Raw genomic sequence first — 55275 nt, 5'->3', positions numbered from 1 at the left:
GTCTGGTGTCATCCGACTATCGGCATCTTTGACGACCATATACTCATAATCGCTGCCATGGGTGTTAAGCCAATCCGCGATGTTGCCGGGCTTTCTATTGATGTTTTCGGTCCGCCGGCGATAGACGATGCGCCCCTGCGCAATCAGGTTGGCCAGCGCCGCTTCCTCTGCCGCGATTTGCGATGTGCCTGATGTATCAGACAGCACGAAGACTGTCGCCTCACGCCCAAGGCCAACCGCCCCCAAACCACGCGCAAAGCTGTTCAGATACGCAGCCAGTGGACCCGGAGCTTCGCCACATAGGGCAATCAAGACGGCCGTCTTGCCTTTCGGCACCCAATGCTGGGGCGGCACGCTCTGCGGCACAGCAGGGGCAAACAACCCCAGTACAGCGGTCGCCGCTCCGCCGGAAATCCACAAGCCATTCACCATGATCAGCACAGCCACGACGACGGTCAGCGCGCTCCATTCGACAACCGCGCTTAAGCAAAGGCCGCCACGATCAGGACCGACAGCGCAACGGTTAGACTGACAAACGGCGCAAATCCCGCCCCGACGGTCGCGGAGCCCCGCACAGTCTGACCGCGCCACAAGCGCCCAAAACGCTGTTGTGCATGTAGAATGATCTGAGAGTTCGGATTAAACACGCTGACTTGCTTTCCCTGCACGTTATGACTTTGGCCCAATGGGTGGCCACATCCGGCTAAAAATCCCGTCGCGCCGCACCAACCCATGATACGCCGCCGCACCAATGTGCATCGCGACCAAGATAGTAATTGCATAAGCGCCGTAAAAATGCACCGCCTTCGCAACCTCTGCCAAAACCTCGGATCGCGGCACCAGCGCCGGAACACCCATCGCATCAAGCGCTTCGATCGGAACCCCCGGCCCTGACCCTGACATAGCCCGCAAGTGGCATAATCAAGAGTAGGGCATAGAGACCGATATGCGTGGCATGGGCGGCAAATTCCTGCGCCTTGGGCAGGGCAACCGGGGCCAGCACAGGCGGGTATCGCCAACGGTAAAACAGACGCACAAAGATCAGGATCAGCAACAGCGCACCGATATTTTTGTGCGAGATAAAGAGGAAGTTCTGAAAGCTGCGGCTTAGCTCGTCGCGCACCATCAAGAACCCAACCGCGATCATCCCAAGAACAAGGAGCGCCATGATCCAGTGAATTAGCCGGGCGGGGACGCGATATCTTCGAACGTTATCTGTCATGGGTCGTACTCTCTTTTTTGCTGTCTTGGGAATATTACGCCTGACTTGCGCGTATTATTCACAAGAATTATTTTTTAGAGTGCGACGGATGAAACAGCCCACACCGGACAAGCCCATAACGGATGCCCCCACAAAGCTAGGCAGCTTTGTCGCATCGCCCTTGCATATGTTCTGTGGGGCAGCGCTGATTGGCGCTGTGGCATTGGTCTTTCTTTATGATGTGTTGTTCGCGATCACGTCTGGAAATAGTGTCTTAGTGGCCGTTGGGACTGGTCTTTACCTCGCGGTTGCAGCAGTGGCGGCATTTCGCCTAAGCCAAGATTTTCCGCATCCCACCTTAGGTTTGTGCAATCTGGTAACGCTCTCGCGACTGGTGATCGTAGGGATTCTTTGTGTCGTGATGCTGGCCGGAATAGCTCCGAACTGGGCGACCTTCGGGATTGCGGCGCTGGCTCTCTGCCTCGATGGCTTAGATGGGTGGCTGGCCCGTAAGCAGGACCGCGCTTCCGATTTTGGGGCGCGTTTTGATGTCGAAGTTGATGCCATCTTCGCCTTTGTGCTTGCAGTTTATGCCGCCATCAACGGGGCCGCTGGCCACTATGTGATCCTGCTGGGCCTGCCACACTACCTGTTTTGGATTGCACGGCTGCAACTGCCTTGGCTGAACCAGCCACTAAATCCAAGGTTCAGTTTCAGCCGCAAGGCCGTCTGCGTCTTCCAGATCGGCGCGCTAATCGCTGTGCAGATTCCGTTCCTTGCGGACGGGCGCCTGGAACTGATGATCGCAGCTGTCATATTCGCGCTGATCTGGTCCTTTGCGCGCGATATCCTTTGGCTCTGGCAAAGGCGGAGGCCGGGCATTTGACGCTCCGCGGTAGTCTGGCGGCCATTGTGGCAGCCCTCATCATCGATCTGGTGCTGATCCAGCCCAATCACCCCGCAGCCGTCGCATGGGACGCGCTATTGCTGTTCCCGCTTGAGTTGCCCGCAATCCTGTTCGCGCTCTTGGCCTTCGGTGCATCGCGCGCAGGTGTTGTTTTGCGGTTTGGACTGGTTGTGGCACTCACGACAATTGCTGTCCTCAAAACCGCCGATTTTGTCATGTTCACCTCACTCAATCGCGGCTTTAACCCAGTAGGCGACTTACCTCTTGTCGGCTCTTTCTATGATCTGATTGTAGGCAATCTGGGGCACGCCGCAGCCATCGTTGCCATTATCAGTGGGGTACTGACGATCGCAGGTCTTGCTGCCATCTTATGGTGGGCAATGCGCATCTGGGCGCGGATTTCACAGCCTTATCCTTTGCCTGCGCTGGCCACTGCCGCCGCCATCGCAAGTACCGGCATCGTCATTGCCGACGTCGGTGCCAAGATGGGCCGTTGGAGCGCGCCATTTCCCTATCCCGGTACCGCCTTCACCGCCCGCGTCGGTGTAGAGCGTATCCAGACCGCCCAGCAAACCATTGCGGACTTGCGCGTTTTTCGGGCCGCCGCGCGGAACGACCCGTTTGCAAAACAAACGGGCCTGTTTGATCTGGTGGATCGCGATGTCATCGTTGTGTTTGTCGAAAGCTATGGGCGCACGAGCCTCGACACACCGCTCTATGCAAATCTACACCGCGAAACACTGGCTCGCGCACAGGCAGACCTATCCGCATCGGGGCTGTCCATGTCATCCACCCTGCTCGCCTCGCCCACCCAGGGCGGGCAAAGCTGGCTGGCGCATGCATCCTTTGCCAATGGGCTGTGGGTGCCAAACCAAACCAGCTATCGCGCGGCGCTCTCTAGTGGCAGGCAAACCCTGTTTCATCTGGCGGGGCAGTCCGGGTTTCATACAGCCGCCGTGATGCCGCAAATTACCCTTGATTGGCCCGAAGCACAGTTCATGGGGTTCGAGACAATCCTTGCCGAGGCTGATCTGGGCTATGCCGGGCAGCCCTTCAACTGGATCACAATGCCCGACCAATTCACATTCGCTGCAATGGATCGTCTGCTGCGTGACCGGCAAACTGATGACAGGCCTTTTTTTATCCAGATGGCGCTGGGTTCATCGCACGCCCCATGGGTTCCGGTGCCAGAGGTGATCAACTGGGATGATTTGGGCGACGGCACGGTTTTTGACCCCATCGTGGCGTCCAGCGACCCGCCCCGCGTGGTCTGGCAGGACAACGACCGCGTGCGCGACCAGTACAGATTGGCGGTAGACTATGCCTTACAGACGGTCTTTGCTTATGCCGCTTTGCACGCCAAAGAACCGCCTTTGATGATCATCGTGGGCGACCATCAGGCCGCCGGGTTTATTGCATTGGATGAGCGGCCGCATGTGCCGATGCATATCATTGGTCCCAATTCCTTGGTTGATCTGCTCTCAGACGCCGATTTCACCCCCGGCCTAATCCCGGCTGACACCACGCCGGTGCGTGGCATGGACCTGATGCGCGCGCATATCGTGCAAGCCCTGTCCTCGCAGCTGATCGCCGAGGTTGCTCAATGACGCGGGCGGGCATTTGGCGCATCGGTCAGCTGGTGTTCACGGCACTTCTGATTACTTTATTGTGGTCTGCCGCCGATGGACCCGAAATCATGCGCATCCTTTCGCAGGCACAGCCCCTTTGGCTGTTGACGGCTATCGGTATTCTGATCTGTCAGACATTCTTATCGGCGTTGCGCTGGAAACTGACCGCCGCACATTTGGGCCAAGTCTTGCAGCTACCCTACGCGATTAAGGAGTATTTTATGTCACAAGTCGTCAACCAAGCTCTGCCTGGCGCTGTCGTGGGTGACGCCGCCCGAGCGGTGCGCGCCCGGGCGCAGGGGGGCCTTGCCGTCGCCACACAAGCTGTAGTGTTCGAGCGTTTGGCGGGACAAATTGCGATGTTCATCACGATGACTAGCGCTTTTGTTGTAACCAACCTGTCAGTGGGCGGGTTGGATTGGCCCCTGTCAATCGCCGCCCCCATTGGCACAATCATCATGGTTGGCTGCGCCGTTGCTGCACTGATCGTCCTCGGCCAATGGGTCCCCGCGATCTTGGGAACAACACTCGCTGGCTGGATGCGTCCGTTCTATGCTGCGCTGCTGTCAAGACGAGCCCTTCCGGGGCAAGTCGGGCTGGGTGCCGCAATCACCTTTTGCAACCTTGCCGCCTTTGGGTTTTGCGCATGGGCGGTCGGGGTGCATTTGTCCGTCGCTGCTCTGGTCGCCATCGTACCAGTCATCCTATTTTCTATGCTGATCCCTTTCACCGTCAGCGGCTGGGGTATCCGAGAAGGCTCAGCGGCAATTCTTCTGCCTCTTGCTGGCACCACACCTAGCGAAGGTGTCGCGGCCAGCGTGATGTTCGGGGTCGCCATGCTGCTTGCCGTACTGCCGGGCCTTATCGCCATGGTGCTGAAATGATCGCGCGCGCCGCTTTTGCCGTACCCGGTGATCTGACCACGCTGACTGGAGGGTATATCTATGACCGCAGGCTACTGCATGAGTTGCGAGCGATGGGCATCGACGTGACCCATATTGCTTTGCCCGGCAGCTTTCCGGGACCGTCAGCGCAGGATATGGATACAACCTTCGCGCAACTGGCCACTATTGTCGACGACTGCCCCGTGATTATTGATGGCCTCGCCTTTGGCGCGATGGATCCAGCCCGTGTCGTACAGGTGCATACGCCCATCGTTGCCCTGATCCATCACCCGCTTGCGCTTGAAAACGGACTGGACCCTGACCGTGCACGGGAGCTTTACCACAGCGAACGCGCCAACCTTGCACATGCCGTTCAAGTGATTGTGCCCAGTCCGCATACCGCGGCTCTGCTGGTGTCGGACTACGGGGTGCTTAAGCGCACCGCATTCACATCGCACGCCCCGGCACCGACCGACCTTCTGAGGTCGCGCGACCGGTCGACCCCCGCTGATCTTGTCGGTTGGTATCCAATTGCCGCGCAAAGGGCATGATGTTCTGCTCAAGGCTTTGGCCAGGATCACCGATCTGGATTGGCAGGCCAAGATCGTCGGCGCACCACTCGACGCAAACCACGCGCAAGAGCTTACGGACCTGCGCCTGTCGCTCGGCCTTGGCGACCGTGTGACACTCACTGGTCAGATTGATGATGCAAAATTGGGGGCGCTTTTCGGGTCTGCGACCCTCTTCGCGCTGGCGACCCGGTTTGAAGGTTATGGGATCGTTTTTGACGAAGCGCTCGTGCACGGGTTGCCGATCATTTCCTGCAATGTCGGGGCTGTGCCGGATACCGTGCCATCAGGTGCCGGAGTTTTGGTGCCACCTGACGCGCCAGAGGCTTTTGCCGATGCGTTGCGACGGCTGTTGAGCGATCCAGAAAACCGCAAAACCCTCGCCATTGCGGCACAGACTGCCGGGCATGCGTTGCCCAGTTGGCGTGACACCGCAGCGGCTGCCGCTGCCGCCCTGACAGCTACAAAGGCCCCTGCTTCATGACAGCCATAACCAAAGCACATCTACATGCGATCCATAAATCGCTGAATGTCTACTACCGCGATGCGGACCGCACCGCACGCATGGACCGGCTGAATGCGCGATTTGTGACCAAAGGCGACCTCGCCTTTGACATCGGTGCCCATGTGGGTGACCGCACTGGCAGCTTTCTACGTCTGGGGGCGACCGTTGTCGCCGCAGAGCCGCAACCGCATATCTTCCGTGCCTTGCGACTGCTTTATGGCAAATGCGACCGGGCCAACCTGCACCAGACAGCGGTAGGAGCAGAACCCGGCAAGCTGCATCTGCATGTGAACACGGACAATCCCACGATCACCACCGCCTCGTCGGATTTGATCGCAGCGGCGCGTCGGTCCACGCAATGGGAAGGGCAGGTTTGGGATAGTCGGATCACCGTCAATACCATCACTCTGGATGCGCTGATTGCGCAATATGGCGTCCCGGATTTTGTGAAGATTGATGTAGAGGGGCATGAGCTGGAGGTGCTTAAGGGCCTGACGCACCGGCCCCCTGCACTGTCGTTTGAGTTCACGACGATTCAAAAGGACGTCGCACTGGATTGCCTGACCCAAATGCGCCACCTTGGTGACTATGAGTTCAACGTCAGCCTGGGCGAGGATCATGCTTTCGTCAATCCAGACTGGGCCGACGCGCCAACATTACAGTCACAGATCGCAAGGCTACCGATGCGGGCGAACTCCGGCGATGTATTCGCGCGGCTCCGGTGATTACGGCAGAGGGCAAAACTTGAAGCCGACCTAAGCCGCGCTCACCAAAGCCGCACTGCCCTGATCCACTTGCTTTGTCCGGTAGATCAGCGTGAAGGCTGCTTAGCGTAAAGAAGAAAGAAATCACAGCAGACAACATCACACCGCCCGCAATGGCGACGGCAAAGGGCGGCCAAAAGCCACCGCCCGCCAAAATCAAAGGCAAGAAGCCACCAAAGGTCGTGATCGTCGTCGACGTGATATGCTTAAAGCTTGACCCGGTCACCACCCGCGCGATGGCGTCAGTATCACCAGCAGCAGCGTCCGGGTCACCCTTCAGACCGGTCAGAATGATTATTGCGGCATTTATCGACACACCGATTGACCCGATCACGCCAATGATCGCGTTGATGCCGAAGGGGAATTGCATCACCGCAAGTGACAACATCGACAGACCTGCCGATAGAACGCAAACCACCAAGGCAATCGCCGTCAACCGGAAGGAATTGAAGGTCAGTACAATTGTGGCGATCGTCAGCGTCACAATCAGACCTACGGATGCCAGCAGGTTCCCGACGGTATCCGAACGCGCATCACTATCGCCGCCCAACTCGATCCGATAGCCCAGCGGCACATCAAAGCCACGGGCATCCAGCGCAGCAAGTACATCCTGCAATGCCTCTTCCGGCAAGACACCGGGAACGATAAAGGCCTGCACCGTGTTGACCCGCTCACCGTTGCGCCGCGTGATCACGCTTTCCGCGGGCTCAAGCACAGTGACCGCCAACTCGGAGAAAGGGACCACCGGTAACGCGCCAGTACCGGAAAGGGCCACAGCGTTTGGCAGCAAAATAGGCAGGTCATTGACCCCCTCAAGATCGCTGCGCAAATCATCGCCAAAGCGCACTCGCACCGGCAGTTGATCTGTCCCTTCGACAAGGCTGCCACCGGTCACACCAACCAGCCCGGCCTCAAGCTGCGCTGCAACATCTGTCAGGTTCATTCCCAATAACCGTACAGCAGGTTCGTTGATTTCATAACGCAGCTGTGGCGCACCGCTGACCACACCCGCCCGTACCTGCGTAACCAAAGGCAGGTCGGCCATAATCGCCCGCGCCTCATTTCCCAGATCACGCAGCACATTCAGATCAGGGCCAACAAGGCGCACTTCGATAGGGGCAGCGACAGGAGGACCTTGGACCAAGTCACGCACGATAATGCGTGCCTGCGGATAAGCCAGATCAAGCGTATCCTGCAATTCCGGCACAATGCGCGCGGCATCTTCCGCTGTGATCGTTTTGACCATGGCTTGTGCATAGGCAGGTTCAGCCGAACGGCCACTGGTGATGTTGTAATAGAACGCGGGGCCAGATTGACCCAATGACCAATAAACGCGATCCACCCCTTCACTTTCAGCCAGACGCGCATCGATCTCGCGCGCAACTGTCGCGGTTTCTGCGATAGCCGTACCGGGCGGCATGTCAATTTCGATGTAGAACTGGTCACGCTCCACCCCCGGAAAGAACTGCGCCGTAAGTGTCGGGAAAGCGGCAAAGCCAAGGACGGGCAAGACCAACGCAAGCGCCATAGATCGCACGGGGTTACGCACCGACAGATTGATCAGTGCCGAAAACGCGCGGCCCAGCAATGGAACCTGCAAACCCGCTGGCTTACCGCCTTTCAGGAACCATCCTGCTAATGCGGGCGTCACGGTGAGCGCAACAAACAATGACCAGACCAGCATCAGGACGACGGCAATCGCGATGGAACCTACAAAGTCGCCCGCCGGGCCCGGCAGCAAAATCATCGGCGTAAACGACAGCGCAGTCGTGACGGTAGAGGCCAGTAAGGGGGCCGCTAGCCGGTTGACCGCATCACCGACCGCCGTCGCCCGATCCATGCCGCGCCCAAGACGTTGGCGTACCTCATCAACCATCACGATGGCGGCATCGACCAAAAGGCCAAGGGCCACGATCAGACCAGTTACCGACATCTGGTGAATAGGCAGGCCAATGAAGTTCATGCTGGCCAGCGTGGCCAGCGATACAACCGGCAGCACAACAGCGACAATCGCCGCGGCCCGCAGGCCGAGTGTGACAAAGAGAACGAGCACGACCAATGTGACACCAATGGCCATGTTGACCCCCACCTCGGCCAGACGATCAGCGGTATAGGTGCTTTGATCAAACATCAGCGTCTCAGACAGACCAACCGGAACAGCCACCGCCCCGGCTTGCAGTTCGTCACGCACAAAGCCCATCCAACGGTCGATCTGCACACCATCCTGCGCCAGAACACCGACAAGGATCGCACGCTTGCCATTGGCAATCGCCATTTCGCTGGCAGGTTCTCGCGCGTCGCGCGTAATGGTCGCGATGTCCGCCAGGGCAACGGTCGCACCATCCGCATTTTGACGCAAAACAACATCGCCCAGACGCTCCAGCGTTTCGATTGCGCCAGAAATGTTGATGGTCAGATTGACAGCATCGCTTTGCACGCGGCCCGCCTGCACCTTGCCATCCGCCGCACTGATCAGGCCCGAGATATCCTGCGCCGTCAAACCCAGATTTGCAGCCGCCTGCGGATCGACTGTCACCAGAACCTCGGTCTCTGGTTCCCCGAACAGATCAACGGCCCGTGTTGAGGGAATAGTGCGCAACCGGTCAGCAAGCGCGTCGGCATGTGCTGCGACAATCGCATGAGGAACGTCTGCGTGGTCAGCCGTGACAGCCACGACGGCAGAGTAGGATGATATTCCTTCGGCATCGAAATCAGGGGGCAACACCCCAGCGGGGAAGTTGCGGCGCGCGGCTTCCACCGCGTCACGCGCCTCGGACCACACCTGTTCAATTGTCGCATCATCAAGCGTTTGCAGCAACTCAATGGATACGACCGACACGCCAGAGCGCGAAACCGATCCGATCACATCTACCTCTGCAATGGATTGCAGTTCTTCTTCAATTTCGGCGGTGACAAGCGTTTCAACCCGTGCCGGGTCTGCGCCCGGAAATTGGGTTGTGACCGAGGCAAAAAGGTTGGTGATCGTTGGGTCTTCTTGCCGCCCCAAGGACAGGAACGACGACATGCCTGCCGAAATCAAAACCAGCAAAATCAGCGCGACAAGGCGCGGCTGACGAAAAGTGAGCGTGCTGAGCATCTTAAGCCTCATCGCCCAAGATCTGCACTTGCTGACCAGGTACGACACGGTGCGCACCGGTGCGGATCAACTTTGTGCCTTCGGCAAAACTGCCTTGCACAAAAGCGCGGTCGCTTTGCTGAAACAACACCTCGACTGCGGCAGTCCGCACGATGTTGTCCTCGACGACCAGAACCGTCCAGATACTGCCAGAGCCTTGCTGCAACGCATCCAGCGTAACCCATGCGCCTTGCACTGGCACCGTGACATTAACCAGCAGAGTCGCAGTCTGGCCAAAGGTCAGCATCGCTTGGGTATCCAGCGCAAACAGTGCCGTCCGGGTGCGCGTTGTCGGGTCGATGTCGGGGCGTAGTTGCAGCAGCCGCGCTTGATGTTGTTGCCCTGCTGTTTCGATCTTCACGCCCTGCAGATCGGCCTCCATCAAACTGAGCGGCAGGCCCACGCGGACAATAGGATCGCCAATTTCAATCAGGGAAACGATCATCTGACCCGGACTAACCGTTTCAGACACCTCAACGTCCAGCGCGCCTACGCGCCCGTCAAATGGAGCACGCAGTTCGGACTTTTCAACGTTAATCGTGACACTCGTCAAACCTGCATCTATCTCCGCAATCCGGCTTACCAGCTCATCACGGGTCGCACGTGCTTGGTCCAGCGTTTCCTGGCTTGAGAATCCTTCGTCCAATAGTTGCTCTGCCCGGGTCAGCCGCGTTTCGGCAAACGTAAGCTGCGCGCGCGTGGCATCTTTCGATGCGGCCAATCGTTGCCGCTCGGCCTCCAACAAAGCCGTGTCCAGCCGCGCGATTACTGCGCCTTTGGTGACGCTTTCACCTTCATTAACGGTCAGCTCGGCCAACCGGCCACCCAACTCAAACGATAGGGCCGCATCTGCTGTCGCCTCAACCTGGCCCAGGAACCGGCGGGTCGTTGTGTAGTGATCCTCAAACTGAACGGATGAAACAGCGACAGCAGTCAGCGTCGCAGGTGTCGGAGGAGGTGTATTTTCGACGCGCTTGGCCAAGGCATCAGAACCAAACATCACCGCCCCAACCGCCATCGCGATTGCAAGAGCAGTTCCGACAATGACACCGATCCGACGCAGAATGCGCGATACTATTCCTTTTGACATAACTCACCCTCTCGCAATGTTAGCGCCTCTAACATATGTTAGAACTTCTCACTTTGACAAGTGTTACGGAGCATGAAAGAGATTGGATCATGAAAACTGAGCAGAATGCGCACAAACGCACATCTTATCATCACGGCGATTTAAGATCACAGCTTATCGAAGCCACGCGCCAATTGGTCGAAGAAAAAGGCCCCGATCACTTCTCTGTCTCAGAGGCCTGTCGCCGTGCGGGTGTATCGACGGCCGCGCCCTACAAGCATTTCAAGGACAAGACCGAGATGCTGCGCGAAGTGGCCGCCGCGGGTATGATCCGCCAGTCCGAGCAGATGTTGGCAGAGTTGGCCCCCACCCCGAAGGAACCCGGGAACGGATCATCGCACTGGGGCGAGTCTATATCCGGTTCGCCACAACCGAACCCGGCGTTTTCCGGCTGATGTTTACGTGGTCTGGCGAAACGGAAAAAGATGACGCGCTATATAATCTCGGCGATCAGAAATTCTCTGTCGTTCAGCTCGAGGTCGCGAAATGCCACGGGCGTACTGAGATCATTGATGATGACCGCCAAAGGGCCCTGATGCTGTGGAGCTTTGTGCACGGTCTGTCGTTCCTGAGCATTGATGGCAAGCTATCAGATGGCAAAATGCCCAAGGATTTGGAAACACTTCTCGTAGAGATTGCACGCCGGATCGTGCCCGAGGCAAGCTAACTGACTTGAGGTCGTATCTTAGCCTGCCTGCTCGGCCATCTGTTCTTCGCGCCGCTTACGGCACATCACGGCCCGTTTTGTTGTCAGCGATGCGATAATTGTTCCGATCGTCACCAAACCAATCAGTATGGTCGAAAGCGCGTTGATCTCGGGGCTGACGCCAAGGCGGATCGAACTGAACACCTTGATTGGCAGAGTGGTGGCCGATGGGCCAGCGACAAATGATGCAATCACAAGGTCATCAAGCGACAGCGTGAGGGCCAAAAGCCAGCCTGAGATCACAGCAGGCGCGATGATGGGCAGCGTGACGAGGCGAAATGCCTCGAACGGTGTACAGCCAAGGTCAAGCGCTGCCTCCTCAACCGACCGGTCGAAGCTGACCAAACGCGAGCTGACCACGACCGAGACATAGCACATTGAAAATGTTGCGTGGGCTAGGATGATCGTGAACAACCCACGATCCAATCCGATAGAGATGAAAAGCAGCAGCAACGATAAACCAGTGATCACTTCAGGCATAACCAAAGGCGCATAGATCATCCCTGAAAACAACGTGCGCCCAAAGAACCGCCCACCGCGGACCAGCACATAGGCCCCCATCGTACCAAGGATGGTCGCAATGATGGACGAGAAGAAACCAACCTTAAACGTGACCCAAGCCGCATCAAGGAAGGCTTCATTTTGAAACAGCTCACCATACCATTTCGTCGAAAAGCCACCCCAGACGGTGACCAGGCGGCTTTCGTTAAAGCTGTAGATGATGACCACGATCATCGGAATATATAGGAAGGCAAACCCCAACGTCAGCGAGGTCGCATTGAACCATGTCAGCCGCCTCATGTCTCGGCCTCCAACTGTCTTTGTTCGTTGCGCTGATAGAGGACGATGGGGATGATCAGGATCAAGAGCAGGATGACGGCAACCGCACCGGCAACCGGCCAGTCACGATTGGCGAAGAACTCTTCGTAAAGGACCTTGCCAATCATCAGCGTCTCTGACCCGCCGAGCAGTGATGGGATCACAAACTCGCCCAGCGCAGGTATGAAGACGAGGAAACAGCCCGCGATGATACCCGCCTTGGACAGCGGGACAGTAATGCGCCAGAACGCCTCGGTCCGCGAACACCCTAAATCCTCTGCCGCTTCCAGCAGCGAGCCGTCTAGTTTGATCAGCGTCGCATAGATCGGCAGGATCATGAACGGGCAGTAGGTATAGACAATGCCGATATAGACCGCGACATTGGTGTTCAGGATCGTCAGCGGTTCGTTGATCACCCCCAGCCACATCAGGAACTGGTTCAGCATCCCCTCCTGGCTAAGAATACCAATCAGGGAATACACCCGGATCAAAAAGCTGGTCCAGAACGGCAGGATCACCAAGAGCATCAGGGTCGGCTGCCATTCCTTTGGCGCGTTCGCCATACCATAAGCAATGGGAAAGCCGATCATCAGGCAGATGAAGGTTGAGATAAAGGCAATCTGGACGCTGGATAGATAGCTTTTCCAATAGAGATCATCGGTGGCCAGAAACTCAAAATTCTCAAAGTCGAGCTGCGACAGCATATCCCTGAAACCCGCCCAACCCTCGGACAGTTCCAGCGTCGGCGTATAGGGCGGGATCGACAGGGCGATGTCTGACAGCGATATCTTAAAGACGATCAGGAAGGGGACCAGAAACAGCCCCAACAGCCAGAAATAGGGCACCGCGATCAGAGAGAAACGACGCAGGTTCATCAGTTCTCCAACACGATGCCAGCGGTGTCGGTCCATGATAGCCAGACCTCATCTTCCCATGTAAACGGGCGGCGGGCGCGTCTGCGTGAATTGGCGGTCTGGGCCTTGATCACGATCCCATTGGGCAGTTGCACATGATAGGTTGAAAGGTTGCCGAGGTAGGCAATGTCCAAGACCTTGCCTTGCACGACATTGTTCCGGTCCGTGGGCTTCTCGGCCGAAATCGCCACCTTTTCAGGCCGGATCGCAAAGCTGACCTTGCCGTCATCGATCGGTTTCGACGGCGTCCCGATGATTGGTGGCCGCCCTTCGGCCCAACTGATGGCCATAGCATCGCCCTGCGCCTTGCCGTGACCTTCGATGATGTTCACGTCACCGATAAAGTCGGCCACATAGGTACTGTTGGGCGCTTCATAGATGCGGTCAGGCGTATCCACCTGTTTCAACTTGCCATGATCCATCACCGCCACGCGGGACGCGACGGTCATCGCTTCTTCCTGATCATGGGTGACGACCACAAAGGTGGTGCCAGTCTTTTCCTGAATATCCATCAGTTCAAACTGCGTATCCTGACGCAGCTTTTTGTCGAGCGCAGACAGAGGCTCATCCAGCAACAGGAGTTTCGGTGCTTTGGCCAGTGAGCGGGCCAAGGCCACGCGCTGGCGCTGACCACCCGAAATCTGCTCTGGCTTGCGCTGGCCAAATTTTTCAATCTGCACCAGACGCAGCATTTCTTTCACCCGCGCATCAATCTGCTCTTTGGGCAGCTTGTCGCGTTTCAGGCCAAAGGCAATGTTGTCGTAAACGGTCAGATGCGGAAACAGCGCGTATGACTGGAACATCATGTTCACGCTGCGCTTGTTTGGGGGGATGGGCGAAATGTCCTGCCCATCCAGCATGATCGTGCCAGAAGTCGGTGTCTCAAACCCGGCCAACATCCGCATCATCGTCGTCTTGCCGCAACCCGAGGGACCAAGAAGCGCGAAGAACTCTTTTTCAAAGATATCAATGCTCAGATCATCAATCGCGGTAAAGCTGCCAAAGCTTTTGGTCACATTGCGAAACTGGATCAGGGGTTTTGCGGCAGGATCGTTCCAAGGCTCAAATGCGGTTTCGGGCATAGGGAATGGGGCCTCGGGTCTGCGTTCTTCAGTAAGAACCCCGGCCCACCATCGTGGACCGGGGCTGTCGATATCTTAGGTGCCGGACTTAATACGTGTCCACATCCGTGTGACAAAGCGCTGTGACCGCGCATCGTAAGGTGTGGTTGTATAAAGTGTCTCAAGCGTGGCCGCGTCCGGGTAAATCGCCAGATCACCAATCACGTCCTCAAGCAGCAATGGTTGCGAGGCAACGTTGCCGTTTGCATAGTAAACATAGTTGGATGCCGCTGCCATGTTCTCTGCATCAAGGATGAAATCAAGGAATGCATGGGCACCCTCTGGGTTTGGCGCATCGACCGGAATGGCCATCTGGTCGAACCACATCAGCGCACCTTCAACAGGGGCATTGTAGGCAATCTCAACACCGTTGTCGGCTTCCCAAGCGCGGTCGCGCGATTGCAGAATGTCACCGGACCAACCGAAGGCAACACAGATATCACCGTTGGCAAGCGCCGAGATGTATTCAGAGCTATGGTACTTCTGTACGAAAGGACGCACGGCAGACAGAACCGGCTCTGCCTTTGCGAGCGTTTCTTCATCCTTCGCATCGGGATCTTCACCAATGTACTGCAATGCAGCAGGGATCAGCTCGGTCGGGGCATCAAGGAAATGCACGCCGCATGCCGCGAGTTTTTCCATGTTTGCAGGATCAAAGATCAGATCGAGCGACCCCATTGGCGCATCTTCGCCCAGAATTTCCTGAACCTTACCGACATTCACACCGATCCCGGTGGTGCCCCACATGTAGTTAATAGAGTACTGCCCACCGGGGTCGTATGTCTCGGTGCGCGCCTGCACGACATCCCAAAGGTTGCCAGAGTTGCTCAGCATCGCAGGGTCAAGTTTCTGGAATGCACCTGCGGCGATCTGGCGCTGAAGGAACGTGGCAGACGGAACCACCACGTCATAGCCGGACCCCCCGCAAGCAACTTGGTCTCCAGCACTTCGTTGCTGTCGAAGACGTCGTAGATTAGTTCGTACCCCGTCTCTTCCTCAAACTTAGTCAGCAGGTCTTCGTCGATATAATCTGACCAGTTGTAGACCCGTACCTCTTCCGCCCAACCTGCCTGAGCAGCAAGCAAAACCGCGGCAAGCGCGGTGCAGGATTTCGTTTTGAGCATGTAAACCTCCGTTGGATTGTCCCCTAATCGCAAATAGCTTTGATCAAATCATACATCTTTGCAATCCTGTTGTTGGAATTTGATAGGTTTTGACAACCTAAAGGCTTTGTGAAATCCAATATGCCTTGGAGGCGGGCATCAGAATGAACCAATTGGTCACGAAAAAGCCGGAACACGAAACCATCTATCTTCGGGTGAAAGAGATGATTCTGTTTGGTGAGGTGGTCCCGGGCCAACCTGTCACCATACACGGATTGGCCGAATCTATCGGGACCGGCGTAACCCCAGCACGTGAAGCGATCAGGCGCCTGACCGCCGAGGGCGCATTGGTCACCCGCGAAAACCGCCGGATCGAAGTGCCAGAAATGACCGCGCACAGGCTGCAACAGATCGAGCTGGTGCGCCTGACAGTCGAACCCGCGCTGGCGCAGATGGCGGAAAAACACTGTAAAAAAAGCAATGTCGCAGAGCTGGAGCGACTTGATGCACAGGTCGATGCGGCGATTCAGATCGGCGACGTGCGTGGATATCTTGAGGCCAACTATCGGTTTCACTTCTATCTTTATGGCCTCGCTGACGCGCAGATTCTGCGGCGGATTGCCGAAACACTTTGGCTGCGGATCGGTCCATCCCTGCGGGTCGTTTGCGGGCGATATGGCACAGCGAATCTGGTCGACCATCACCGCGCGGCCACTCAGGCACTGCGAAATGGGGATGCAGTGGCAACGCAGGAAGCCATCGCCGAAGACATCCGACAAGGGATGGAATTCGTGCGTCAGACAGCCGTCAATGAACATGCGTCTAGCGATCCTATCGACACCAATTGACTATTTCGAATCTTTTGATCAAATTATTGAGAACGGGCTTTGAAACGCCCTGACGCCAGCGCAGGAGCCACCCATGTCGTCACCTCATTCCGCAAACTGGCAAGACAATCTGTCAGAGGAATTCGTTGCCTACGCAAAAGGCGAAAAAATCGACGGGGTTGAATGCATCATCCCTGATCTGGTTGGCACATCGCGCGGCAAAACGATGCCGACGGTGAAGTTTCAGCCTGACGCAGAAATGGCCCTGCCCATCTCGTTGTTTTACCAGACGATTTCCGGTGAATACGTCGACATGGAAATCGAAAACCAATGGCTGGAAAAGGACGTCGTGCTCAAGCCCGACATGGCCACAGCCTGCGCCATCCCGTGGGCTGATGATGTGTCATTGCAGGTGATCTGCGACATGTTCAACCGCGACGGGACACCGCTTTCCATCGCACCGCGGACGATTCTGAAAAACGTCATTCAGGCCTATGCCGACAAAGGCTGGACCCCAGTGATTGCGCCCGAGTTGGAATTCTACCTGACGACCCCCAACCTCGACCCCAACGACCCTATCGAAACCCCGGTCGGCCGGACAGGCCGGAAGGTGCCCAGCCGTCAGGTCTATTCCATGGTGGCCGTGGATGAATACGGTCCTGTCATTGACACCATCTATGACTATGCCGAACATCAGGGCCTTGCCATTGACACGCTGATCCAGGAAGGCGGCGCAGGCCAGATCGAGATCAACCTGATGCACGGCGATCCGCTGCATTTGGCGGATCAGGTGTTCTACTTCAAACGAACGATCCGCGAGGCTGCGCTGAAGAACAACGTCTTTGCGACATTCATGGCCAAGCCCAAACGTGATGAACCAGGCAGCGCGATGCACGTGCATCAAAGCATCGTCGACACCTCTGGCCAGAACATTTTTTCCAACCCTGACGGATCCGAAACCGATTTGTTCCGCTGGTTCATCGGTGGGTCGCAGAAATACCTGATGCAGATCATTCCGCTGTTGGCACCTTACGTAAACTCCTATCGCCGCATCACCGTCGACGGGCAAAGCGCGCTTAGCCAATCTGGAATGGGCGACGGACAACCGCACGACCGGGCTGCGTGTGCCGCATTCTGAGCCCGAAGCACGCCGCCTCGAAAACCGTGTCATCGGCATGGACTGCAACCCGTACATCGCGATCGCCGCGTCATTGGCCTGCGGTTATCTGGGCATGCTCAATCGGGTCGAGCCCCGCGCTGAAGCCACCAAAGAGGTTTGGGAGGCCGATGTCCCCCTGCCCGCCAGCCTGCGCGAAGCGCTGGAGTACTTCGAAGAGGCAAAGGACATCCGCACGCTTTTGGGCGAGGAATTCTGCCGTCTCTACGAGCAAATCAAACAAGCCGAAAACGAAGAGTACCAGCGCGAAATCTCGCCCTGGGAACGCCGCCACCTTCTTTTAAACGTCTGATCAGAGGTCACAGCCCATGAACGTGCTCACGAATTATCCCCCGACCGAAGAATTGCAGGCGCTGGACGCCGCCCATCATCTGCATCCCTTTAGCCACGCCAACGCTTTGGCAGAAAAAGGGTCACGGGTGATCACCTCTGCCAAGGGTGTCTGGTTGAAAGACAGTGATGGCGAAGAGATTATCGACGGCATGGCGGGCCTTTGGTGTGTGAACATCGGGTATGGCCGCGATGAGTTGGCCGAGGCCGCAGCGCGCCAGATGAAGGAGCTGCCGTACTACAACACGTTCTTTCAAACGACCCATGTTCCGGCGCTGATGTTGGCCAAGAAACTGGCCGAGCTGGCACCTGAAAACTTGAACCATGTGTTCTTTGCAAGTGGCGGTTCTGACGCCAACGACACCAATATCCGCCTGGTGCGCACCTATTGGGCGGAGAAAGGGCAGCCAGATCGTGACGTGATCATCTCGCGCTGGAACGCCTATCACGGCTCGACCATTGGCGGCACATCGCTGGGCGGCATGAAGGGCATGCATGGCCAAGGCAGCTTGCCTATTGCGGGCATTGAATTCATTGATCAGCCCAACTGGTGGGCCGAAGGCGGCGATATGACGCCCGAAGAGTTCGGGCTCGAGCGCGCGCGCCAATTGGAAGAAAAGATCAAGGAAATCGGACCTGAAAAGGTCGGCGCTTTCATCGCCGAACCCATTCAGGGTGCCGGTGGTGTCATTGTGCCTCCAGAAACATATTGGCCCGAAATCCAGCGGATTGTGAAGAAGTATGGCATCCTGTTGATCGCCGATGAAGTGATCTGCGGCTTTGGGCGCACCGGCAATTGGTTCGGGTCTCAGACGGTCGGGATCACGCCTGATATCATGACAATCGCCAAAGGTCTCAGCTCTGGCTACATCCCTATCGGCGGGTCCATCGTTTCGGATGAGGTCGCCGCCGTGCTGCGCGAGACTGAATTCAACCATGGATACACCTATTCGGGGCACCCTGTGGCTTGTGCCGTCGCCTTGGAAAACCTGCGTATTCTGGAAGAGGAAGGCATGGTCGATAACATCCGCGATGTGACCGCGCCCTACCTGAAAGACAAATGGGAAGCGCTGGCTGATCATCCGCTGGTGGGCGAGGCGAAAATTGTTGGTATGATGGCCTCGGTCGCGTTGACACCAGACAAAGCGACGCGTGCAGCCTTCCCTGATCCCGGTACAGTGGGTTTCATCTGTCGTGACCGTTGTTTTGCCAACAACGTCATCATGCGCAGCGTCGGCGACCGCATGATCATCTCGCCTCCTTTGTCGATCACCTGTGATGAGATTGACATCCTGATGGAGCGGGCGCGCAAGTCACTGGACGAATGCTACGAAATACTGAAGGCCGATGACCTGCTGAAGGCGGGCTGATGGATCTGCTGACAGCCAATGATCGGCAAGGCGAGTACCCGCCGTCTTACTACGCCGCAACGGCAGAGCATTTGGATCGTTTTCCAGCGGCGGCGGGTGAGATCACCTGTGATATTTGCGTTGTGGGTGCCGGGTTCACCGGCCTGTCGACCGCTTACCACCTGACTCAGCGCGGCTATGACGTGGTCGTGCTGGATGCCCAGCGCGTTGGCTTTGGTGCCTCGGGGCGCAACGGCGGTCAGGCCAGTGTCGGTCAACGCCGCGATCAGGAAGAGCTTGAGGCGATGGTGGGTGACAGCCATGCCCGCCAGCTTTGGGACATCGGCTGCGAGGCTGTCGATCTGGTCCGCAGTCTTTGTGCCAAGGATGAAGTCCGCACCGCGTTCCATCCCGGCATCTTCCATACGGTGCACCGCAAACGCGACCATGTGCACAACCACGACTTTGTCGCGCATATGCAGGACAAATACGGCTACGACAAAATCAGCGTGCTGGAACCAGACGCCTGCCGCGAGATTGTCAATTCACCCGCATATCACGGCGGCACATTGGATATGGGGTCGGGGCATGTGAACCCGTTGGAACTGGTGCTGGGGTTGGCGCGGTTGGCAACAAAGGCAGGCGCGCGGATCTTTGAAGGGTCAAAAGTAAACAACATAGCTGAGGGGGACCCGGCAACAGTCAGCACCGATCAGGCCACAATCAAAGCGCGTTTTGTTGTGCTTGGGTGCAACGGCTATTTGGGTAAGATGCACAAACACGTGGCGGCACGGGTTATGCCGATTAACAACTTCATCGTTTCAACCGCGCCGATGTCGCCTGAACAGCAAGACAGCATCATCCGCAACAACTATGCAGTGGCGGATAGCAAATTCGTCGTAAACTACTTTCGGTTCTCAGATGATCATCGGCTGCTTTTTGGAGGAACCGAAACCTATGGCTACCAGTTTCCCAGCGATATCGCAGGTGCCGTCCGCAAGCCGCTAACTCAGATTTTTCCCCAGCTTAAGGACGTCGAAATTGACCATGCCTGGGGCGGTACACTCGGGATCACCATGAATCGCATGCCGCATTATGAACGGATCAACGGCAACATCCTGACGATGTCAGGGTTTTCAGGATCAGGCGTGGCGATGGGCACAATGTCTGGCCAGATTGCAGCCGAAGCGATTGCGGGACAGGCCGAAAAGTTCGATATCATGGCAAAGGTTCCGACGTTTCCCTTCCCTGGCGGCCCAGCCCTGCGTTCGCCCCTACTTATCCTTGCGATGCTATGGTATAGCTTGCGTGACAGATTGTAGCGATTATCACATTGCTGGTGATATGACTGGATAGGCCTTGTGCTTGTCCAACCAGAGCGTTTTTATAGGCGAGATTTTGCTAGACCAGCTTTATTGGCTGGTTTTCTAGCATTGAGGTGCAATAATTTGATACCAATTTCCGATATTTTAAGACTGTTTGCGCAAACAAAGTCTGATTCCTGGCCTAATTCCGGCCCTAATTTCACCCGAATATCCGTTTATCAAGCGGGGTAAGTGGTGTGAAAGGTATGTTATGATGAAGAACACAACGCAATCTATGGACCCAAACGAGGCCGCACAGGCTTTTTTCGGGCAAGATGATGCATCTTTCAGCAAGATGTTGGACCAACTCACAGCCAACGACCCCCGCCTTAAGGCGGTTTTTCAGCGGACACGGCAGCGGTTCCTGGAAAAGCAAAACAGCTAATCCCAATCAGACAGGACATAGCCTTGCGCTAGCCGCTGCGATACCACGGCGCGCAACTGCTTCAAACCGTCCAAATTCAATGAAAACAGCTTGACCTTTCGGCCCTCGACAGGTTGAACAACCCCCAGACTTTTCCAAGGAATATGGGCGGTTTTCATATGGACGACCAGAACAAGAACCTCATCATGGCGACGGTGCTCAGCTTTGCCGTCATCGTTGCGTGGACCACACTGTTCCCGCCAGAGGATCTGCCAGTCGATCCAGCGACAGAAACCGCGCAAACGCTCGACGATCCGACCTTACCTGCCGCAGACCCCGTCGCACCCGCGGCAACAACACCCACAGAAGCGCCTGAGCCCGCCGCCGAAGCACCACGCGTAGCGATCGAAACCGGCGAGTTCAGTGGCTCAATCTCATTGTTGGGCGGTCGGATTGATGATCTGGCGCTCACCAACTACCGCGAAACGATTGACGACGATGCAGAAGTTGTGCGTCTGCTGAAGCCCGTCGGCGAACCGGGTGCCTACTTTGCCGCTTTCGGTTGGACAGCAACAGATGGGCTGGATGCGACCGCTGTACCGGGCCCCGATACGCTTTGGTCACTGGAAAGCGGCAACACCCTGACCCCCGACAGTTCTGTTACCCTGTCTTGGGACAACGGCGCTAAGCCAAATCTTTCGCACCGAAATTGCGGTCGATGACGCCTTCATGTTCACCTTCGCGCAAAGCGTCGAAAACGCGACCAGTAACCCGGTCTCTGCACGCCCCTACGGCTTGCTGCGCCGCCATGGGCAACCGGACGACCTCAAGAATTTCTTTATCCTGCACGAAGGCATGGTGCGGATGACCGACGGAGAGCTGGAAGAGACCGGCTATGACGATATCACCGAATACGCCGTTGACCCACGCGAACGCACGCAAGCCGAACGGCTGAATGTGACCGACAGCGGTTGGATCGGTTACACCGATCATTACTGGATGACGACGTTGATCCCCGAACAGGGCGTCTCATTCCGCTCAACCTCAAAATACTTCGATAGCCGCGATCTTTATCAAGCAGAAGCTGTGATGCCGATTGAGACCGTTGCCGCAGGCGAGACTGCCACAGTCACAACCCGCCTGTTTGCTGGTGCCAAGGAATGGGAAGCAATCCGCAACTACGAACGCGAAGGCGGTGTCGGTGGTTTCCTTGATAGCATCGACTGGGGTTGGTTCTTCTTTCTGACCAAGCCGATCTTTGCACTGCTGCACTACCTCAACATCGTGATTGGCAACATGGGTTGGTCCATTCTAGCGCTGACTGTGATCCTGAAAATCATCGTGCTGCCGTTGGCCTATAAGTCCTACGTCTCGATGGCCAAGATGAAAGAGCTGCAGCCAGAGATGGAAAAGCTCAAGGAAAAGACAGGCGACGACAAGCAAGCCATGCAGCAGGGCATGATGAAGCTTTACAAGGATAACAAAGTGAACCCTGCTGCGGGTTGTCTGCCGATCCTGTTGCAAATCCCGATCTTCTTTTCGCTCTACAAAGTGATCTTCGTCACCATCGAATTGCGACACGCCCCTTGGCTTGGCTGGATCAAAGACCTTTCCGCACCTGACCCATCGTCGTTTATCAACCTCTTTGGCCTACTGCCCTTCGCAGCCCCAGATCCAAATTCAATTCTGTCGCTGATCTTTATCGGTATCCTGCCAATCCTGCTGGGTGTTTCCATGTGGTTGCAGCAGAAACTGAACCCGGCCCCAACGGACCCGACACAGCAAATGATCTTCGCATGGATGCCATGGGTCTTCATGTTTATGCTGGGCTCTTTCGCATCTGGCCTAGTGCTGTATTGGATCGCCAACAACGTGATTACCTTCGTGCAACAGTACGCCATCATGCGCAGCCATGGGGCAAAGCCGGATGTTTTTGGCAACATCAAGGCCAGCATCAAAAAGAAAGCGCCAACCGCCGAGGCCGACAAGAAAGAGGGCAAATAGATGCCACGTGTCGCCGCGCTGTGGCGGCACCCCATCAAAAGCCACGGACGCGAGGCGCTGGATCAGGTGACGCTGGTCACAGGGCAGACGATGCCTTGGGATCGAGCGTGGGCTGTTACGCATGAGCGATCCAAGTTTGACGCAGATACCCCCGCTTGGGTTAGCTGTCGGAACTTCATGATCGGGGTCAGTACGCCCGGACTGGCCGGTATCTGGGCAAGGTTTGATGAGGCAACAGGTATCATGCACCTGCGTCACGACGTGCTGGGCGAGATCAGCTTTAACCCGGACAATCGCGATGATGCGGCACGCTTTATCGCATGGGTCCGCCCACTTTGCCCCCCAGAAAAGTTCCAGCCAACAGGGCTTGCGAAAGTGCCTGATCGGGGGATGACAGACAGTGACTACCCTTCCGTATCCATCATGACCCAGTCCAGCCACAATGCTGTATCCCAGAAACTGGGCCGCCCGCTCGAAATCGAGCGCTGGCGCGGTAACATCTGGCTTGATGGTGCGGGGCCTTGGGAAGAGCTGGAATGGATAGGCAAAGACGTCCAGATCGGCGAAGCGATCTTGCATGTCGTGGAACCAATCCAGCGCTGCAAGCACACGATGGCGAACCCCCGCACCGGCAAACGTGACGCCGATACGCTGGGCGCTTTGCGCGACGGCTGGAACCATCAGGATTTTGGCGTCTATGCCAAGGTGATCAAGGGCGGTAAAGTCACCCCGAATGACACGGCAAAGGTGGTCTGACATGGAGATGCGCTTTCCCGAAGTGGAAGAGCCTGACGCGCAAGCGCTCGAAAAAGGCCGCCTGTTGTTTGCGGGTGAAACCGACTTTGTCAAAGGCGTCGTCGCTATGGATGGGCTGCCACCAGCGGACCGGGTCGAGGTGTGCTTTGCTGGCCGTTCCAACGTCGGCAAATCATCCCTGATCAACGCGCTGACGGGACGCAGGGGCTTGGCGCGCGCGTCTAACACGCCAGGGCGCACGCAAGAGATCAACTTTTTCACCGCAGGCGACATCTATGTGGTCGATTTGCCCGGATACGGCTTTGCCAACGCACCCGTCGCAGTCGTCGAAAAATGGCAACGGTTGCTCAAACAATACCTGCAAGGGCGGCAAACGCTGCGCCGGGTTTTTGTATTAATTGACGCACGGCACGGGGCCAAGGCTGTAGACGAAGAAATCATGTCACTGCTCGACAGCGCCGCGGTCACCTTTCAGGTGGTCATGACCAAGGTCGACAAGCTGAAAGGCGATGCCCTGCAAGCCTCGCTCGACAAAACACGCGCAGCACTGACCAAACACCCTGCCGCCTTTCCCGAACTAATCCTAACGTCGTCTGAGAAAGGCGACGGCATCAAGACGCTGCGCGCCGTCATTGCGGGCATCCAATGAAGACAAGGACCCAAGACATGAACCGTGATTGGATCGCCACCGCCCGGACCCTCAGCGAAGCCCTGCCCTACATGCAGCGCTATGCCGGTGCGACAGTAGTGATCAAACTGGGCGGACATGCCATGGGCAGCGATGAAGCCATGCGCGGCTTTGCCCGCGACGTGGTACTGATGCGGCAAGTTGGGCTGAATCCAGTGATCGTCCATGGCGGCGGGCCAATGATCAACGAAATGCTGGACAAGCTGGATATCCAATCCACGTTCGTGAATGGCAAGCGCGTGACCAATCAGGCGACGATGGATGTAGTCGAAATGGTGCTCTCCGGTCAGGTGAACAACCGCCTTGTGCAAGCGATCTGCGAAGAAGGGGGCAAGGCGGTTGGGCTGTCGGGCAAGGACGCCAACCTGATTGTCTGCAAGCAAACGCACGCGGACCTCGGCTTTGTCGGCACGCCTTCGACGGTGGACCCCACCATCCTACGCGACCTGCACGCCGCCCATGCAATCCCGGTGATTGCCCCTCTTGGCATGGGCCGTGATGGCGAGACCTTTAACATCAATGGCGATACAGCCGCCGGGGCCATAGCAGGCGCGCTGAAGGCCGACCGTCTTTTGTTGCTGACAGATGTCGAGGGCGTAAAGGACAAATCAGGCGAAGTCCTGACCGAGATTGACCCCAAGATTATCCCTGACCTTATCGCCGATGGCACCATCGCGGGCGGCATGATCCCCAAGACGGAAACCGCATTGGCCGCAATGAACGATGGTGTCCGCGCGGTGGTCATCCTTGACGGGCGCGCACCCAACGCCTGCCTGCTTGAGCTGTTCACCGATCACGGTGCAGGTTCGCTGATCCGCAGACCAAGGTCGTGATATCCTTACTTTGGCGCCCTGACTTCACCTGCTAGCATCTTGGCAGGAAAGTGGAGGCTCCTATGAAATCTATCACCCCCACCATCGCCTTTTGCATCGCGACCATCGCCCTGCCTGCTACTGCGGCGGTCGAAGAATGCATGGTCGACACCTGGATCGCCGACATGCGCGATATTGCAGATATGATGGCGTTGCAGATGCAAGGGACCGCGACACCTGTGAACGGCGAAGTGTCCATGCAGATTGCCGCTGACGGGCGCTTTACACTGCTCGCGGATGATATGATCATCAACGTGCAGGTGCCCAACGTCCCGCCTATGGATGTGAAAGTTGTTGGATATAGCGCTGGCCTGCTGGACGCCGCCGACAACACCTTCATGGCTGCAGTAAACGACTACAATCTGGTGGGGTCCGCCGATGTGCTTGGCCAAATGATGGAGATTCCATTTTCATCAGATACCGGGCTGGGTGGCGGCGGCATTGGCTGGTTTGAATGCGCGGGCGATACCTTGCGTTTTGAAGCGACGGTAGGCGGCGCAACAGACATCAATCGGATGCCTCGGCTCTGGCGCCGACGCTAGGCTCTGGCATTCCGACCCGCAGGGTCTAAAGTCATCCGCATGACACGCGACGCTTTGAGTGATGCTTTGTACCCTTTCGGGTTGCAGCGATTGGGGGATTGCCCGGACGGTGAACAGACGATCACTTTGATTGGCCCCGATGAGCCACGCTTTTGGTCCATTTTTCGCGACAGCCAGGAATTCAAAGACGGCGCAGTGCACCCGCTGGACCGATGGTCCTTACGCGTCGTCACACAGGTTGCCGAGATGCTGGATGCAGAACCGCTGTTCCCTTTCGGCGGCCCGCCCTACGCGCCATTTTTCACATGGGCCAAGCAGACCGGGCGGTTCTGGGCATCACCGATCGGGTTTCTGGTCCACGATGAAACAGGGCTGTTCACATCGTTCCGCGGTGCGCTGCGGTGGCAGAAACCCGCTAAGGTCGGGACCGGCCCCCAACCCTGCCTGTCCTGCGCCAAACCCTGTGCCACCGCCTGTCCTGTGGGCGCATTCAACGACGGCTACGACGTCGCCGCTTGCAAAGCTCATATAGCCTCACCGGCTGGCACTGACTGCCGGACCGCAGGATGCCTCGCGCGCCGCGCGTGCCCTGTGGGCCAAGGCACCCGCTTGCCCGCCCAAGCCGCATTCCATATGGAGGCCTTCTTGTGACCTTGCGCCTGATCCTGATCCGCCATGCAAAATCCAGTTGGAGCGATCCCTTTGCCGATGATCATGCACGGGTGCTGAACAAACGCGGGCACGCCTCTGCTACGGCAATTGGGACATGGATGGCTGAGCAAGGATATATGCCAGATCTGGTGCTCTGCTCGGACGCAACCCGGACACAAGAAACCGCAGACCTGATCTTGACGGCGCTCGGCTCCAGGCCAAACCTGCGTCTCTCTGGGGGCATCTACCATGCGGCACCGGATACGATCCTCGACATGGTGCGAAAGCAAACCGATCAGACAGTTGCTGTCATTGGTCACAACCCCGGGATTGGCATGCTGGCAAACGCATTGGTCCAAGCGGCGCCTGCACACCGCCGGTTCAGTGACTACCCGACCTGCGCGAGTACGGTGATTGATTTTGATGTAACCAGATGGGCCGAGGTTCAACCTCGTACCGGACGGTGTGAGGCGTTCGTGGTACCGCGTGATTTGATTGGGACCTCCGGCCAGGACATTGACTAACGAACAACCCGCCATGCATCGAAACGGGCTTCCGCAACGCGGAGTTGTATTTGGCCTTTGTCACAAACGGAAAGCATGGCTATAAGAGAAGGACATATGGAGGAATCACATGGTTAAAGCACTTAGCCATCTGATCGGGTCTCTAGGTTACCAGTCCATTTTTCCCAAGTTCGGCTCTGTCAGATCACTACCAACAGCAGTGAGCCCAGACACGCAGCCAATCACGATCCCGACTTTGCGGGTGCTGATGGAGCGCAGCAATGAACCCAACGGTGACCCCGTTTCGCTATCTGATCGCCACTAAAGCGCCATTGTCATCGGCGCATTTCCACCCATTCAGCGGTAACTGTTTATTTGTTTTTGGTGTGTACGATCCGTGACGATAGAAGAGGAAGCTGAGGCCCTTCGCGCTTAGCGATATGAACAAACAAAGAGAAATAACTTTGACCAATACAAACCAGCCTACGACAATCACAGACAACATCGGTTTCAAATCCCTCGTCGATGCATGGAAATACGCAGATGTTTGGGACAAATTTGACCTCATCTACGATACGCAACACGATGTTCCGCAGCGCTTGTGCGACTACACCATCATTCGCTGCGATGATCCGAACGAACAGTTTGGCATCTTGCTCAAAATGACGCCTTGCATCGCGCGCAACGGTGGGAGCAATGCCTATTTCGGGAAGAAGCTTTTGGCCAAAGTCAGGCTGAACTGACAGCGGATAAGCTTCGCAGCGGCCATAACCTTAATCCATCTGCAAAAAAGCCCCGGAAGAACCGGGGCTTTCTCATTGCGCCAGTTGGCGCGTGTTAGTGACCCAAAATCTGGCTCAGGAACAACTGTGTCCGGTCGGACTTGGGGTTGTTAAAGAACTCTTCTGGCTCGTTCTGTTCGACGATCTGGCCCTGGTCCATAAAGATCACGCGGTTCGCCACCTGACGGGCAAAACCCATCTCGTGCGTCACGCACAGCATGGTCATGCCTTCCTCGGCCAATGAGATCATGGTGTCCAACACCTCTTTGATCATTTCCGGGTCAAGCGCCGATGTCGGTTCGTCAAACAACATGATGCGTGGCTTCATGCAAAGCGAGCGGGCAATCGCCACACGCTGCTGCTGACCACCGGACAGCTGGCCGGGGTACTTGTCGGCCTGCTCGGGGATCTTGACCTTCTCAAGGAAGTGCATCGCCGTTTCTTCAGCTTCCTTCTTTGGCGTTTTACGCACCCAGATCGGGGCCAGCGTGCAGTTCTCAAGGATCGTCAGATGCGGGAACAGGTTGAAGTGCTGAAAGCACATGCCAACCTCTGACCGGATTTTGTCGATGTTCTTGAGGTCCGAGGACAGCAATGTGCCGTCCACGGTGATTTTGCCTTGCTGGTGTTCCTCCAGCGCGTTGATGCAGCGGATCAACGTGGATTTGCCGGACCCGGATGGGCCGCAGATCACGATCCGCTCGCCCTGATACACCGACAGGTCAATGTCGCGGAGCACGTGAAACGAGCCATACCATTTATTCATATTCTCAATGGTAATCGCCAGCTCGTCAGAGACTCTCATTTGTGTTGCTTCGGCCATAGTATAAGCCTCCTATCGGTGGTCGGTTGCGAGCCTGCGCTCCAACCATTGTGAGTATTGTGAAATGCCGTAGCAGACGACGAAGAACAGAACCGAGGCTGCCATGAACAGCTCCCAGTACACACCGTTCCAGTCGGTGGACGACAGAATGGGACCGCGGATCATGCCGACCAGATCGAACATCGAAATAACCGAAACCAGCGTGGTATCCTTGAACAGACCCACCGCGACGTTCACGATGCCCGGGATCGAGATCTTGAGCGCTTGCGGCAGGATGATCAGGCGCATCGCCTGCGCATAATCCAGACCGAGACTGTCAGCAGCCTCGTACTGGCCCTTGGGCAAAGCGGCCAAACCACCCCGGATCACCTCGGCGATATAAGCGGCCGAGAACATGGTGATCATGATAATCACGCGCAAGATCAGGTCGAATGTCGTGCCCGGTGGCAGGAAGAACGCCAAAACCACGTTTGCCACGAAAAGCAATGTGATCAGCGGCACGCCACGGATGAACTCGATGAAGATCACGCAAATCCACTTGATGATTGGCATATCCGACTGACGGCCCAGCGCCAGCACGATACCCAAGGGGAGCGACAGCGACACACAGACCACACCAAGGATCATGTTCAGCATAAAGCCACCCATGTTCCGCGATTGGACGGCTTCAAGGAATGGCTCTTCCGGGGCGATGGCCCCTACGATGAACCCACCGATATACCACGCGATAAACGCTGCAATCACGCCCCCTAAGAAGCCCATTGCAAAGCTGTCTTTCACGTAGCGTGTGTAGACCAGATAGCCCACGACAATGCCCGCAAGCGCGAACAGCGGAGTAAAGATCGTGCCACCCCAAATCAGCCAATAGGCGATGAAAGGATAAAGACCCGTGAAGATCAACAGCTTGCGTGGCAGGTCAAAGAACATGACCGGCGCTGCGGCTGCAAACAGTAGGATGAAAGCCAAACCCGGACGCCAGTAATGCTCAACCGGGTAGCTAAACCCGAACAATAACTGGTTCCAACGCTCTGAAATCACAGAGAAGCAAGCACCTGTGGCACCATCCAGAACCTCCCGACATTCCGCGAGAGAGTTTGTGTTCCAGATGCCGTTGATCATCCAAGGGGCGACAAAGGTCACCAACTGATAGATCACATAAAGCGACACCAGCGTCAGGATACCGCTTGGAATGCTTGAGAAGAGATTCTCGCGCGCCCACTTAATGGCTCCCGCTTCGCTGGCCGGTGGCGGCAGCTCTGGCAGGGTTTCTGTACGGACGAAAGCGACTGAGTTGTTATCTGACATATCAGCGCTCCTTCAGCTTAACAGAGTTGTTGTAGACGTTCATCACAGCTGAGATCAGCAGCGAAATTGTCAGATAGAACAACATCAATAGCAGGATGCATTCGATCGCGCGGCCCGTCTGGTTCAGGGTGATCCCACCCAGTGTGGACGTGACATCCATGTAGCCCACAGCAATCGCCAGAGAGCTGTTCTTGGTGATGTTCAGATACTGCGAAATCAGCGGTGGAATGATAACCCGCAATGCCTGTGGCAGGATCACAAGGTTCATGATCCGGCCCGGGCGCAGCCCCAGCGAGGCCGCAGCCTCGGTCTGGCCTTTTGAGATCGCCTGAATACCGGCCCGCACGTTTTCCGCGATAAAGGCACCGGTATAGATCGCCAGCGCGAACCAAAGCGCAATCAGTGAGCCCCGTAAATGCAGCCCGCCCTGGAAGTTAAAGCCTTGCAGTGAAGGGTAGTCCAATGTGATCGGACGCCCGAGGATGAAGTACACAAGGACCGTCGGCACAAAGAAAAGGGCCACAGACGGCCACAGCATCGGCAAAAGCTGACCCGTATCATACAGCTTCCTCGTGGCATATCTGCGATAAGCGAAGATACCAATGATTGAGGCGATGAAGACCGCAATGACAATCCAGCCACTTACACCGTCAATGACGGGCGCTGGTGAATACACACCCCGGTTCGTAAAGGCGAACGAGTCGAACAACATACTGGATGTTGCATTGTCGCCTCGGAACGCGCGCGGTGCCGAGCATGCTGACCGTCATGATCGAAAAGATGATAATGATCCAGATCAGAACGGGAATGTTCCGGAAGATCTCAACATAGATCGACATCAGCTTGCGGACCACCCAGTTGTTGGACAGCCGCAGGACACCCGCGATCACACCAAAGATGGTTGCGGTTACACAGGCCAAGAAGGCTACAATCAGCGTATTAAGGATACCCACCATCGCAGCCCGCAGATGGGACGACTGGCTGTCGTATTCGATAGGGCGTTGGTTGATGTCATAGCCCGCCGGATCGCCAAGGAAGCCGAACGAGATGTTTAGGCCTTGGGCCGCAAGGTTGCGCACCAGATTGATACCCAGATACGCCATAAAGGCGATCAGCAGCACCAGTGCGATGAATTGGAAGGTGTAGGATCGATAACGCGTGTCGTTGATGAGCATCGACAGGCGGAACGACCCCTGTGGTGGGTCTGTGACCGACGTCATTATATATTCCCCGTTGCTACGGCGCTTAGTAGGCTGGTTGCTTATGCAACTCGTTGGCACCGATTTTATGGTCGTCTTAGTGAAAGGGCGCGGTCGTAACCGCGCCCTTTGTTCCTAGTAGCTATCCTTAACGGAATGGTGGGGAGTAGAGCAGACCACCGTCTGTCCACTGCGCGTTCAGACCGCGTGCCAGACCGATTGGTGTGTTCTCGCCGATGTTCTTTTCGAACAGCTCGCCGTAGTTACCACCCGCAGCAATCGCCATCATCGCCCAGTTCGCGTCCAGACCCAGCATTGCGCCCAGTTCACCTTCGGTACCCAGCAGGCGGTTGACTTCTGGGTTGCCAGTCGGTGCAGCTGCCAGCTCTTCGATGTTTGCAGATGTGACACCCAGCTCTTCAGCAGCGATCAGTGCGTTCAATGTCCAGCGCACAACGTCGCCCCAATCATTGTCGCCGTGGCGGACAAGCGGGCCGAGTGGCTCTTTTGAGACGATTTCCGGCAGAACGATGTGATCGTCCGGGTTTTCGAAGGCTGCACGTGTCGCAGCCAGACCGGAAGCGTCAGTTGTGTAAACGTCGCATGCACCAGCAAGATACTGCTGCTGACCTTCGGCGTTCGTTTCAATTGGCACAGGCTCGTAGCTGATGTTGTTGGAGCGGAAGTAATCCGCCAGGTTCAGCTCTGTCGTCGTACCCGTCTGGATGCAGACAGTCGCACCATCGAGTTCTTTTGCAGAAGACACACCAAGGTCACGTGGGACCAGGAAGCCCTGACCATCGTAGTAGTTGATGCCAACAAATTCGAACTTCAGGTCGACGTCACGGCTGAATGTCCATGTGGTGTTACGCGCCAGCATGTCGATCTCGCCCGAAGCCAGCGCTGTAAAGCGTGTCTTACCGGTTGTTGGAACGAACTCAACAGCGTCGCTGTCGCCCAGAACAGCAGCAGCAACCGCGCGGCATACGCCAACGTCAAAACCATCCCAAACGCCGTTCGCATCAGGTGATGCAAAGCCGACAAGGCCAGTTGTTACGCCACAGTTCAATACGCCACGCTCTTTGACGTCATCCAATGTTGCAGCCGAAGCCATGCTTGCAGCAAAGCCAGCAACAGTGAGTGCGCCGTAAAATGCGGTTTTTTTCATTTTTACCTCTTCCTGAGTTTCCACCCCGCTAGGGTGGCCAATTTTTATCCCGTCCCGATAGACAGTCATGATGAATGAGGTGGGTCCTCCCAACTCAATGCAGCAAGAGTTTGGTTATTCTGGCATAGAGTCAAGAGTAGCAAACTCAAAACGAGAGGCAAATGTCGCGAAATTAGGCATTTTTCCGAGATTTCGCCGTAAACAGTGCGTTTCCCTTACGTCAGAGAAAACCGGTAAAACTGCGCCGCGTCAAAAAAGGCAGTCTTCTTGGTGAATTCGGCGGCAGCGGCCTCTTCATCTTCGCCCCATTGTTCGATTTGCCAATGCTCATCTATGCGTGAAAGCAGCCATGCCTCCTCAACCGTGATGGCCTGCCTTGTGATGGCAAGCGCAAGGATCAGCGACCCTGACAGGCTGATCAGATCATGCACTGCTGCGAGTGCGAAATCATCAAATGATGCGACCTCTGCTGTCAGTTTGGCAAGGACCTCGGGCTTTTGGGTGACATGCATAACGCCTTCACCAACAAAAAGCCGCGCCCCCAGTGTTTCAGCCGCCCAATCCAGCATCGGGTCCCAAGCATTGGCCTGCCGTTCAATCAGTGCTTCTGGCCCGGCGGCCCGGTAACATAACAGGTCGCTGTCGCCATATTCTGCAAGCAAAGCAATGACTTCGTCCCGCTGTGTGCGTACTTTATCGATCGCGGCATTTGCCCCGCGCGTCACTGGCATTGTGCGCGGATCGACAACCTCTTCCTGTGCATCCCACTCTTGCGCAATCGCATCCGCCATGGCTTGTGTCGGCAAGGTCAGCGGCGCTTTGGCTGGCGTCCGCACCGGGCGCCCATCCAGCTTCACGGTGAAACCACCTTCACAGGCCTCGGTCTTTGCCTGTTTCCAGAACCGTTTGGGTTGCCAGTCACTCATCTCTCAAGGGCCTATCAGTTGGTCCACAGCACCCGCGAGCGCTGCAAAGTCTTCGATCATCGCATCAGGCAGCAAAGCATCCGCTGCGTGGTACCCCCATGTGACACCAATCTTTTTGATGCCAGCTGCACGGGCCATGTCCATGTCATAGGTCGTATCGCCCAACATGACAGCCTTTTGCGGTGGAACGCCTGTCTCATTCAGCGCTGTCAGGATCATCGATGGGTTTGGCTTGGACGGGTGGTGATCTGCGACTTGCTCAGAATGAAACACACCCGTCAGCCCATGCCGCTCCAACACCTTATCCAGACCGCGCCGCGACTTGCCGGTCGCCACCGCAAGCAAGGTGTGGTCCTGCGCGCGCAACACATCCAATGCGTCACGCGCACCGGGAAACAGCGGACCCATTTCCTGATTGTCAGAACGCAGCTGCATGAAAGACGCCTTATAGGCCTCAACCAACCGCGCCCGTTGCACCTCATCCGTGTCAGGACACAGCACACGAAATGCTTCTGCCAAAGACAGGCCCACGATGGATAGCACGGTCTTGCGGTCCGGCAGCACCAATCCCTCGGCCTGAAACGCCAGCGTCATCGCGGCCATGATCTCGGCCTGACTGTCAACGAGCGTGCCGTCGACGTCAAAGATCACCAATCGCAGATCACGCATCGGGCATATTGAACGGATCAACCGGAGCGTGGCCCACAACCCAGCCCACGAAGTCCCATGTATGCTGCATATGGTCCGGCAAAGGCGCGGTTAGATGCAAGGTAGCGCCCGTCGCCGGATGCTCAATTGTCAGGCTGCGGGCGTGCAGATGCAGTTTGCGCCCAATCTCACTGCCCATACCGGCACCCCAGCCATCACCAAGGTTTTCCTGACCGGACCCGCCGTATTTACCATCACCCACAATCGGATGCCCAATCTCAGCCATATGCGCGCGTAGTTGATGCGTCCGCCCCGTGATCGGCACCAATGCACACCACGCGGCACGGCTGGCCAGAGTATCCATCACTGCGTAATCGCTGGTCGCCCGCTTGGCCCCCTCCACACTGTCGAGGTCGCGCGGATGCACACAGCGCATCTTCTCATTCTCGCCGCCCCTGCCATGACCGGGCGCTTTCACGAGACCATATTTGATTGTTCCGGCGCGCGGATGCGGCACCCCAGCGACTGCCGCCCAATAGATCTTGCGCGTCTCACGATGCTTGAGGTTTTCGGTCAACTGCTTGGCCATCATCCGTGTGCGCGCCAGCAGCAGCACACCAGACGTATCCTTATCCAGACGATGCACCAACCGGGGCTTTTCGTCGTAGTCAAACATCAAGGCCTCTGACAACCCATCCACGTGCCGCGTTGTCTTGGAACCACCTTGGGTCGCCAAACCGGGAGGTTTGTTGATCGCGATAATATGATCATCCTTGTAGATCACGCAGGACTGAATCAGCTTGGCATCCGCCTTGGTCACACCGCGCTTGGCAAGGTTCGCCGCAGCCGCCGCTTCTTCCTCGGTTGGGAGCGGCGGAATACGTATTTTCTGCCCCACATCCAATCGGGTGTTCGATTTTACGCGACCACCATCGACACGCAATTCACCCTTGCGGCACATCTTCTCGATCCGTCCTTGGGTCAGATGCGGGAACAGGCGGCGCAAATAGCGATCAAGGCGTTGGTCGCCATCGTCGGGGCCAATCACACGGGTTTGTACACCACTCATGTTGTCATTCCTCTTGCGATCCACAGACCCGCCGCACAGGCCAGAACGGATAAGACCAGCGACGCCAGAACATATCCGACCGCCGCCGTCACGCGGCCTTCTTCCACCAAACGCAACGCATCCAAAGTGAACGCCGAAAACGTCGTAAACCCGCCCAAGACGCCAGTCATCAGAAACGGCGACCAATGCTGCAAGCCGCGATCCGCCAAGTGTATCCAGACCAGCCCGATGATGAAGGACCCGATCACGTTCACTGTCAACGTCCCTATCGGAAAGGCCACAACTAACCCCACGAGGTATCGCAGCACAGAGCCAATCGCCCCGCCAAGAGCTACAGAAATCACAGGTGTCATCATGTGGGTGCTGTGGCGGTTCGCTACACGATTGTCAATTCTTGCCACGCTTGGCGCGCAAGCCTGCGAAGTAATCCACGCGCTTTTTCAACTCGCGCTCGAAGCCACGATCAACGGGGACGTAATAAACACCACGCTTCATCGTTTCAGGGAAGTAGTTCTGGCCACTAAACCCATCCTCGGCATCGTGGTCATAGTTATAGCCTTACGCCAAACCCCTGTTCCTTCATCAGCGTCGTTGGCGCGTTCAGTATATGGGCCGGTGGTGGTTCCGACCCAGTTTGCTTGGCCGCCGCCACAGCCCCTTTGTAGGCGACATAGGTCGCATTCGATTTCGGGGCGAGGGCCAGATAGGTGACGGCCTGCGCAAGCGCCAATTCCCCTTCGGGCGAGCCCAACCGCTCATAGGTCTCCCAAGACTGCAGGCAGACAGCCTGCGCTTGTGGATCAGCCAGACCAATATCCTCGACCGCCATGCGCGTGATGCGACGGGCCAGAAACCGTGGGTCCTCGCCCCCGGCGAGCATCCGGGCAAACCAATAAAGCGCCGCATCCGGATCAGACCCGCGCACCGATTTATGTAAGGCGCTGATCAGGTTGTAGTGCTCATCCCCCGACTTGTCGTATTTCACTGCGCGCTTCATCAGGCGTTTGGTCAGGTCATCGGTGGTCAGCTTAGCATCGGTTTTCCATGCACTCACCTGTTCGATCAGATTGAGCAAAGCGCGCCCGTCGCCATCGGCCATCTCAAGCAAAGCATCACGCGCCGGGCCGTCCAAGGGCAAGGGCTTGCCCAATTCCTTCTCGGCCCGCTGCGTCAGCAGTTCGAGGTCCTTCAGATCAAGCCGTGTCAGAATGAACACTTGGCTTCGGCTCAGCACCGCAGCGTTCAACTCAAAGCTTGGGTTCTCTGTCGTGGCCCCAACCAACAGGATCGTGCCATCCTCCATATATGGCAGGAACCCATCCTGCTGGGCTTTGTTGAAGCGGTGGATCTCATCCACAAAGAGCAGCGTGCCCTTGCCATTCTGACGTCGCACTTTAGCGGCCTCAAATACCTTACGCAGCTCCGGCACGCCGGTGAAAATCGCACTTATCTGGACAAAGTGCAGATCGGTCTCGTCGGCCAGAAGCCGTGCAATCGTCGTTTTGCCTACACCGGGTGGACCCCAAAAGATCAGCGACGAGAGCGAGCCGGACGCCAACATTGTGCCCAAGGGTGCGTCAGGACCAAGGACCTGTCGCTGGCCAATCACCTCTGACAGCTTGCTTGGCCGCAACCGGTCAGCCAGCGGGCGTGGGCCTGCCGGGGTTGGGCTGGGGGCACTGTCAAAAAGATCAGCCATGGCCACCAAGGATATGTTCGGAGCGCCGCATGATTGCAAGTATCACCTGAGAGGGGCTTCTACGAGACCGCAAACATGGTCCCGTACGCGAGACGAAGCATACCTTGGCCTTATGTATCGGAGCGACTGCTTTGCGGACTGAAGCGGACGTTGTGAACTCAAGATTGAATGTCTGCTTGCCCGGATCGGTCAAGTAGTTGGATGTCATCCTGAAGGCAGCAGTCTCACAAATACCCGAAAGGCGCCAAGCAAGACGACGTTATGCTCGGGTTGCACTATCAGTGATAGCTTGGGCTGGGATACCTGCGGGCAATCCAAATCATATCGCGTAACGTGAAAAAACTGACCATCTACGGACACCAATCCCGTATCAGACCAGTCTCCACCAAAAGAACCAAAAGTCCGCCGGTCGTTGACCCAAACGTGGGTGTCGCCACTCAAAATCAGGCAAGACATGTCGTCTGACAACCACAAGTGCTGATGCTGAATGACAATGCTGGTGCCTTCAAGAGGCTCAACAACACGAAGATAGCTGTCCGAGATAATTCCAGTAGAGACAACAGAGTTTGCGGTCCAATTCCCGTCTAGACTAAACGACCCGGCTAACGTCACGCTCGGTCCCCAAAAGAGTACCATAGCCCCGATGATGAACGTGAGCCTTAGCTGGGGTGTTTTTGATCGCATAATCTTATCGGGCCTGTGAAGAGCTAAGCTGGTTTGGCAAACCATTAGCAGACATACGAACGGTGCGCAGCATCCGCCAACATGGGCTCAAACCTGACATCCAACAAAACAAAAGGCCCCGCAATCCTGCGAGGCCTTCAAAACTTAAACGTGAGAAGCTTACTCCTCAGCTTCCTCATACTCAGCCAGACGCGCCTTATCAGCCGCACCTTTCGCATCTACATCGCGATCCACGAATTCGATAATCGCCATTGGCGCCATGTCACCATAACGGAAGCCCGCTTTCATGACACGAACGTAACCACCTTGGCGGTCTTTGTAACGCGGTCCAAGGACATCAAACAGCTTCGCAGTATGCATTTCCTGCTTGAGCTGCGCATTCGCCTGACGGCGTGCATGCAGATCACCGCGCTTGCCCAATGTGACAAGCTTTTCAACGATCCTGCGCAGTTCTTTGGCCTTGGGCAAAGTTGTTTTGATTTGCTCATGTTCAATGAGCGAGCCAGCCATATTCGCGAACAGCGCCTTGCGGTGCTCATGTGTGCGGTTCAGGCGGCGGTAACCTCTTGCGTGACGCATGTGATAGTCTCCATTTTGTTTTATCGATGGGCACTTGCGATGCGTGTCGCTGGCTCCGTTAGTGGGGCGGTATTACCCAGGATGTTCCCCGTATATGCACGGGCATTTTTGGGTGGGCCCGTAAGCCCACCCGAATTCTTAAAACTGGTCTTCGAACTTCTTGGCCAGATCCTCGATGTTGTCCGGCGGCCAATCCTCAACATCCATGCCAAGGTGCAAGCCCATGCCTGACAGCACTTCCTTGATCTCGTTCAAAGATTTGCGGCCAAAGTTCGGTGTGCGCAGCATTTCTGCTTCGGTCTTCTGGATCAGATCGCCAATATATACGATGTTGTCGTTCTTGAGGCAGTTTGCCGAACGGACAGACAGTTCCAGCTCGTCCACTTTCTTCAGCAGAAGCGGGTTGAACTCAAGACCGTCATCATCCGCACCGGTTTGGGCAGACTCAGGCTCATCAAAGTTGACGAAGATCGACAGCTGGTCCTGCAGAATACGGGCCGCGTAGGCAACCGCATCATCAGGTGTCAGCGACCCATCCGTTTCCACCTTCATGGTCAGCTTGTCATAGTCCAAAACCTGACCTTCACGGGTCGGCTGCACATCATAGCTGACTTTCTTGACCGGCGAGTAGATCGCATCGACGGACATCATCCCGATCGGTGCATCTTCTGGCTTGTTCTTATCGGCAGACACATAGCCCTTACCTGTGTTCACAGTCAGTTCCATGTACAGATCAGCGCCATCATCCAGGTGGCAGATTACGTGCTCCTTGTTCAGCACCTCAATACCAGCCGTCTCGCTGATATCAGCGGCGGTCACAACGCCGGGGCCTTTCGCCTGAACGGACAAACGCTTGGGGCCTTCGACTTCCATGCGGATCGCGACACCTTTGAGGTTTAGCACGATGTCGGTGACATCTTCACGCACACCAGACACGGATGAAAACTCGTGCAGAACGTTGTCGATCTGAACGGCAGTAATGGCAGCGCCCTGAAGCGAGCTCATCAAAATACGGCGCAGGGCGTTGCCCAATGTCAAACCAAAGCCACGCTCAAGTGGTTCTGCAATGACGGTTGCCTGACGCGCGGGGTCGTTGCCCGGCTTAACTTCCAATTGAGTTGGTTTAATCAACTCAGCCCAGTTCTTGTGGATCATATGTCCCTCCATACTAGTCTGCCTTCATGGTCCAAAAAGGCAAACGCCCGAGGTTAAAATGACGGATTGGGACCGTGCAGGAACACAGCCCCAAGGCGTTTGGATAATAATTAGACGCGGCGGCGCTTTGGTGGGCGGCAACCGTTGTGGGCCATTGGGGTCACGTCACGGATCGATGTGATGTTGAAACCAACAGCGGCCAAAGCGCGCAACGCGCTTTCACGACCGGAACCGGGGCCCTGCACTTCGACCTCAAGCGTTTTCACGCCGTGATCTTGTGCTTTCTTGCCCGCATCCTCTGCAGCCATCTGAGCGGCATACGGTGTGGATTTCCGCGAACCCTTAAAGCCCATGGTGCCTGCAGACGACCAGGAAATGGCGTTGCCCTGCACGTCAGAGATCAGGATTTTTGTGTTGTTGAAAGAAGAGTTCACATGCGCAACACCAGCTGCGATGTTCTTGGAAACCTTCTTTTTGGTGCGTTTTGTATCACGTGCCATTGATCAAGCCTCCCTTATTTCTTCTTACCAGCAATGGCCTTAGCGGGGCCCTTGCGTGTACGTGCGTTTGTCGAAGTACGCTGACCGCGAACCGGCAGGTTACGACGGTGGCGCAGGCCACGGTAGCACCCAAGGTCCATCAGACGCTTGATGTTCATCTGTGTCTCACGACGCAGGTCACCTTCCACCATCAGGTTGGCGTCGATGTATTCACGGATCGACAGCACTTCTGCGTCAGACAGTTGGTTAACACGGCGCGCGCGGTCAATCTTGACCGCTTCGCAGATTTCTTCGGCTTTGGCAGAACCAATTCCGGTAATGTAGGTAAGGGCGATTGGAACCCGCTTTGCAGTCGGGATGTTTACGCTTAAGCAATACGTGCCACGTGTGCAATTCCTTTTCGTTGCGGGTCCGTCATTCCAGACCCTTTTTTCACAACGGAAACCCGGACCTTTCAGGCGCCGGGCTGCGTCATATCGAGGTGTTCTCATGGCATCAGGGCGCGACCCTTAACCACAAATTGATTCCTTTGTAGGATGGCGCTGTTTAGGGGGGTTCAGGTCGGGGGTCAAGACCTATTGGTCATGCAACTAGGGACCGAAAAAATCGACCAATCCAATCAATTTACTATGCAACTTTGTGCCGGAGTCGGAAGTCCTCTTCAGGTTGGTTGTAAGTCTACGTCTTGAACTCTTACCCCCGTCAGCCAGCAAGGCATCTATTGCGATTGCATTGCATTTCTGATGCTGTCAACGTCGTTGCCGCTTGAGCGGTAGAAAATTCTTAGAATTTCGATATGTGCAGCTCCAAATTTTCCGATAACGCTGGGGTATCCGTCAAGCGGCCAATCGAAGAGCGAAGGCAAGAAATAGGGATCAGAGTAGAGGCCCATAGAGTTGTAAAGTTCTTCTTGAACACATGAAGACGCATCTGTGCTACCTGTACCGGCTCCAATATAAATTGCAGCGATTAGAATTTCATTGCCGTCTACAATAACAGTTCCGCCGCAAGGCAGCCCACTAGCATTTGGCTCTGCTATACTGCGCAAAACTCTTTCGGATGGTGCAGCAAGTGGATTCTGGCTCATCACAATGTCAATCTCTTCAGAGCCCAGCCAAATAAACACGTTCGCATCATCATTTGCGACTAAGTTGATGGAAGTTGAGGTCTCCAGTACCAATTTGAAGGCGTCTATCGCTTCTTGGACCGCGTCTACGCGATTGTCATTTTTTTCAGAAATAATGCGATATCTCATGTCGCCATGCCATTGAGCAAACTGAGCTGTTTCGCATGAGTTGCGTCTTTCGGTCTCGCACCAATCTGTCTTTGACGCCATTTGACTGATAAGACCGGCGTTCACTGTTGCATCTTGGGATGATGCTGGCGAGGCAGTACTTGTCACAAACTTAGAGATGAGTACTGAAACCACGCCTAGCAGAAGAAGTGCTTTGAACGACTTCAATCTTAAAGACCTTATTTTGTCAAACCACGAAGAGAAAGATATGGTAGCAGGTTTAAATGATAACCATGCTCCATGGCGACAAAAAAGCTCGGTAGGATCGTCCTAATAAACTTCACCGATACAAGAAAGCCCAAACGCCATTGTTCAATTTTGTAAGTGCGTCGGCCTTGACGTGCCACGTGATTCCGTTTCAGTGCGACGCGGCCTGAGGAATTGATCAGACGCGATGGGATGGCTCAAACCTTACGTAAGTGCGTTAGAAATACTCGCCGCTACCTCATCCATGCTGGCCAGACCATCCACAGATTTCAGATCACCCTTGGCATGGTAGTACCCAATCAAAGGGCTGGTTTGCTTGTAATAGGCCATCAAGCGGATCTTCAGGCTTTCCTCGTTGTCGTCAGCGCGCACCGGTTGACCAGCGGCTTCTGCCTCTTTCGCGCGTCCGACGATGCGTTCGACCAGAACCTCATCATTCACTTGCAACTCGATCACGCAGTCAAGATTCTCACCCATCTCGACCAACAAATTGCCCAAGGCATCCGCCTGCGCCAATGTCCGTGGAAAACCATCAAAAATGTAGCCACCACCACCTTGATCACTTTCGAGCTGTTCGCGGATCAAGCCGATCACGATTTCATCTGTCACGAGATCGCCACGATCCATCACAGCCGCAACCATCTTGCCCATTTCAGTCCCACTGGTCCGGGCTGCCCGCAACATATCTCCTGTGCTCAACTGCACCATGTTGCGTTCATCGACAAGCTTGGCCGCTTGTGTTCCCTTACCCGCGCCCGGCGGTCCCAGCAGTATGATATTCATCGACGCGATGGCCCTTTACGTTTTCCATTACGCTTGCCACGCAACTGAGACTTCTCAATCAGGCCTTCGTATTGATGTGCCACCAGATGAGACTGGATTTGTTGGATGGTGTCCATACCCACAGACACAATAATCAGGATCGAGGTACCGCCAAAGTAGAAAGGAATGGCCAGTTCGGCCCGGATAATCTCGGGCAGCAAGGCCACCAGAGCCAGATAACCGGAGCCCAGCACCAGGATACGGGTCACCACGTAGTCCAGATATTCTTCGGTCTTCTTGCCAGGGCGAATGCCGGGGACAAAGCCGTTCTGGTTCTTGAGGTTCTCAGCGACATCCTCGGTCTTGAAGGCCACTTCACGGGTGTAGAAATACGTGAAGAAGATGATCATGCCGCCGAAGAACAACAGGTACAACGGCTGACCGGGGCCAAAGAGCGCCAGAATCGTCGACATCAGTGGGCCGGATGACCCACCATTGAATGTACTGATCGTCGTTGGCAGCAGCAGCAAGGCAGAGGCAAAGATCGCCGGAATAACGCCCGCAGGGTTCACCTTGATCGGCAAGTGGCTGGTGGAGCCATCATAGACCTTCATCCCGCGCTGCTGGCGGGGATACTGAATGTGGATCTTGCGCAGCGACCGTTCCATGAAGACCACAAAGGTCAGAACAACAATCAGCATCACAATGATACCGACAACAACCGCGGGGCTGATCGCGCCAGACCGGCCTTGTGACAGGAATTGCGCCAATGCGGCAGGGATTTCAGCAATGATGCCGACAAAGATGATCAACGAGATACCGTTGCCAATGCCGCGCGCGGTGATCTGCTCACCCAGCCACATCAGGAACATGGTGCCGCCAACGATGGTAATGACCGTCGAAGCTTGGAAAAACAGGCCGGGATTGGCTGCCAAACCGCCCGCCTCAAGGCTCACAGCAAGGCCGTAAGCCTGTGCGGTGGCCAATACGACCGTACCATAACGCGTATACTGGTTCAGCTTACGCCGTCCCTGCTCGCCCTCTTTCTTGAGGTTCTTGAGCGGCTCCCACATGGAACCCAACAACTGCATCACGATGGAGGCCGAGATGTAAGGCATAATACCAAGGGTAAAGATCGCCATGCGGGACAGTGCCCCACCGGTGAACATCGACAAGATACCACCGATCCCGGCTTGCGCGTCTTCCATGAACTGGGCCAATGCGAGGCCATCAATGCCCGGCACCGGAATGAACGTGCCAAGACGGTAGATGATCAACAAACCAAGCGTGAACATGATCCGCTGGCGCAGTTCAGTTGCTTTGCCGAAGGCGCTCCAACTGACGTTGGCTGCCATTTGCTCTGCTGCAGAAGCCATATGGGTCTCTTTTTATAAGAAACGCCGCTGCGGTTCCCCGATCAGCGGCGTTTGGGAAAACTTGAAGAGGTATGTAAGCGACCAAAGGGTCGCTCACAAGGTCTTACTCAGCCGCTGCCGGTGTTGTGACAGTCAGTGATCCGCCGGCTTTTTCGACCGCTTCAACGGCGCCCTTAGAGGCACCAGTGACAGCAATCTTGGCTTTGGCTTTGAAATCACCCTTGGCCAGAACGCGGATACCGTCCTTCTTGCGACGGACCAGACCGGAGGCAACCAATGCATCCTCAGTGATGTCGGCTTTGACGTCGATCTTGCCTTCGTCGATGAATTTCTGGATCAGGCCAAGGTTGATCACAGCGAAAGTCTTGCGGTTTGGCTTATTGAAGCCGCGCTTTGGCAGACGCTGGTAGAGTGGCATCTGGCCGCCCTCATAGCCTTTGATCGCTACGCCGGAACGGGATTTCTGGCCTTTGATACCACGGCCACCGGTCTTGCCTTTGCTGGACCCTGGGCCACGGCCAATACGCTTTTTGCGGGTTGTGGCGCCTGGGTTGTCAGACAGTTCATTCAGTTTCATGTCGCTTCTCCTTTTGCCGGAATTGGCCCCCAGCGACGGGAGCGGCCAAACACGGCGTTTACATCTGAGTCGGGGCGGAGTGCTTGCCGACTGGGGGCGTATAGACGGGGTGTAGGGAGGCGTCAAGAATACGTTGCAGCTCAGAGCGCAACGGAAGGGCAGCGGCCGACCTGGAGGCCTCGCAACATCCGTTTGAAGGGGGGGTATCACCAAGACCACAAATGTCGGTTCATGTTGGAACGTTACAAAAGCGGCCTCCTGGGGGAGGTCGGCCGCTGCCCGGGGAAGCCGGGCGAAGTGACAGCCAAAGCTCTACTCCCAAGGCAATGGCTTTCCATTTCTGCGAAGCGTTCTGAAAGTGACGTTGAAACGCGGCAGCAACTTATCGTAGAGCGTCTCCAAATCAGGTCCTAATCTGCTAAAAGTCTCCAAGACTTCATGTTTCAAATGGTTGACTGCTTCGAGGAATAGCGTTTCCACATCTATGGGACGCCCAAGTCGATCTGTCCCGCCAATTCCATGCCCAGCATGCTCGAAGGTGGCCGCAATGCGGAAGGCATCATAATCCTGAGAGTAGGGCCTTTCAAAACCATGGTGAAACCTAGAATTTCGCTCCAACCGAAGTGGACTATCTGACATCTCCAGATGTGAGAGTATCATCAGAATATCTCGGTCTATTCCTTTCTTTCTCAGTTGCTCTCTATTGCAACCGCGTTCGCTCAGACCGGTTTGAAAGATCTCATTCACAAGTAACGCTGCACAATCCCCAATAGATATTAGGCGAGCGAGAAACACATCAGTCGTTATCTTAAGCCAGTCAAGACGAGATATTGGGAAATCTTGGAATGACTCCGGCAGAGCATCCGTATTCAACATGCCCAAGACTAGGTTAAGAGATTCAACCCTTTGACCTAGGGCGGCGAGTCGAGTGTCAACTAGCCAAACATAGTGAGCATCATCGTGCTGGAGCACTTCTTCCCAAGAACGAAAACCTAGATGCAACGGCTGAGCTAGATCATAGACCCTTCCATGAAGTTCATGCTCTTCGCCATATATGAAGTCTTGCTGCACTTCTTTCTCCAAAACCGAAACGCCCCGCAGTTCCCTGCGAGGCGCTCTATCATTTCCAGCTAGCCGGGGCTCCGCCCGTTCGCGCCTGAAACGCTCCACTGGAGCGTTTCCAAGACAGCGCTCACCCCTTCTCTTCGATGATCTCGACGAGGTGGGGGATGCTGTTGACCATACCACGGACAGAAGGTGTATCTTCCAGTTCTTTGGTACGGTTCATCTTGTTGAGGCCCAGGCCCACCAGCGTAGCACGCTGTTTGGCAGGGCGGCGGATCGGAGAGCCGACCTGCTTGACGACGATTGTTTTAGCCATCTGTCAATCTCCTTACGCGTCTGCTTCGGCAGGTGCTTCAGCCGCAGGGGCCTCGTCACGCTTGGGCAGGATGTCAGCAACCTTCTTGCCACGGCGCTGTGCGACGTTGCGGGGTGATTGCTCTTTGGACAAGCCATTCATGGTGGCGCGGATCATGTTGTAAGGGTTCTGGGACCCAATGGACTTGGACACAACGTCCTGTACACCCAACATTTCAAACACGGCACGCATTGGACCACCGGCGATGATACCAGTACCAACAGGGGCTGTGCGCATGACCACTTTACCAGCGCCGTGACGGCCCTCGATGTCGTGGTGCAGCGTACGACCATCGCGCAATGCCACGCGGATCATCTGGCGCTTGGCTTGCTCTGTCGCTTTGCGGATCGCCTCGGGCACTTCCTTGGCCTTACCCTTACCAAAGCCAACACGGCCTTTTTGGTCGCCAACAACAACAAGTGCGGCGAAGCCAAAGCGCTTACCGCCTTTGACTGTCTTGGAAACACGGTTGATTGCGACCAGGCGGTCGGCAAACTCTGGTGCTTGCTCTTCACGGTTGCGGCCACGGCCGCGGTTTTCACGTTCTGCCATTGATGGCGTCCTTTGTATGTTTGGGCGTCTGCCCGGTTGTCCAATCACGGTGGCACAGGCCCCGGATCATCGAAGCCGGGGCGAACCCCGGCTTACGCTTGTCTTAGATCTTCAGACCACCTTCACGGGCCGCATCAGCCAAAGCCTTGATCTTGCCGTGAAAGAGGAAACCACCACGGTCGAAGTAAGCAACCTCGACGCCAGCTTTCTTCGCGCGCTCTGCAATTGCAGCGCCCACTTTGGAAGCGGCTTCGATATTGTTCTTGCCGACCACGCCCAAATCCTTTTCGAGCGACGAAGCGGACGCGAGTGTCACGCCATTCACGTCGTCGATCAGCTGCGCGCTGATGTTCTTGTTTGAACGGTGCACCGAAAGACGGGCACGGCCCTGGTTGGCTGTGACACCGCGAAGTTTGTTCCGAACGCGCATACGGCGCTTCAGAAACAGTTGTCTCTTGCTGTTTGCCATTTTTGCGTTCCTTACTTCTTCTTACCTTCTTTGCGGAAGATATATTCGCCTTTATACTTGATACCTTTGCCCTTGTAGGGCTCGGGCTTACGCCAAGCACGAATATTCGCCGCAACCTGACCAACGACCTGTTCGTCGATACCTTCGACGATCACATCAGTTGGCTTTGGCGCTGTCACTGTCACACCTTCAGGCACTTCAAAGTTGACGTCGTGGGAATAGCCCAGCGACAGCTTCAATGTGTTGCCCTGCATCTGTGCACGGTAACCAACACCCGACAGCTCAAGCTCTTTCTTGAAGCCTTCGGATACGCCGGTGGCCAAGTTTGCAACCATTGTGCGGCTCATGCCCCACTGCTGGCGCGCGCGCTTGGATTTACCGCGTGGTTCAACGGTGACAACATTGCCATCAACAGTGATGGTCACATCGTCCGTTGCTTTGAAGCTGCGGGTCCCTTTGGGGCCTTTCACTTCAATGGTTTGACCTGACACAGAGGCGGTGACGCCAGAGGGCAGCTCAACCGGTTTTTTACCAATACGAGACATGATATCCCCTTAGAATACAGTGCAGAGCACTTCGCCGCCAACATTGGCGCTGCGTGCTTTTGCATCCGACATCACACCCTGAGAGGTGGAGACAATCGACACGCCCAGGCCCTGACGGACGGATGGGATGTCATTGGCGCTCAGGTAAACGCGGCGGCCAGGCTTGGAAACCCGCTTCACTTCGCGAATGACTGGGTCACCCTCGTAATATTTCAGCTCGATGCTGAAAGCAGGATGGCCATCTTTGCCGTCCTTCTTTTCATAGCCGCGGATGTAGCCTTCGTCGGACAGCACATCCAACACCCAACCGCGCAGTTTGGACGCAGGTGTTTCCACCGACGCTTTGCCGCGCATCTGGCCGTTGCGGATACGTGTGAGCATATCACCGATAGGATCATTCATAATATGTGCTCCTTACCAGCTTGACTTGACCATACCGGGGATTTCGCCATTGGAACCAAGGTCCCGCAGCGCGATCCGGCTGATCTTGAGTTTACGGTAGTAGGCGTGTGGGCGCCCGGTGAGCTGGCAACGGTTATGCAAACGGGTCGCAGAGGAGTTCCGTGGCAGTTTCGCCAGTTCAAGCGTTGCTTTGAACCGCTCTTCTACGGGAACCTCTTTGTCGTTGATGATTGCCTTCAAGGCGGCACGCTTTTCGGCGTACTGCTTGACCAGCTTTTCACGCTTCACTTCGCGTGCGATCATGGATTTCTTAGCCATATCTAATTTCCCCTCAGCTGTTGAACGGCATGTTGAAGTGCTTCAACAGTGCCTTTGCTTCAGCGTCAGTGTTCGCTGTTGTGCAGATCACGATGTCCATGCCCCAGTTCTCATCGATCTTGTCGAAGTTGATTTCTGGGAAGATCAGGTGCTCTTTGATGCCGGTGGCATAGTTGCCGCGGCCGTCGAAGGATTTGCCGGATACGCCGCGGAAGTCGCGGATACGTGGCATTGCGACCGTGATCAGACGATCAAGGAATTCAAACATACGGTCGCCGCGCAAAGTGACCTTTGCACCCAGCGGCATGTCTTCACGGACGCGGAAACCAGCGATGGATTTCTTGGCACGTGTTGTCATGGCCTTCTGACCGGCGATGGTCGTCAGATCTTCCTGTGCGGTTTTTGCTTTCTTGCTGTCACGGACAGCTTCTGCACCGCAGCCGATGTTCAGGACGATTTTGTCCAGCTTCGGGATCTGCATTTCGTTTTTATAACCGAACTCTTCTTTCATCGCACCACGTATGGTGGATGCATAAAGGTCCTTGAGACGGGGGCTATAGTTTGCAGCATCAAGCATTAGATCGCATCCCCTGTTGTCTTGGCGAAACGCACCTTGTTGTCGCCATCCATACGGAAGCCGACGCGGGTTGCTTTGCCATTGCTGTCAACGATGGCCAGGTTCGACAGCTGGATCGGCATCGCCTTTGGCGTGCGGCCACCCTGTGTTGCCTGGGTTTGCTTTTGGTGACGGACAGCAATGTTGATGCCATCAACAACCGCTTTGCCAGACTTGGGATCGACAGAGCTGATTGTGCCCTTCTTACCCTTGTCCTTGCCAGCAAGAACGATCACTTCGTCGCCTTTACGGAGTTTCGCAGCCATAATTACAGCACCTCCGGAGCAAGTGAGATGATTTTCATGAAGTTTTTCGCGCGCAACTCACGAACAACCGGGCCAAAGATACGTGTACCGATCGGCTCATTGTTGTTGTTGAGGATGACAGCAGCGTTGCTGTCAAAGCGGATGGCTGTGCCATCTTCGCGACGGACTTCTTTGGCGGTGCGCACGACGACGGCCTTACGGACGTCACCCTTCTTTACGCGACCGCGTGGAATGGCCTCTTTGACGGATACGACAATGATGTCTCCAACACTGGCGTAACGACGGTGAGAACCACCCAGAACCTTGATGCACTGAACACGGCGAGCGCCGCTGTTGTCAGCAACATCCAGATTGGTCTGCATCTGGATCATTTGGTTTCCTTCCGACCTATGGGCAAATCCCGATTTCTGTCCGGGGGCCCAGGGTTTCGATTAAACCGGGTGTCGCTGCCTTAGGAGGCAACAACCTCCCAGCGTTTTGTTTTCGATTTCGGCGCACATTCCTGAATGCGAACTGTGTCACCTACGTTGAAAGCGTTGTTTTCATCGTGAGCACGATATTTCTTCGACTTACGAATGGTTTTCTGAAGCAGCGGGTGCTTATAGCGACGCTCGACCGAAACGGTGACGGTCTGGGCGTTCTGGTTGCTTGTCACAACCCCTTGCAGGATACGCTTAGGCATAGATTAAGCCTCCTTGGCGGCCGCTGCGGCCTTTTCGTTCAGGATTGTCTTCACTTTGGCAGCGTTGCGGCGGGCCGCACGGATGCCTGCTGTGTTTTCCAGCTGACCAGTGGCCTGCTGGAAACGCAGATTGAAGCTCTCTTTTTTCAGGTTCACCAGCTCTTCACGAAGCTGATCGGGCGTCTTGTCCCGCAGTTCATTGGCGTTCATGCCATATTCCTTTGTCAACATCACCGGCAGGCCGTACGAAACGTCACCCGATTCCCGGTGGAGTGGGGGTATAAGTGGGCCGTTTAGACCCCATCCCAACATAAAGCAACCCCTTGTGAGCAAAGAGTTGCAGGGCTTTATGTGGGCGTCATTGATGACACACTATACCTAGCTGCCCTGCCCCGATATCAACGCGGCATGTCAGATATCAAATCCCTCTTCGCGACCCGCCTTTACCACGCCACGCTCTCTGAGCATGGCGGCCCGATTGACCCAGCTGAGCTTGAAAACTCCTGCCTTGTCATCGCCGACGACGATGAAGCGGGGCAGGACTGGTGCGAAGAGAACGGCTATCCCGGCTACACCTCCTACGCCTCGCTTAGCGACCTGCCATGGCGCTTCCCGATTTTCGCCGATCTGGTCAAAGTCCTCGACGCTCATGTCGCAGCGTTCACTGCAGACCTCCAATTCGACTTGGGCGACAAGAAACTCCAACTCGAAGACATCTGGATCAACATCCTGCCCGAAGGCGGCATCCACACGAGCCACATCCACCCCCATTCGGTGATCAGTGGCACGACCTACGTCGCCATGCCCGATGGGGCGAGTGCGCTCAAACTCGAAGACCCGCGGCTGCCCATGATGATGGCCGCCCCCACCCGGGTGAAAGAGGCGCGCGACGAACTGCGGACATTCATTTATGCGAAACCATTGGTGGGCGATGTGCTGCTATGGGAAAGCTGGCTACGGCACGAGGTGCCAATGAACATGGCCGACGAAGAGCGGATATCTGTAAGTTTCAATTACAAGTGGGAATGACAGCCGCGACAGAGGGCAGCGCCCGGACCTCGGGGTGGGCGCTCCGACAAGACTGATTGGCGGGTGACTGCATTCAATTGCGAAGGTCCGGCTTGTTGCGACGTTGTAAAAGCGCCCTCCCCATGGGGGAGGTCCGGGCGCTGCCCGGCAAGCCGGGCAGGACAGATGCAAACAGGGCACCACGCCAACATAAGCGATGAAGATACCGACGCGAATGCAACCAATTTATACCGGCGCGATTGACGCAACCTCATCCGGAAACTCTTGGGCCAGCTGTTCTTTGACCTGCGTTACGATTTGCCCCAAAAGGTTCTTTCCCGGCCACAGATCAGAAGGCGTTTCAATGGCCGTAGCCTTATCCAGTCCAATACCCCAGATCACGTCAAGCGGACTGGCCTCAACCAGCGCCTTGTCTCCGGTCTGAAAGAGTTTGCGACGCAGCCCCTTGTTCTGTGCAAATTTGGCGTAATTGATGGACCTGACGATGCCTTCACGATGCTCACACCACACCTGTTCATTGAAACCACGTACCTGCCGACCCAGTGGTTTTTGTTTCCCAGGGTCTGTAGCAGTCAGTATCGCATCCGCAATCTCTGCATCATCAAAAAGCAATGCCTTCTTATACATCATTGCCTGCTCTGCAGTCGAAAAGCGAACCCCGTCCAACTCGAATTCAGCGTGTTGTCACTGACTGAAAGGGCCGTTCCAATAGAAATGATATGCTGCGGAGTTATCGGTCATACGTTTCTATAGCACCAACCCTCAAAACAGAAAGCCCCCACCGATCGCTCGGCAGGGGCTTCACATTCTAAGGTAGGTCAGGGCTTACCCCGAAACCACTTACCAATCTTCGCGAACCACGGTCCGTGTCTTGATCGGCAGCTTCATCGCGGCAAGGCGCAGGGCCTCGCGTGCGATCGTCTCGTTCACGCCGTCGATTTCGAACATCACGCGGCCGGGTTTGACCTTGCATGCCCAAAAATCGATCGAACCTTTACCTTTACCCATCCGTACTTCGATAGGCTTTGATGTGACAGGCACATCAGGGAAGATACGGATCCAGACACGACCCTGACGCTTCATGTGACGCGTCATGGCACGACGTGCGGCTTCGATCTGGCGGGCTGTCACCCGCTCAGGCTCAAGCGCCTTCAGGCCGTAGGTGCCAAAGTTCAGGTCAGACCCGCCCTTTGCCAGACCCTTGATGCGGCCTTTGTGCAGCTTGCGGTGTTTTGTACGCTTTGGTTGCAGCATATCCTGCCCTCCTTAGCGGCGTGGGCCGCGAGGGACAGCGCCCTCTTGCAGCTCAGCGTGTTTGCGGTCATGCGCTGATGGATCGTGCTCCATGATCTCACCTTTGTAGATGAAGACCTTGATGCCGATGATCCCATAAGGCGTCATCGCCTCATACAGCGCATAGTCGATGTCGGCACGCAATGTGTGCAGCGGAACGCGACCTTCACGGTACCATTCAGTACGGGCAATTTCAGCACCGCCCAGACGACCCGCAAGGTTGACCCGGATACCCAAGGCGCCCATGCGCATCGCGTTCTGAACCGAACGCTTCATCGCGCGACGGAAAGACACACGGCGTTCCAGCTGCTGACCAATGCTTTCGGCAACCAAGGCTGCGTCAAGCTCAGGCTTGCGGACTTCAACGATGTTCAGGTGCAGCTCACTATCTGTGAGCGCGGCAAGCTTTTTGCGCAGACCTTCGATGTCTGCACCTTTCTTACCGATGATCACACCAGGGCGGGCTGCGTGGATCGTGACGCGGCACTTTTTGTGCGGACGTTCGATGATCACGCGGCTGATGCCGGACTGTGCGCATTCTTTCTTGATGAAGTCCTTGATCTTCAGGTCTTCCAACAAAAGGTCGCCATAGTCTTTGGTGTCCGCGTACCAGCGGCTATCCCAGGTGCGGTTGACCTGAAGACGCATACCGATCGGGTTTACTTTGTTACCCATTATGATTGCTCCTCAACTTGACGCACCTTGATGGTGATTTCAGCAAACGGCTTGATGATCTTACCAAAACGGCCACGGGCCCGAGGGCGTCCGCGCTTCATGGTCAGGTTCTTGCCAACATATGCCTCTGCGACGACCAGTTCATCGACGTCAAGGTTGTGGTTGTTTTCTGCATTGGCGATGGCCGACTGAAGACACTTCTTCACATCGTCCGAAATCCGCTTTTTGCTGAAAGTCAGGTCAGTCAGCGCCTGCTCAACTTTCTTGCCGCGGATCAGGCCAGCAACGAGGTTCAGCTTCTGCGGAGACGTGCGAAGCATGCGCAGTTTTGCCATCGCTTCGTTATCGGCCACGCGGCGGGGATTCTTATCCTTGCTCATGGCTTATTTCCGTTTCGCTTTTTTGTCAGCGGCGTGACCATAGTAGGTGCGTGTTGGTGAGTATTCACCGAACTTCTGACCAATCATGTCTTCCGTGACGTTGACAGGGATGTGCTTCTTGCCGTTGTAGACACCAAAGGTCAGACCAACGAACTGAGGCAGGATAGTAGAACGACGCGACCAGATCTTGATCACTTCGTTGCGGCCGCTTTCGCGGGATGCTTCTGCTTTTTTCAAAACATAGGCGTCCACAAAGGGGCCTTTCCAGACGGAACGAGCCATAATTAACGACCCTTCTTCTTGGCATGACGCGAACGCACGATAAGGCGCTGCGATGCTTTGTTCTTGTTACGGGTACGCTTGCCCTTGGTGTCTTTGCCCCAAGGTGTCACAGGCGTACGACCACCAGATGTGCGGCCTTCACCACCACCGTGCGGGTGGTCGATCGGGTTCATCGCAACACCACGGACACTTGGGCGGATGCCCTTGTGACGGGTCCGGCCCGCTTTGCCGAAGTTCTGGTTGGAGTTATCAGGGTTCGATACAGCACCGACAGTGGCCATGCATTCCTGACGGATCAGGCGCAATTCGCCAGAAGACAAACGGACCTGTGCATAACCACCATCACGACCCACAAACTGGGCGTAGGTGCTTAAGCTGCACGGGCGATCTGGCCGCCTTTGCCTGGCTTCATTTCGATGTTGTGAACGATCGTACCGATGGGCATGCCGCTGAAGGGCATTGCGTTGCCGGGCTTAATGTCAGCCTTGGCCGATGCGATCACCTTGTCACCAACAGCCAAACGCTGTGGGGCAAGGATATAATTCTGTGTACCGTCTTCGTACTGGATCAGCGCGATGAATGCGGTGCGGTTCGGGTCATATTCGATCCGTGCGACAACAGCGGACATGTCCAGCTTGTTCCGCTTGAAATCGACGATGCGGTAAAGACGCTTAGCGCCCCCACCAATACGACGCATAGTGATCCGTCCGGTGTTGTTCCGGCCGCCCGATTTGGTCAAACCCTGTGTGAGGGATTTGACAGGACGTCCTTTCCAAAGCTCCGAACGGTCGATCAGCACCAGCCCACGCTGGCCCGGCGTCGTCGGTTTGTACGACTTGAGTGCCATGTTAGCTTCTTCCGTTTGCTTGGCGGGCCCCTAGGTGGAACCCTGATGTGAAAGGCCCCCGTAGGTGCCCGTTAGTCATATCACAAAGACCCCGGAACGAATCCGAGGCCAAGCGATTGCGGGGATGTAGCAGGGAGGGGTGAGGGTGGCAAGTGTTGGGGTGTGGTTTTTCAGGCATCTCCGTTGCGATACAACTTGTGCGCCTTCGATAAAGTAGAACTTAAAACTTCGGGCTACTTCAACCCATAGTATTGCTTCAGCCCTTCTGCAATGACTTCCTTCGCTATCGCTTTGCCTACCCCCCAAACCTCCGATGCTCCGTCTTGCAATTTTGCCTTCACCCACTCCTGAGCGCCACCACCCAGCGGTGCTTCTTCAGATTCTGGACCTTCCGCTTTGGCAATTGCTGCCAGTTCCGCGGCTTCCTGCTCAGGAATCCCCTTCGACGTAAGAGCTTCAATCAAAGCGCCTGTGTCACCCTTGGTAACACTGAGATTCACGACGGAATCTGAACCCGCATGTATGTTAGTTACATCTCCATAGAATACTTGCTGGGTAAGCTGCTTCACTTCTTCGATTTCTTTTGGCGAGATGCCAGCATTGGCTTCGCCAATTGCTATCTCTAAGGCAGACGGGATTTGTTTCTCGAGCTTTAGGACAAAATCGAGCGTCTTTGATCTCACGGTCTGCTGAACGCGGGTAAACGCCCCAACATCAATTCGGCTATTAATCTCGACGATAGCCATTCCTTCATAGACTTTGCCTTGCAAGAGTAACTTAAGGTTACTGGCATCAATGCTGAAGTGGGTATTATCACCCAAGTTCACTAACTGTTGGTCGATCACTGCCAATCCTTCACGAAGATCGTAATTGATCCACTGCTTACCTGCTATTTGCTCAACTAGGTGGCTCGGGATCGTGACGTTGTTGATCCGCTTAGCGATATCAACGAATGTTCCAGTATAGGTAATTTTTACCTTCGATAAGCTGGAATAACCGCATCATCGGGATAACCCTCAGACTCAAACATTACCCAATCTTCAAGAATATCTGCGTCAAGCTTTGCTGCAAGGAAGCGCAACTTCAATAGGATGGAGCCCACACCAACTTTATCATCGAGAAGTGCAGCTTGAATTTCGTGAAGAAGTGCCATCCATCCTCCCATCAAATAAATCACTAGGCAGTATTATTCGGGAGCAGACGTGCACTAAAAAGTACTGAACGTTTGATTTGCCTGCGCCTTTGATACGACCCAAACATTTAGTGGGCGAATTGTCTAGCAGCGGGATAGCTTGGTTCTTTGATAGATAAAAATGCGTTTTCTCCCCAAATGCTTGTGGCATGCAGTATCAATGCGTTCTCGTGCGTATAGCCCGGAATCAAGCCGCAGGCGCCGGGCCAGCGACGGCCCGTCCGGCGGGCTGGCGCTTTGCTAGCGTTACGCACATCGCGACGTTTCCGCATGGGCGGCTGCCATAAATTGCCAGACAGAGATCTAACCGATGCCAACCCACGGGCCATCGCTCGCCCTTGAGTTTTTGGCAAGCGTTGGCTCAAGCATAACGATCGCAAGGGCATCGAGCCAGATATTTACCGCGCTCCCTGTGGCTTATGACCCGAAAAACAAAAAAGGCCCCCGGTTTGCACCGAGGGCCCTTTCAGTTCTTTCAACGTCTGATCAAAGACCAGTCGAGACATCAATCGTGTTGCCTTCTTCCAGCGTCACATAGGCTTTCTTCACGTCCTTACGTGTACCCAGTGATCCGCGAAAGCGCTTCACTTTACCTTTGGTGATGGATGTGTTGACCGCTTTGACCTTCACACCAAAGAGGCTTTCAACAGCTTCCTTGATCATCGGCTTATTGGCGTCGATCGCCACTTCGAAAACAACAGCATTGGCCTCAGAAGCCATTGTTGCTTTCTCGGTGATGAC

Annotated in this window: 63 protein-coding genes and 6 pseudogenes (2 of these 69 only partly in view); 22 read left to right on the top strand and 47 right to left on the bottom strand. The window is 55.7% G+C overall.

Going from position 1 to position 55275, the window contains the following annotated elements; genetic code table 11:
* The 3 genes from mdoH to QTO30_RS15920 form a co-directional block, all read right to left on the bottom strand.
* Positions 1–591, bottom strand: partial view of a glucans biosynthesis glucosyltransferase MdoH gene (gene mdoH / locus QTO30_RS15930; protein WP_340425056.1) — the start only. 966 nt of this gene lie to the left of the window's left edge; only the first 591 of its 1557 coding nucleotides appear in the window; its start codon is at positions 589–591; its stop codon lies off the left edge, out of view.
* Positions 592–669: 78 nt separating this feature from the next.
* On the bottom strand, positions 670–858 hold the full coding sequence (locus tag QTO30_RS15925; protein ID WP_340425055.1) for a cytochrome b: 189 nt from the start codon (positions 856–858) through the stop codon (positions 670–672).
* A gap of 4 nt (positions 859–862) precedes the next feature.
* On the bottom strand, positions 863–1222 hold the full coding sequence (locus QTO30_RS15920) for a cytochrome b (RefSeq protein WP_340425053.1): 360 nt from the start codon (positions 1220–1222) through the stop codon (positions 863–865).
* An 88-nt stretch (positions 1223–1310) separates the two neighbouring features.
* Between QTO30_RS15920 and QTO30_RS15915 the strand changes: the two genes are divergently transcribed.
* Genes QTO30_RS15915 through QTO30_RS15890 form a run of 6 tightly spaced genes read left to right on the top strand, consistent with a single transcriptional unit; the run spans position 1311 to position 6419 of the window.
* Positions 1311–2087: a CDP-alcohol phosphatidyltransferase family protein gene (locus tag QTO30_RS15915; protein ID WP_340425052.1), complete on the top strand. Its 777-nt coding sequence runs from the start codon at positions 1311–1313 to the stop codon at positions 2085–2087.
* Positions 2084–3715 (top strand): sulfatase-like hydrolase/transferase, encoded by a 1632-nt coding sequence (locus tag QTO30_RS15910; protein ID WP_340425051.1) that lies wholly within the window; start codon positions 2084–2086, stop codon positions 3713–3715. Before QTO30_RS15915 ends, QTO30_RS15910 begins: the two co-directional genes overlap by 4 nt.
* Positions 3712–4620, top strand: a complete 909-nt coding sequence (locus QTO30_RS15905) for a lysylphosphatidylglycerol synthase transmembrane domain-containing protein (RefSeq protein WP_340425050.1) — start codon at positions 3712–3714, stop codon at positions 4618–4620. Before QTO30_RS15910 ends, QTO30_RS15905 begins: the two co-directional genes overlap by 4 nt.
* Positions 4617–5171, top strand: coding sequence for a hypothetical protein (locus QTO30_RS15900; RefSeq protein ID WP_340425049.1), 555 nt, complete (start codon positions 4617–4619; stop codon positions 5169–5171). The genes QTO30_RS15905 and QTO30_RS15900 overlap by 4 nt, the downstream gene beginning before the upstream one ends.
* Positions 5152–5673 (top strand): glycosyltransferase family 4 protein, encoded by a 522-nt coding sequence (locus tag QTO30_RS15895; protein WP_340425048.1) that lies wholly within the window; start codon positions 5152–5154, stop codon positions 5671–5673. Before QTO30_RS15900 ends, QTO30_RS15895 begins: the two co-directional genes overlap by 20 nt.
* The gene (locus tag QTO30_RS15890) at positions 5670–6419 is read left to right on the top strand and encodes an FkbM family methyltransferase (protein ID WP_340425047.1); all 750 of its coding nucleotides are present in this window, start codon (positions 5670–5672) and stop codon (positions 6417–6419) included. Before QTO30_RS15895 ends, QTO30_RS15890 begins: the two co-directional genes overlap by 4 nt.
* Here QTO30_RS15890 and QTO30_RS15885 read toward each other — a convergent pair.
* Positions 6322–9555, bottom strand: a complete 3234-nt coding sequence (locus QTO30_RS15885; protein WP_340425046.1) for an efflux RND transporter permease subunit — start codon at positions 9553–9555, stop codon at positions 6322–6324. The genes QTO30_RS15890 and QTO30_RS15885 overlap by 98 nt on opposite strands.
* A gap of 1 nt (position 9556) precedes the next feature.
* Positions 9557–10684 carry an efflux RND transporter periplasmic adaptor subunit gene (locus tag QTO30_RS15880; RefSeq protein WP_340425045.1) on the bottom strand — a complete coding sequence of 376 codons (1128 nt, stop codon included), beginning with the start codon at positions 10682–10684 and terminating at the stop codon, positions 9557–9559.
* 89 nt (positions 10685–10773) lie between these two features.
* Between QTO30_RS15880 and QTO30_RS15875 the strand changes: the two genes are divergently transcribed.
* Together QTO30_RS15875 and QTO30_RS15870 are read left to right on the top strand one after the other, a co-directional pair.
* Positions 10774–11118 carry a TetR/AcrR family transcriptional regulator gene (locus QTO30_RS15875; RefSeq protein WP_340425044.1) on the top strand — a complete coding sequence of 115 codons (345 nt, stop codon included), beginning with the start codon at positions 10774–10776 and terminating at the stop codon, positions 11116–11118.
* Positions 11118–11390 (top strand): hypothetical protein, encoded by a 273-nt coding sequence (locus QTO30_RS15870; RefSeq protein ID WP_340425043.1) that lies wholly within the window; start codon positions 11118–11120, stop codon positions 11388–11390. The genes QTO30_RS15875 and QTO30_RS15870 overlap by 1 nt, the downstream gene beginning before the upstream one ends.
* A gap of 18 nt (positions 11391–11408) precedes the next feature.
* Here QTO30_RS15870 and QTO30_RS15865 read toward each other — a convergent pair whose 3' ends face one another.
* The 4 genes and pseudogenes from QTO30_RS15865 to QTO30_RS15850 form a co-directional block, all read right to left on the bottom strand.
* Positions 11409–12230: an ABC transporter permease gene (locus tag QTO30_RS15865; RefSeq protein WP_340425042.1), complete on the bottom strand. Its 822-nt coding sequence runs from the start codon at positions 12228–12230 to the stop codon at positions 11409–11411.
* Positions 12227–13117, bottom strand: a complete 891-nt coding sequence (locus QTO30_RS15860; protein WP_340425955.1) for an ABC transporter permease subunit — start codon at positions 13115–13117, stop codon at positions 12227–12229. Before QTO30_RS15860 ends, QTO30_RS15865 begins: the two co-directional genes overlap by 4 nt.
* 5 nt (positions 13118–13122) lie before the next feature.
* On the bottom strand, positions 13123–14244 hold the full coding sequence (locus tag QTO30_RS15855; protein ID WP_340425041.1) for an ABC transporter ATP-binding protein: 1122 nt from the start codon (positions 14242–14244) through the stop codon (positions 13123–13125).
* 75 nt (positions 14245–14319) lie between these two features.
* A pseudogene (locus tag QTO30_RS15850) lies at positions 14320–15407 on the bottom strand (polyamine ABC transporter substrate-binding protein).
* Between the two features lie 143 nt (positions 15408–15550).
* Between QTO30_RS15850 and QTO30_RS15845 the strand changes: the two are divergent.
* From QTO30_RS15845 to QTO30_RS15785, 13 genes and pseudogenes are all read left to right on the top strand, one after another.
* Entirely contained in the window at positions 15551–16234 is a 684-nt protein-coding gene (locus QTO30_RS15845) for a GntR family transcriptional regulator (protein WP_340425040.1), read from the top strand.
* A gap of 73 nt (positions 16235–16307) precedes the next feature.
* Positions 16308–17682, top strand: a pseudogene (locus QTO30_RS15840) (glutamine synthetase family protein).
* Positions 17683–17698: 16 nt separating this feature from the next.
* Entirely contained in the window at positions 17699–19090 is a 1392-nt protein-coding gene (locus tag QTO30_RS15835) for an aspartate aminotransferase family protein (RefSeq protein ID WP_340425039.1), read from the top strand.
* A complete protein-coding gene (locus QTO30_RS15830) occupies positions 19090–20391 on the top strand; it encodes an NAD(P)/FAD-dependent oxidoreductase (protein ID WP_340425038.1) in 1302 nt (433 codons plus the stop codon). Before QTO30_RS15835 ends, QTO30_RS15830 begins: the two co-directional genes overlap by 1 nt.
* A 585-nt stretch (positions 20392–20976) precedes the next feature.
* A pseudogene (gene yidC / locus QTO30_RS15825) lies at positions 20977–22801 on the top strand (membrane protein insertase YidC).
* Complete coding sequence (locus QTO30_RS15820) at positions 22802–23557, top strand: MOSC domain-containing protein (RefSeq protein ID WP_340425037.1); 756 nt, start codon at positions 22802–22804, stop codon at positions 23555–23557. It begins immediately after the preceding pseudogene.
* A gap of 1 nt (position 23558) precedes the next feature.
* Entirely contained in the window at positions 23559–24206 is a 648-nt protein-coding gene (gene yihA / locus QTO30_RS15815) for a ribosome biogenesis GTP-binding protein YihA/YsxC (protein ID WP_340425036.1), read from the top strand.
* A gap of 17 nt (positions 24207–24223) precedes the next feature.
* Positions 24224–25078: an acetylglutamate kinase gene (argB, locus tag QTO30_RS15810; RefSeq protein ID WP_340425035.1), complete on the top strand. Its 855-nt coding sequence runs from the start codon at positions 24224–24226 to the stop codon at positions 25076–25078.
* Between the two features lie 62 nt (positions 25079–25140).
* Positions 25141–25659, top strand: coding sequence for a hypothetical protein (locus QTO30_RS15805; protein ID WP_340425034.1), 519 nt, complete (start codon positions 25141–25143; stop codon positions 25657–25659).
* A gap of 39 nt (positions 25660–25698) precedes the next feature.
* On the top strand, positions 25699–26310 hold the full coding sequence (locus QTO30_RS15800) for a ferredoxin (RefSeq protein ID WP_340425033.1): 612 nt from the start codon (positions 25699–25701) through the stop codon (positions 26308–26310).
* Positions 26307–26834 carry a SixA phosphatase family protein gene (locus QTO30_RS15795; RefSeq protein ID WP_340425032.1) on the top strand — a complete coding sequence of 176 codons (528 nt, stop codon included), beginning with the start codon at positions 26307–26309 and terminating at the stop codon, positions 26832–26834. The genes QTO30_RS15800 and QTO30_RS15795 overlap by 4 nt, the downstream gene beginning before the upstream one ends.
* A gap of 109 nt (positions 26835–26943) precedes the next feature.
* Positions 26944–27138, top strand: coding sequence for a hypothetical protein (locus QTO30_RS15790; RefSeq protein WP_340425031.1), 195 nt, complete (start codon positions 26944–26946; stop codon positions 27136–27138).
* A gap of 139 nt (positions 27139–27277) precedes the next feature.
* A complete protein-coding gene (locus QTO30_RS15785; protein ID WP_340425030.1) occupies positions 27278–27556 on the top strand; it encodes a hypothetical protein in 279 nt (92 codons plus the stop codon).
* Positions 27557–27650: 94 nt separating this feature from the next.
* Here QTO30_RS15785 and QTO30_RS15780 read toward each other — a convergent pair whose 3' ends face one another.
* The 29 genes and pseudogenes from QTO30_RS15780 to rpmC all read right to left on the bottom strand — a co-directional run bounded on the left by QTO30_RS15780 (position 27651) and on the right by rpmC (position 49046).
* Entirely contained in the window at positions 27651–28418 is a 768-nt protein-coding gene (locus QTO30_RS15780; protein ID WP_340425029.1) for an amino acid ABC transporter ATP-binding protein, read from the bottom strand.
* A gap of 12 nt (positions 28419–28430) precedes the next feature.
* Complete coding sequence (locus tag QTO30_RS15775) at positions 28431–29723, bottom strand: amino acid ABC transporter permease (RefSeq protein WP_340425028.1); 1293 nt, start codon at positions 29721–29723, stop codon at positions 28431–28433.
* Between the two features lies 1 nt (position 29724).
* Positions 29725–30943, bottom strand: a pseudogene (locus QTO30_RS15770) (amino acid ABC transporter permease).
* A gap of 127 nt (positions 30944–31070) precedes the next feature.
* Entirely contained in the window at positions 31071–32090 is a 1020-nt protein-coding gene (locus QTO30_RS15765; protein WP_340425027.1) for an amino acid ABC transporter substrate-binding protein, read from the bottom strand.
* 215 nt (positions 32091–32305) lie between these two features.
* Complete coding sequence (locus QTO30_RS15760; protein ID WP_340425026.1) at positions 32306–33016, bottom strand: ATP12 family chaperone protein; 711 nt, start codon at positions 33014–33016, stop codon at positions 32306–32308.
* Positions 33017–33019: 3 nt separating this feature from the next.
* Positions 33020–33685, bottom strand: coding sequence for an HAD-IA family hydrolase (locus QTO30_RS15755; RefSeq protein WP_340425025.1), 666 nt, complete (start codon positions 33683–33685; stop codon positions 33020–33022).
* Positions 33678–34733, bottom strand: coding sequence for an RluA family pseudouridine synthase (locus tag QTO30_RS15750; RefSeq protein WP_340425024.1), 1056 nt, complete (start codon positions 34731–34733; stop codon positions 33678–33680). The genes QTO30_RS15755 and QTO30_RS15750 overlap by 8 nt, the downstream gene beginning before the upstream one ends.
* Positions 34730–35089: a fluoride efflux transporter CrcB gene (gene crcB, locus QTO30_RS15745; RefSeq protein WP_340425023.1), complete on the bottom strand. Its 360-nt coding sequence runs from the start codon at positions 35087–35089 to the stop codon at positions 34730–34732. The genes QTO30_RS15750 and crcB overlap by 4 nt, the downstream gene beginning before the upstream one ends.
* Before the next feature lie 31 nt (positions 35090–35120).
* Positions 35121–36432: pseudogene (locus tag QTO30_RS15740) on the bottom strand (replication-associated recombination protein A).
* An 843-nt stretch (positions 36433–37275) separates the two neighbouring features.
* On the bottom strand, positions 37276–37695 hold the full coding sequence (gene rplQ / locus QTO30_RS15735; RefSeq protein WP_340425022.1) for a 50S ribosomal protein L17: 420 nt from the start codon (positions 37693–37695) through the stop codon (positions 37276–37278).
* Positions 37696–37833: 138 nt separating this feature from the next.
* Positions 37834–38850: a DNA-directed RNA polymerase subunit alpha gene (locus tag QTO30_RS15730; RefSeq protein ID WP_340425021.1), complete on the bottom strand. Its 1017-nt coding sequence runs from the start codon at positions 38848–38850 to the stop codon at positions 37834–37836.
* Between the two features lie 110 nt (positions 38851–38960).
* Complete coding sequence (rpsK, locus tag QTO30_RS15725) at positions 38961–39350, bottom strand: 30S ribosomal protein S11 (RefSeq protein ID WP_008236527.1); 390 nt, start codon at positions 39348–39350, stop codon at positions 38961–38963.
* A gap of 14 nt (positions 39351–39364) precedes the next feature.
* Entirely contained in the window at positions 39365–39709 is a 345-nt protein-coding gene (gene rpsM / locus QTO30_RS15720) for a 30S ribosomal protein S13 (RefSeq protein ID WP_340425954.1), read from the bottom strand.
* Positions 39710–40068: 359 nt separating this feature from the next.
* Entirely contained in the window at positions 40069–40812 is a 744-nt protein-coding gene (locus tag QTO30_RS15715; protein WP_340425020.1) for a hypothetical protein, read from the bottom strand.
* 243 nt (positions 40813–41055) lie between these two features.
* Positions 41056–41634: an adenylate kinase gene (locus tag QTO30_RS15710; RefSeq protein ID WP_340425019.1), complete on the bottom strand. Its 579-nt coding sequence runs from the start codon at positions 41632–41634 to the stop codon at positions 41056–41058.
* On the bottom strand, positions 41631–42989 hold the full coding sequence (secY, locus tag QTO30_RS15705; RefSeq protein ID WP_340425018.1) for a preprotein translocase subunit SecY: 1359 nt from the start codon (positions 42987–42989) through the stop codon (positions 41631–41633). Before secY ends, QTO30_RS15710 begins: the two co-directional genes overlap by 4 nt.
* 103 nt (positions 42990–43092) lie before the next feature.
* Positions 43093–43566 carry a 50S ribosomal protein L15 gene (rplO, locus tag QTO30_RS15700; RefSeq protein ID WP_340425017.1) on the bottom strand — a complete coding sequence of 158 codons (474 nt, stop codon included), beginning with the start codon at positions 43564–43566 and terminating at the stop codon, positions 43093–43095.
* Between the two features lie 312 nt (positions 43567–43878).
* The gene (locus tag QTO30_RS15695) at positions 43879–44637 is read right to left on the bottom strand and encodes a hypothetical protein (protein WP_340425016.1); all 759 of its coding nucleotides are present in this window, start codon (positions 44635–44637) and stop codon (positions 43879–43881) included.
* Between the two features lie 121 nt (positions 44638–44758).
* Positions 44759–44947, bottom strand: coding sequence for a 50S ribosomal protein L30 (gene rpmD / locus QTO30_RS15690; protein WP_340425015.1), 189 nt, complete (start codon positions 44945–44947; stop codon positions 44759–44761).
* A gap of 12 nt (positions 44948–44959) precedes the next feature.
* Complete coding sequence (gene rpsE, locus QTO30_RS15685) at positions 44960–45538, bottom strand: 30S ribosomal protein S5 (protein WP_055295591.1); 579 nt, start codon at positions 45536–45538, stop codon at positions 44960–44962.
* Between the two features lie 103 nt (positions 45539–45641).
* Positions 45642–46007 (bottom strand): 50S ribosomal protein L18, encoded by a 366-nt coding sequence (gene rplR, locus QTO30_RS15680; protein WP_340425014.1) that lies wholly within the window; start codon positions 46005–46007, stop codon positions 45642–45644.
* An 11-nt stretch (positions 46008–46018) separates the two neighbouring features.
* On the bottom strand, positions 46019–46552 hold the full coding sequence (rplF, locus tag QTO30_RS15675) for a 50S ribosomal protein L6 (protein WP_340425013.1): 534 nt from the start codon (positions 46550–46552) through the stop codon (positions 46019–46021).
* 9 nt (positions 46553–46561) lie between these two features.
* Positions 46562–46954 carry a 30S ribosomal protein S8 gene (gene rpsH, locus QTO30_RS15670; protein WP_340425012.1) on the bottom strand — a complete coding sequence of 131 codons (393 nt, stop codon included), beginning with the start codon at positions 46952–46954 and terminating at the stop codon, positions 46562–46564.
* Between the two features lie 12 nt (positions 46955–46966).
* Positions 46967–47272: a 30S ribosomal protein S14 gene (rpsN, locus tag QTO30_RS15665; RefSeq protein ID WP_100367915.1), complete on the bottom strand. Its 306-nt coding sequence runs from the start codon at positions 47270–47272 to the stop codon at positions 46967–46969.
* 13 nt (positions 47273–47285) lie between these two features.
* Positions 47286–47849, bottom strand: a complete 564-nt coding sequence (gene rplE, locus QTO30_RS15660; RefSeq protein ID WP_340425011.1) for a 50S ribosomal protein L5 — start codon at positions 47847–47849, stop codon at positions 47286–47288.
* Positions 47849–48154 (bottom strand): 50S ribosomal protein L24, encoded by a 306-nt coding sequence (gene rplX, locus QTO30_RS15655; protein WP_340425010.1) that lies wholly within the window; start codon positions 48152–48154, stop codon positions 47849–47851. The genes rplE and rplX overlap by 1 nt, the downstream gene beginning before the upstream one ends.
* Before the next feature lie 2 nt (positions 48155–48156).
* Entirely contained in the window at positions 48157–48525 is a 369-nt protein-coding gene (gene rplN / locus QTO30_RS15650) for a 50S ribosomal protein L14 (RefSeq protein WP_108813549.1), read from the bottom strand.
* A gap of 80 nt (positions 48526–48605) precedes the next feature.
* A complete protein-coding gene (gene rpsQ, locus QTO30_RS15645) occupies positions 48606–48836 on the bottom strand; it encodes a 30S ribosomal protein S17 (protein ID WP_340425009.1) in 231 nt (76 codons plus the stop codon).
* Positions 48837–48839: 3 nt separating this feature from the next.
* Entirely contained in the window at positions 48840–49046 is a 207-nt protein-coding gene (gene rpmC / locus QTO30_RS15640) for a 50S ribosomal protein L29 (RefSeq protein ID WP_100367919.1), read from the bottom strand.
* 198 nt (positions 49047–49244) lie between these two features.
* Here rpmC and QTO30_RS15635 point away from each other — a divergent pair, with 198 nt between their 5' ends.
* Complete coding sequence (locus QTO30_RS15635) at positions 49245–49865, top strand: TIGR02466 family protein (RefSeq protein WP_340425008.1); 621 nt, start codon at positions 49245–49247, stop codon at positions 49863–49865.
* A gap of 225 nt (positions 49866–50090) precedes the next feature.
* On the opposite strand, the gene QTO30_RS15630 is transcribed toward QTO30_RS15635, so the two are convergent.
* From QTO30_RS15630 to QTO30_RS15590, 9 genes and pseudogenes are all read right to left on the bottom strand, one after another.
* Positions 50091–50531, bottom strand: coding sequence for an NADAR family protein (locus QTO30_RS15630; RefSeq protein ID WP_340425007.1), 441 nt, complete (start codon positions 50529–50531; stop codon positions 50091–50093).
* A gap of 174 nt (positions 50532–50705) precedes the next feature.
* On the bottom strand, positions 50706–51119 hold the full coding sequence (gene rplP, locus QTO30_RS15625; RefSeq protein WP_340425006.1) for a 50S ribosomal protein L16: 414 nt from the start codon (positions 51117–51119) through the stop codon (positions 50706–50708).
* A gap of 12 nt (positions 51120–51131) precedes the next feature.
* A complete protein-coding gene (rpsC, locus tag QTO30_RS15620; protein WP_108813542.1) occupies positions 51132–51833 on the bottom strand; it encodes a 30S ribosomal protein S3 in 702 nt (233 codons plus the stop codon).
* The gene (gene rplV / locus QTO30_RS15615) at positions 51833–52213 is read right to left on the bottom strand and encodes a 50S ribosomal protein L22 (RefSeq protein WP_008236481.1); all 381 of its coding nucleotides are present in this window, start codon (positions 52211–52213) and stop codon (positions 51833–51835) included. The genes rpsC and rplV overlap by 1 nt, the downstream gene beginning before the upstream one ends.
* A 3-nt stretch (positions 52214–52216) precedes the next feature.
* The gene (rpsS, locus tag QTO30_RS15610; RefSeq protein WP_055295568.1) at positions 52217–52495 is read right to left on the bottom strand and encodes a 30S ribosomal protein S19; all 279 of its coding nucleotides are present in this window, start codon (positions 52493–52495) and stop codon (positions 52217–52219) included.
* 2 nt (positions 52496–52497) lie between these two features.
* Positions 52498–53342: pseudogene (gene rplB, locus QTO30_RS15605) on the bottom strand (50S ribosomal protein L2).
* Positions 53343–53575: 233 nt separating this feature from the next.
* Positions 53576–54274: an AbiTii domain-containing protein gene (locus QTO30_RS15600; RefSeq protein ID WP_340425953.1), complete on the bottom strand. Its 699-nt coding sequence runs from the start codon at positions 54272–54274 to the stop codon at positions 53576–53578.
* Positions 54275–54315: 41 nt separating this feature from the next.
* The gene (locus QTO30_RS15595; protein ID WP_340425003.1) at positions 54316–54495 is read right to left on the bottom strand and encodes an AbiTii domain-containing protein; all 180 of its coding nucleotides are present in this window, start codon (positions 54493–54495) and stop codon (positions 54316–54318) included.
* 525 nt (positions 54496–55020) lie between these two features.
* Positions 55021–55275: the 3' portion of a 50S ribosomal protein L23 gene (locus tag QTO30_RS15590; protein ID WP_340425002.1), read on the bottom strand. The gene runs 42 nt beyond the window's last position; 255 of the gene's 297 nt are visible here — the last part of the coding sequence; its start codon lies beyond the right edge, outside the window — the gene reads right to left on this strand; it ends in the stop codon at positions 55021–55023.

Source organism: Yoonia sp. GPGPB17 (genome assembly GCF_037892195.1).
Taxonomy (GTDB): domain Bacteria; phylum Pseudomonadota; class Alphaproteobacteria; order Rhodobacterales; family Rhodobacteraceae; genus Yoonia.
The sequence above is the reverse complement of the archived record's forward strand: the minus strand, read 5'-3'. Positions and strand labels throughout refer to the sequence as shown.

What these genes read in the sequence shown, in the direction of transcription:
- QTO30_RS15925 (WP_340425055.1), bottom strand. Translation starts at nt 858, where the DNA reads ATGGGTGTTCCGGCGCTGGTGCCGCGATCCGAGGTTTTGGCAGAGGTT.
- QTO30_RS15920 (WP_340425053.1), bottom strand. Translation starts at nt 1,222, where the DNA reads ATGACAGATAACGTTCGAAGATATCGCGTCCCCGCCCGGCTAATTCAC.
- QTO30_RS15915 (WP_340425052.1), top strand. Translation starts at nt 1,311, where the DNA reads ATGAAACAGCCCACACCGGACAAGCCCATAACGGATGCCCCCACAAAG.
- QTO30_RS15905 (WP_340425050.1), top strand. Translation starts at nt 3,712, where the DNA reads ATGACGCGGGCGGGCATTTGGCGCATCGGTCAGCTGGTGTTCACGGCA.
- QTO30_RS15900 (WP_340425049.1), top strand. Translation starts at nt 4,617, where the DNA reads ATGATCGCGCGCGCCGCTTTTGCCGTACCCGGTGATCTGACCACGCTG.
- QTO30_RS15890 (WP_340425047.1), top strand. Translation starts at nt 5,670, where the DNA reads ATGACAGCCATAACCAAAGCACATCTACATGCGATCCATAAATCGCTG.
- QTO30_RS15885 (WP_340425046.1), bottom strand. Translation starts at nt 9,555, where the DNA reads ATGCTCAGCACGCTCACTTTTCGTCAGCCGCGCCTTGTCGCGCTGATT.
- QTO30_RS15880 (WP_340425045.1), bottom strand. Translation starts at nt 10,684, where the DNA reads ATGTCAAAAGGAATAGTATCGCGCATTCTGCGTCGGATCGGTGTCATT.
- QTO30_RS15875 (WP_340425044.1), top strand. Translation starts at nt 10,774, where the DNA reads ATGAAAACTGAGCAGAATGCGCACAAACGCACATCTTATCATCACGGC.
- QTO30_RS15870 (WP_340425043.1), top strand. Translation starts at nt 11,118, where the DNA reads ATGTTTACGTGGTCTGGCGAAACGGAAAAAGATGACGCGCTATATAAT.
- QTO30_RS15865 (WP_340425042.1), bottom strand. Translation starts at nt 12,230, where the DNA reads ATGAGGCGGCTGACATGGTTCAATGCGACCTCGCTGACGTTGGGGTTT.
- QTO30_RS15855 (WP_340425041.1), bottom strand. Translation starts at nt 14,244, where the DNA reads ATGCCCGAAACCGCATTTGAGCCTTGGAACGATCCTGCCGCAAAACCC.
- QTO30_RS15845 (WP_340425040.1), top strand. Translation starts at nt 15,551, where the DNA reads ATGAACCAATTGGTCACGAAAAAGCCGGAACACGAAACCATCTATCTT.
- QTO30_RS15835 (WP_340425039.1), top strand. Translation starts at nt 17,699, where the DNA reads ATGAACGTGCTCACGAATTATCCCCCGACCGAAGAATTGCAGGCGCTG.
- QTO30_RS15830 (WP_340425038.1), top strand. Translation starts at nt 19,090, where the DNA reads ATGGATCTGCTGACAGCCAATGATCGGCAAGGCGAGTACCCGCCGTCT.
- QTO30_RS15820 (WP_340425037.1), top strand. Translation starts at nt 22,802, where the DNA reads ATGCCACGTGTCGCCGCGCTGTGGCGGCACCCCATCAAAAGCCACGGA.
- yihA (WP_340425036.1), top strand. Translation starts at nt 23,559, where the DNA reads ATGGAGATGCGCTTTCCCGAAGTGGAAGAGCCTGACGCGCAAGCGCTC.
- argB (WP_340425035.1), top strand. Translation starts at nt 24,224, where the DNA reads ATGAACCGTGATTGGATCGCCACCGCCCGGACCCTCAGCGAAGCCCTG.
- QTO30_RS15805 (WP_340425034.1), top strand. Translation starts at nt 25,141, where the DNA reads ATGAAATCTATCACCCCCACCATCGCCTTTTGCATCGCGACCATCGCC.
- QTO30_RS15800 (WP_340425033.1), top strand. Translation starts at nt 25,699, where the DNA reads ATGACACGCGACGCTTTGAGTGATGCTTTGTACCCTTTCGGGTTGCAG.
- QTO30_RS15790 (WP_340425031.1), top strand. Translation starts at nt 26,944, where the DNA reads ATGGTTAAAGCACTTAGCCATCTGATCGGGTCTCTAGGTTACCAGTCC.
- QTO30_RS15780 (WP_340425029.1), bottom strand. Translation starts at nt 28,418, where the DNA reads ATGGCCGAAGCAACACAAATGAGAGTCTCTGACGAGCTGGCGATTACC.
- QTO30_RS15775 (WP_340425028.1), bottom strand. Translation starts at nt 29,723, where the DNA reads ATGTCAGATAACAACTCAGTCGCTTTCGTCCGTACAGAAACCCTGCCA.
- QTO30_RS15765 (WP_340425027.1), bottom strand. Translation starts at nt 32,090, where the DNA reads ATGAAAAAAACCGCATTTTACGGCGCACTCACTGTTGCTGGCTTTGCT.
- QTO30_RS15760 (WP_340425026.1), bottom strand. Translation starts at nt 33,016, where the DNA reads ATGAGTGACTGGCAACCCAAACGGTTCTGGAAACAGGCAAAGACCGAG.
- QTO30_RS15755 (WP_340425025.1), bottom strand. Translation starts at nt 33,685, where the DNA reads ATGCGTGATCTGCGATTGGTGATCTTTGACGTCGACGGCACGCTCGTT.
- QTO30_RS15750 (WP_340425024.1), bottom strand. Translation starts at nt 34,733, where the DNA reads ATGAGTGGTGTACAAACCCGTGTGATTGGCCCCGACGATGGCGACCAA.
- crcB (WP_340425023.1), bottom strand. Translation starts at nt 35,089, where the DNA reads ATGATGACACCTGTGATTTCTGTAGCTCTTGGCGGGGCGATTGGCTCT.
- rplQ (WP_340425022.1), bottom strand. Translation starts at nt 37,695, where the DNA reads ATGCGTCACGCAAGAGGTTACCGCCGCCTGAACCGCACACATGAGCAC.
- QTO30_RS15730 (WP_340425021.1), bottom strand. Translation starts at nt 38,850, where the DNA reads ATGATCCACAAGAACTGGGCTGAGTTGATTAAACCAACTCAATTGGAA.
- rpsK (WP_008236527.1), bottom strand. Translation starts at nt 39,350, where the DNA reads ATGGCACGTGATACAAAACGCACCAAAAAGAAGGTTTCCAAGAACATC.
- QTO30_RS15710 (WP_340425019.1), bottom strand. Translation starts at nt 41,634, where the DNA reads ATGAATATCATACTGCTGGGACCGCCGGGCGCGGGTAAGGGAACACAA.
- secY (WP_340425018.1), bottom strand. Translation starts at nt 42,989, where the DNA reads ATGGCTTCTGCAGCAGAGCAAATGGCAGCCAACGTCAGTTGGAGCGCC.
- rplO (WP_340425017.1), bottom strand. Translation starts at nt 43,566, where the DNA reads ATGAAACTGAATGAACTGTCTGACAACCCAGGCGCCACAACCCGCAAA.
- rpmD (WP_340425015.1), bottom strand. Translation starts at nt 44,947, where the DNA reads ATGGCTAAAACAATCGTCGTCAAGCAGGTCGGCTCTCCGATCCGCCGC.
- rpsE (WP_055295591.1), bottom strand. Translation starts at nt 45,538, where the DNA reads ATGGCAGAACGTGAAAACCGCGGCCGTGGCCGCAACCGTGAAGAGCAA.
- rplR (WP_340425014.1), bottom strand. Translation starts at nt 46,007, where the DNA reads ATGGCAAACAGCAAGAGACAACTGTTTCTGAAGCGCCGTATGCGCGTT.
- rplF (WP_340425013.1), bottom strand. Translation starts at nt 46,552, where the DNA reads ATGTCTCGTATTGGTAAAAAACCGGTTGAGCTGCCCTCTGGCGTCACC.
- rpsH (WP_340425012.1), bottom strand. Translation starts at nt 46,954, where the DNA reads ATGAATGATCCTATCGGTGATATGCTCACACGTATCCGCAACGGCCAG.
- rpsN (WP_100367915.1), bottom strand. Translation starts at nt 47,272, where the DNA reads ATGGCTAAGAAATCCATGATCGCACGCGAAGTGAAGCGTGAAAAGCTG.
- rplE (WP_340425011.1), bottom strand. Translation starts at nt 47,849, where the DNA reads ATGCTTGATGCTGCAAACTATAGCCCCCGTCTCAAGGACCTTTATGCA.
- rplX (WP_340425010.1), bottom strand. Translation starts at nt 48,154, where the DNA reads ATGGCTGCGAAACTCCGTAAAGGCGACGAAGTGATCGTTCTTGCTGGC.
- rplN (WP_108813549.1), bottom strand. Translation starts at nt 48,525, where the DNA reads ATGATCCAGATGCAGACCAATCTGGATGTTGCTGACAACAGCGGCGCT.
- rpsQ (WP_340425009.1), bottom strand. Translation starts at nt 48,836, where the DNA reads ATGCCTAAGCGTATCCTGCAAGGGGTTGTGACAAGCAACCAGAACGCC.
- rpmC (WP_100367919.1), bottom strand. Translation starts at nt 49,046, where the DNA reads ATGAACGCCAATGAACTGCGGGACAAGACGCCCGATCAGCTTCGTGAA.
- QTO30_RS15635 (WP_340425008.1), top strand. Translation starts at nt 49,245, where the DNA reads ATGTCAGATATCAAATCCCTCTTCGCGACCCGCCTTTACCACGCCACG.
- rplP (WP_340425006.1), bottom strand. Translation starts at nt 51,119, where the DNA reads ATGCTGCAACCAAAGCGTACAAAACACCGCAAGCTGCACAAAGGCCGC.
- rpsC (WP_108813542.1), bottom strand. Translation starts at nt 51,833, where the DNA reads ATGGGTAACAAAGTAAACCCGATCGGTATGCGTCTTCAGGTCAACCGC.
- rplV (WP_008236481.1), bottom strand. Translation starts at nt 52,213, where the DNA reads ATGAGCAAGGATAAGAATCCCCGCCGCGTGGCCGATAACGAAGCGATG.
- rpsS (WP_055295568.1), bottom strand. Translation starts at nt 52,495, where the DNA reads ATGGCTCGTTCCGTCTGGAAAGGCCCCTTTGTGGACGCCTATGTTTTG.
- QTO30_RS15595 (WP_340425003.1), bottom strand. Translation starts at nt 54,495, where the DNA reads ATGGCACTTCTTCACGAAATTCAAGCTGCACTTCTCGATGATAAAGTT.